Source organism: Luteimonas galliterrae (assembly GCF_023374055.1).
Lineage (GTDB): Bacteria > Pseudomonadota > Gammaproteobacteria > Xanthomonadales > Xanthomonadaceae > Luteimonas_C > Luteimonas_C galliterrae.
This window is the reverse complement of the sequence record NZ_JAMBEP010000001.1, coordinates 1,422,806-1,477,599: the sequence shown is the minus strand read 5'-3', so window position 1 is coordinate 1,477,599 and position 54,794 is coordinate 1,422,806. Positions and strand designations below refer to the sequence as shown.

Below are 54,794 nucleotides of genomic sequence, written 5' to 3'. Positions count from 1 at the left end.
GAAGTCCGCATGGGCTCCGGCAAGGGCGGCGTGGAGTTCTGGGTAGCGCAGATCCAGCCCGGCCGCATGATCTATGAAATCGAGGGCGTCGACGAAGCCACCGCACGCGAGGCGTTCCGCCTGGCCGCGGCCAAGCTGTCGGTGACCACCACTTTCGTGACCCGGACGGTGCGCTGATGGAACTCAAGCAACTGCGTCAGAAATCCGCTGACGAACTCAACAAGCACCTGGTGGACCTGCAGAAAGAGCAGTTCTCGCTGCGCATGCAGAAGGCCACCGGCCAGCTCGCCAAGACCCACGACACCCGTCGCGTGCGCCGCGAGATCGCCCGCGTCAAGACCCTGCTCGGCCAGCAGTCGGCCAAGCAGTAAGGACTCATGACCATGAACAACACTGATAAAAAGCAGCACACGGTCGAAGGCCGCGTGGTCAGCAACAAGATGGACAAGACGGTGACGGTGCTCGTCGAGCGTCAGGTCAAGCACGCGCTGTACGGCAAGTACATCCGCCGCTCGACCAAGCTGCACGCCCACGACGCCGACAACGCCTGCAACGAAGGCGACAAGGTGCGTATCGCCGAAATCGCGCCGATGTCCAAGACCAAGAACTGGCGCGTCGTCGAAATCATCGCCCGCGCGGCCGAATAAGAGGAGGCTGAACCATGATCCAGATGCAGAGCCACCTCGACGTGGCCGACAATTCAGGCGCCAAGGAAGTCATGTGCATCAAGGTGCTCGGCGGCTCCAAGCGCCGGTACGCGCACATCGGCGACATCATCAAGGTGTCGATCAAGGACGCGATCCCGCGCGGCAAGGTCAAGAAGGGCGAGGTTTACGACGCCGTCGTGGTCCGTACCCGCAAGGGCGTGCGCCGCGCCGACGGGTCGCTGATCCGTTTCGACGGCAACGCCGCCGTGTTGCTCAACAACAAGCATGAACCGATCGGCACCCGTATCTTCGGGCCGGTGACTCGCGAACTGCGCTCCGAGAAGTTCATGAAGATCGTCTCGCTCGCACCCGAAGTGCTCTGAGCGGAGGAATAGACATGAACCGAATCAAAAAGGGCGACCACGTGGTGGTCATCGCCGGCAAGGACAAGGGCAAGCGTGGCGACGTGGTGGCGGTGGCCGGCGACAAGGTCGTCGTCTCCAACATCAACATCGTCAAGCGCCACACCAAGCCGAATCCGCAGGCCAACCAGCCGGGCGGCGTGATCGAGCGCGAAGCGCCGATCCATGTTTCGAACGTGATGCTGTTCAACTCTGCCAGCGGCAAGGGCGAGCGCATCAAAACCAAAATGCTGGAGGATGGACGCAAATTGCGTGTGTTCCGCTCCAGCGGTGAGGCGATCGACGCCTAAGGAATGCAGCAATGACCACCCGTCTCGAAAAAATCTACAAAGAAGAAGTGATGCCCGCGCTGATGAAGCGCTTCGGCTACACCAATCCGATGCAAGTGCCGCGCATCACCAAGATCACGCTCAACATGGGCGTGGGCGAGGCTGCGGCCAACAAGAAGATCCTGGAGAACGCCGTCGCCGACATGGCCAAGATCGCCGGCCAGAAGCCGGTGACCACCAAGTCGCGCGTGTCGGTGGCCTCGTTCAAGATCCGCGACGGTTGGCCGATCGGCGCCAAGGTCACCTTGCGCCGCGCCAAGATGTACGAGTTCCTGGACCGCCTGATCAACGTATCGCTGCCGCGCGTGCGCGACTTCCGCGGCGTGTCCGGCCGCTCGTTCGACGGCCGCGGCAACTTCAACATGGGCGTGAAGGAACAGATCATCTTCCCGGAAATCGACTTCGACCAGGTCGACGCGATCCGCGGCATGGATATCGCCATCACCACCACCGCCAAAACCAACGAAGAAGCCAAGGCGTTGCTCGAAGCCTTCCGCTTCCCGTTCCGCTAAGCCTCGCGAGGAATCAGAAATGGCAAAGACCAGCATGATCAATCGCGACGCCAAGCGCGCGAAACTGGCGAAGAAGTTCGCCGCCCGCCGCGCCGCGCTGAAGAAGACCATCTCCAGCACCACGGCGTCGTACGAAGAGAAGATGGAAGCCGCCGTGAAACTGCAGAAGCTGCCGCGCGACTCCTCGCCCAGCCGCCACCGCAACCGTTGCGAGCTGTCGGGCCGTCCGCGCGGCGTGTACCGCAAGTTCGGCCTGGGCCGCAACAAGCTGCGCGAAGCCACCATGCGCGGCGACGTTCCCGGCCTGCGCAAGGCTTCCTGGTAATCAACAACAAGCTATTCGCGAAAGCGGATATCGGTGCTACTCAAAGGTGATATTCAATGAGCATGACTGATCCCATCGCCGACATGCTGGTCCGCATCAAGAATGCGGCCGCTGTGGGCAAGCCGACGGTGAAGATGCCGTCGTCCAAGACCAAGATCGCGATCGCCGCCGTCCTCAAGGACGAAGGCTACATCGGCGAAACGCGCGTGACCGACCTCGGCGGCGGCAAGTCCGAGCTCGAGATCGTGCTGAAGTACTACGAAGGCCGTCCGGTCATCGAGAAGCTGCAGCGCGTGTCGCGCTCGGGCCTGCGCCACTACCGTGGCAAAGACGCGCTTCCCAAGGTGCTGGGCGGACTCGGCGTCGCCATCATTTCCACGTCCAAGGGCATCATGACCGACTCGCAGGCGCGCCAGCAGGGCGTCGGCGGTGAAGTCCTGTGCTTCGTGGCCTAAGGGAGTAACGATCATGTCCCGCGTAGCCAAGAAGCCGGTCGCGCTGCCTAAGGGCGTCGACCTCACCATCCAGTCCGACAGCATCAGCGTCAAGGGTGCCAAGGGCACGCTGTCCATCGCTAAGCCCGCCGGCGTCGACGTCAAGATCGAAGACGGCAACGCCCAGGTCAGTACCGACAACGCCGAGCTGGTGCCGATGGCCGGCACCCTGCGCGCGATCCTCGCCAACATGGTGCAGGGCGTGAGCCAAGGCTTCGAACGCAAGCTCGAGCTAGTCGGCGTGGGTTACCGCGCCGCGATGCAGGGCAAGGACCTGAACCTGTCCCTGGGCTTTTCGCACCCGGTACTGTTCAAGACGCCCGACGGCATCAGCATCGCCACCCCGACCCAGACCGAGATCGTGGTCAGCGGCACCGACAAGCAGCGCGTCGGTGAAGTTGCCGCCAAGATCCGCGGTTTCCGTCCGCCGGAGCCCTACAAGGGCAAGGGCGTGAAGTACGCCGGCGAGAACATCATTCGTAAGGAAGCCAAGAAGGCGTAATTGCGCACTTCAGCTTTCCGAGGACACAGACCATGAAAAAGAAAATCGCCCGCCTGCGCCGCGCCAAGTCGACCCGTGCGCACATCCGCAACCTGGACGTGCCGCGCCTGTCGGTGCTGCGCACCGGTCAGCACCTGTACGCGCAGCTGTTCACCGCCGACGGTTCGACCGTGATCGCTGCTGCGTCGACCACCCAGGCCGACGTGCGCGAAGGCCTGAAGAACGGCAAGAATTCGGATGCCGCCGCCAAGGTCGGCCGCACCATCGCCGAGCGCGCCAAGGCTGCAGGCATCGAGAAGGTCGCTTTCGACCGCTCGGGCTACCGCTACCACGGCCGCATCAAGGCGCTGGCCGATGCCGCCCGCGAAGGCGGCCTGCAGTTCTAAAGCTTGAAGGTGAGGGGGTTCGCCCCCACGCCTGTGTTTCGCCCTCTGCCGATGCGGACTGCATCGGGCGACATGCCGGGTTTCCGGCCTGCCGAAACATCCGATCCACATCACAACTACAAGCGGCTAAGCCGCAAATTTCCCAAATCAGATAGGTAAAGAACATGGCAGAGCAACGTGAGCAGCGGGGTCGCGATCGCGACCGCAACCGCGAAGAAGTAGACGACGGCATGGTCGAGAAGCTGGTCGCGGTCAACCGCGTCAGCAAGACCGTCAAGGGCGGCCGCCAATTCACCTTCACCGCATTGACGGTGGTGGGCGACGGCGCCGGCAAGGTCGGTTTTGGTTACGGCAAGGCGCGCGAAGTGCCGGTCGCGATCCAGAAGTCGATGGAATACGCCCGCAAGACCATGATCAACGTGGACCTGAACAACGGCACGTTGTGGCATGTGGTCAAGGCGCGCCACGGCGCCGCCAACGTCTTCATGCAGCCGGCTTCCGAAGGTACCGGCGTGATCGCAGGCGGCGCGATGCGCGCCGTGCTGGAAGCGGTGGGCGTGAAGAACGTGCTGGCCAAGGCCGTCGGCTCGCGCAACCCGATCAACCTGGTGCGCGCCACGCTGCGCGGCCTGACCGAAATGCACTCGCCGGCCAAGATCGCGGCCAAGCGCGGCAAGAAGGTGGAGGATCTGCACCATGGCTAAGAAGAAGGACGCCACGCCCGGCGGCACCATCAAGGTGCGCCTGGTCAAGGGCATGCGCGGCTCGCAGGCGCGCCACCGTTTGTCGGTGCGTGCGTTGGGCCTCAACAAACTTAACGACGTCCGCGAGCTGAAAGACAGCCCGCAGGTGCGCGGCCTGATCAACAAGGTCCATTACCTGGTGCAGGTCGAGGAGTAATTCTGATGAAACTCAATACGCTTAAGCCGGCCCCCGGCGCCCGCACCGAACGCACCCGCGTCGGCCGCGGCATCGGCTCGGGCCTGGGCAAGACCGCAGGTCGCGGCCACAAGGGTTCGTTCGCGCGTTCGGGCAAAGGCAAGATCAAGGCCGGCTTCGAAGGCGGCCAGATGCCGATGCACATGCGTCTGCCCAAGGTCGGCTTCCGCTCCAAGCTGAAGAACGATACGGCCGAAGTCATGCTGTACAAGCTCGATTTGATCGAAGGCGACACCGTCGACTTCGCCGCGCTGCGCGCCGCCAAGCTGGTGCCGAGCACGGCCAAGAAGGCCAAGATCGTCAAGAAGGGCGAACTTTCCAAGAAGCTGGTACTCAAAGGCGTGCTGGTCACGGCCGGCGCCAAGGCGGCGATCGAAGCGGCCGGCGGCAAGGTCGAGAGCGAGTAAGCAAGCGCGTCGCGGTAGTTTCGGTGGATGAGTCGTAGCGTTCGGGTTGATCGTTTCCGCGGAGTAATGGATGTCACGTAGCAGCAGCGCAATGGGCGGCGTAGGAGCGGGACTCGGCAAATTCACCGAGTTGCGCCAGCGTTTGCTGTTCGTGCTGGGCGCGCTGATCGTCTACCGCATCGGCTGCTACATCCCGGTCCCGGGCGTCAATCCCGAAGCCATGCTGCAGCTGATGGACGCGCAGAAGGGCACCATCGTGGACATGTTCAACATGTTCTCCGGCGGCGCCCTGTCGCGCTTCAGTCTGTTCGCGCTCAACGTGGTGCCCTACATCTCGTCGTCGATCATCGTGCAGCTGTGCGCACAGATCTTTCCGAGCCTGAAGGCGATCCAGAAGGAAGGCGAATCCGGCCGCCGCAAGATCACCCAGTGGTCGCGCATGGGCGCGGTGCCGCTGGCGGTATTCCAGGCCGCGGGCATCGCGGTCGCGCTGCAGGGTTCGGGCGCCACCAGCGGTATTCCCGTGGTCTACAACCCGGGCCCGGGCTTCGTGTTGACCGCTGTGATCGCGTTGACCGCCGGCACCATGTTCCTGATGTGGCTGGGCGAACAGGTGACCGAGCGCGGCGTCGGCAACGGCGTGTCGCTGATCATCTTCGCCGGCATCGTGGCCGGCCTGCCTGGCGCGGTGCTGGGTACGTTCGAGCAGATGCGCAACGGCGAGATCAGCACCATCGCTGTGATCGCGATCCTGGGCATCGTGTTGCTGTTCACCTTCTTCGTGGTGTTCGTCGAACGCGGCCAGCGCCGGGTGACAGTCAATTACGCGCGCCGCCAGGGCGGCCGCAGCGCATACATGAATCAGAGCTCGTTCCTGCCGCTCAAGCTCAACATGGCGGGCGTGATCCCGGCGATCTTCGCCTCGTCGATCATCATGTTCCCGGCCACGGCCTCGACCTGGTTCAGCCAGGCCGGCTCCAACGTCTGGCTGCAGAAGCTGACCCAGTCGCTGAACCCGGGCGAGCCGCTGCACATGATCCTGTTCGCCGCGCTGATCGTGGGTTTCGCGTTCTTCTACACCGCGCTGGTGTTCAACTCGCAGGAAACCGCGGACAACCTGAAGAAGTCGGGCGCGCTGATCCCGGGCATCCGGCCGGGCAAGGCCACGGCGGACTACATCGATGGCGTGCTGACCCGCCTGACGGCGGCCGGTGCAGCCTATCTGGTGCTGGTCTGCCTGCTGCCCGAAGTCATGCGGACCCAGATGGGCACCTCGTTCTACTTCGGCGGCACTTCGCTGCTGATCGTGGTCGTGGTGGTGATGGACTTCATCGCCCAGATCCAGGCTCACCTGATGTCGCATCAGTACGAGAGCCTGTTGAAGAAGGCGAATCTCAAGGGATCCAAGGCCAGCCTCCCGGGGCGGACCTGATCCAAAGATGGGCGACTCGCGCGGCGGTCTCGCGCGCGGGTGAGCCGGTACCAGCCCTGCGCTTGAGTGGCGCGGGCGGGCGGAACCCCGGATTTTGGGGGTTGCGGCCAGTACCGGTTCGTCGCCGGAGCATGGGCACACTCCCCATGCCGGGCTTGCGGAGGCTTAGGCCGCCGCGGGCTTCCTAGAAACCCGAGACCCTGTTAGAATTTCGTGTTCACTCGACCGGATTTAATAGATCCGGCCGCTAACCAGTTGGAGATCCGCGCATGGCGCGTATTGCAGGTGTCAACCTGCCTGCCCAGAAACACGTCTGGGTCGGGCTACAAAGCATCTACGGCATCGGCCGTACCCGTTCGAAGAAGGTCTGCGTCGATGCGGGCGTGACCTTGTCGACCAAGATCCGCGACCTGTCCGAGCCGGAAGTCGAGCGCCTGCGCGCCGAAGTCGGCAAGTACGTGGTCGAGGGCGACCTGCGTCGCGAAGTCGGCATCGCCATCAAGCGCCTGATGGACCTGGCCTGCTACCGCGGCCTGCGCCATCGTCGCGGCCTGCCGCTGCGCGGCCAGCGCACCCGGACCAATGCACGTACCCGCAAGGGCCCGCGCAAGGCCATCAAGAAGTAATCGAGGAATTCGAAAATGGCCAAGCCGGCAGTTGCCAAAACCAAGAAGAAGATCAAGCGCGTCGTCACCGACGGCATCGCGCACGTCCACGCTTCTTTCAACAACACCATCGTCACCATCACCGACCGCCAGGGCAATGCGCTGTCGTGGGCGACCTCGGGCGGCGCGGGTTTCCGCGGTTCGCGCAAGTCGACCCCGTTCGCCGCGCAGGTCGCCGCCGAAAAGGCCGGCAAGGCCGCGCTGGATTACGGCGTGAAGTCGCTGGAAGTGCGCATCAAGGGCCCGGGCCCGGGACGCGAGTCGGCCGTACGTTCGTTGAACAACGTCGGCTACAAGATCATCAACATCATCGACGTGACGCCTATCCCGCACAACGGGTGCCGTCCGCCGAAGAAGCGTCGCGTCTGACGCCGGGAGCACTAGAACAATGGCTCGTTACATCGGTCCCACCTGTAAGCTCGCGCGCCGCGAAGGCGCCGACCTGTCCCTCAAGAGCCCGGCCCGTGCGCTGGACTCCAAGTGCAAGCTGGAGCAGAAGCCCGGCCAGCACGGCGCCACTGCGCGCAAGGGCAAGCTGTCCGACTACGCCACCCAGCTGCGCGAGAAGCAGAAGGTCAAGCGTATTTACGGCCTGCTGGAACGTCAGTTCCGCAACTATTACAAGAAGGCCTCGACCAAGAAGGGCAACACCGGCGAGAACCTGCTGCAGTTGCTCGAGACCCGCTTGGACAACGTGATCTACCGCATGGGTTTCGCGGTCACGCGTCCTGCCGCCCGCCAGCTGGTGTCGCATCGCGGCGTCACGGTCAACGGCAAGCCGGTCAATCTGCCTTCGTACCAGGTCAAGGCCGGCGACGCGATCGCGTTGTCCGAGCGCGCGCAGAAGCAGTTGCGCGTGCAGGAAGCCCTGACCGTTTCGGCCACGATGGACCTGTCGCCTTCCTGGATCGAAGTCGATTCCAAGAAGTTCAGCGGCGTGTTCAAGGCGGTGCCTGACCGCGCCGACCTGCCGGCCGACATCAACGAAGCGCTGATCGTCGAGTTGTACTCGAAGTAATAGAAACAAGAGCCGGAAGCCTGACCGCTTCCGCAACCTGGCCGGTACGCGACGCGCATCGGCCGCTCCCTCCGCAACGAGGGGGCTCCAAAAGCATAAGACCGGCGTCCCCCACACCGTCGGTCACCGCAGGAGACGCTACAACATGACGGTTACCGCCAACCAGGTTTTGCGCCCCAAGGGTCCGCAGATCGAACGCCTCGCCGACAACCGCGCGAAGGTCGTGATCGAACCGCTGGAGCGCGGCTATGGCCACACCCTCGGCAACGCGCTGCGCCGCGTGCTGCTGTCCTCGATCCCCGGCTTCGCCATCACCGAGGTCGAGATCGACGGCGTGCTGCACGAATACAGCACCATCGAAGGCTTGCAGGAAGACGTCCTGGAAGTGCTGCTCAACCTGAAAGACGTCGCCATCCGCATGGGCACCGGCGACAGCGCCACCCTCAGCTTGAGCAAGCAGGAGCCGGGCACGGTCACCGCGGGCGACATCAAGACCGACCACAACGTCGAGATCCTCAATCCCGACCACGTGATCTGCCACCTGACCAAGGACGCGTCGCTGAACATGCGCTTGAAGATCGAGCGCGGCTTCGGCTACCAGCCGGCCACCACGCGCCGCCGTCCCGACGAAGAAACCCGCACCATCGGCCGTCTGATGCTGGACGCCTCGTTCTCGCCGGTCCGCCGCGTCGCCTACGCGGTCGAAGCCGCGCGCGTCGAGCAGCGCACCGACCTGGACAAGCTGGTGCTTGACATCGAAACCAACGGCACGATCGACGCCGAGGAAGCCGTGCGCACCGCCGCCGACATCCTCACCGATCAGCTGAGCGTGTTCGGCGACTTCACCCACCGCGAGCGCGGCGCCGCCAAGCCGGTCGCCACGGGCGTGGATCCGGTGCTGCTGCGCCCGATCGACGATCTCGAGCTGACCGTGCGTTCGGCCAACTGCCTCAAGGCCGAGAGCATCTACTACATCGGCGATCTGATCCAGAAGACCGAAGTGGAACTGCTCAAAACCCCGAACCTGGGCAAGAAGTCGCTGACCGAAATCAAGGAAGTGCTGGCGCAGCGCGGTTTGTCGCTGGGCATGAAGCTCGAGAACTGGCCGCCGGCCGGCATCTCGCAGCACGGCATGATGGGCTGATGTAAGCGATCCCCGCTTCGGCGGGGTTCGTGTTTCGAGTTTCGCGTAACACACGTCGACGGGCTCAGCCCGCGACTCGCCGGTCAAGGATAGGCCGGCCAGGACCAACCGCAGTCCGATGCTCCAGCGCCATGAAGGCGACAACGAAGTCCAACGCATCAATATTCGACAGGAATCCTAACCATGCGCCACCAAAAAGCCGGCCGTAAATTCAGCCGCACCAGCGCCCATCGCGATGCGATGTTCACCAACATGGCCGCCTCGCTGATCAAGCACGAGCTGATCAAGACCACGCTGCCCAAAGCCAAGGAACTGCGCCGCGTCGCAGAGCCGCTAATCACCCTGTCCAAGAAGGACGGCGTGGCCAACCGCCGCCTGGCCTTCTCGCGCCTGCGCGACAAGGAAGCCGTCGGCACGCTGTTCACCGTGCTGGGCCCGCGCTACGCGAACCGCCCGGGCGGTTACCTGCGCATCCTCAAATGCGGCTTCCGCGCCGGCGACAATGCGCCGATGGCGTATGTGGAACTGGTCGACCGCCCGCAAGCGGCCGAATAAGCCTCGCGCTGCGATCACCGAAAACCCCGGCCTCGCGCCGGGGTTTTTGTTTTTTGCTTTTCGTAGGAGCGGCTTCAGCCGCGAGCTCTTTCCAACAGTTCGCTGCGATCCGGGCCGAAGAGCTCGCGGCTAAAGCCGCTCCTACAAAAGCCGGCGGCCGGCAACTTTCGCCGCTGTCGCTGGTCTGTGAGGGGCAATCCGCGGCTTGCGGCCCATGCTAAGGTTCCCCGCCATGAACCGACTCTCCTTCCGTTCCGCCTATCTGCTGGGCTTCGTCGCCTGCGCCGCGCTGATCGGCTTCGCGCTGTATTCGCAGTTCCACCTGGGTCTGGAACCTTGCCCGCTGTGCATCTTCCAGCGGATCGCGTTCGCCGCACTGGGCGTGGTCTTCCTCATCGGCGGCTTGCACGCGCCGAAGGGCGGTGGCGGGCGGCGTGTCTACGGTGTGCTGGCGCTGCTGGCCGCCGGCGTCGGCATCGGCATCGCGGGAAGGCATGTCTGGCTGACCCATCTGCCGCCCGACCAGGTGCCGCATTGCGGGCCGCCGCTGGAATTCATGATGGAAACCAATGCGCTGACCGACGTCATCCGCAAGGTGATGACCGGCTCGGGCGAGTGCGCCAAGGTCGACTGGACTTTCCTCGGCCTATCGATGCCGGCCTGGAGCCTGGCGTGGTTCCTGCTGCTCGCCGTCTGGGCGCTGTGGGCCGCTTTCCGGCGCCGCTGAACCGTTGCAGCGGTAACGGTTGCGGCGCAAGCTGGCTGGGGCGATGATGCGTTGGTGCAATGCAGCAAACGACACGAAGCCATGGCGACCCCCGACCGCAACCTGCAACCCGTGAACCTGCCGACCGATTGGACACCGGGCGGCTGGCGCGCGCGCCCAGCGGTGCAGCAGCCGAGTTATCCGGACGCCGACGCGCTCGCCGGGGTGCAGCAGGAGCTGCGCGCTTTGCCGCCGCTGGTCACGTCGTGGGAAATCCTGGCGCTCAAGCAATACCTGGCCGAAGCGCAGGAGGGCAGGCGCTTCCTGCTGCAGGGCGGCGATTGCGCCGAGAATTTCACCGACTGCAATTCCGACGTCATTTCCAACCGGCTCAAAGTGCTGCTGCAGATGAGCCTGGTGCTGGTGCACGGCTTGCGCCTGCCGGTGGTGCGCGTGGGCCGTTTCGCCGGCCAGTACGCCAAGCCGCGTTCGGCCGATACCGAGACGCGCGGCGAGCACACGCTGCCGAGCTACCGCGGCGACATCATCAACGCACCCGAATTCTCGCCGGAGGCGCGCATTCCCGATCCGCGCCGCATGATCAAGGCGCACGCGCGTTCGGCGATGACGATGAATTTCGTGCGTTCGCTGATCGACGGCGGTTTCGCCGACCTGCACCATCCCGAGTACTGGGACCTGGGCTGGGTCACGCATTCGCCGCTGGCCGACGAATACCACCGCATGGTCGCCGGCATCGGCGACGCGGTGCGCTTCATGGAAACCCTGTCCGGCGCGCAGGTGCACAACCTCAACCGCGTCGACTTCTACACTTCGCACGAAGCCTTGCTGCTGCCGTACGAGGAAGCGCAGACGCGGCAGGTGCCGCGGCAGTGGGGCTGGTTCAACCTGAGCACGCATTTCCCGTGGATCGGCATGCGCACGGCCGCGCTCGACGGCGCGCATGTGGAGTATTTCCGCGGCATCCGCAATCCGATCGCGGTCAAGATCGGGCCGTCGGTGACGCCGGACCAGCTGCTGAAATTGATCGACGTGCTCAATCCGGACGACGAACCAGGCCGCCTGAGCCTGATCCACCGCATGGGCGCGGCGCACATCGCCGACAAATTGCCGGCGCTGCTCGATGCCGTGAAGCGCGATGGCCGCCGCGTGCTGTGGATCTGCGATCCGATGCACGGCAACACCGAGAGCACCAGTAACGGCTACAAGACGCGCCGCTTCGGCAACATCCGCAGCGAGGTCGAGCAATCCTTCGATCTGCACGCAGCGGCCGGCACCCGCCTGGGCGGCGTGCACCTGGAGCTGACCGGCGAGGACGTGACCGAATGCACCGGCGGCGCGAGGGACCTGACCGATATCGACCTGGAACGCGCTTACCGCTCCACAGTCGATCCGCGCCTGAATTACGAGCAGGCGCTGGAGACGGCGATGCTGATCGTGCGCAAGCAAGCGCAGATCGCGGCGCCTGCGTCGGCCTGAGCTCCTTCTGTTCTTTGTGGGCGCGGCTTTAGCCGCGAGCTCTTGATCTTGCTCATAGCCGTCATTCCCGCGAAGGCGGGAATCCAGTGACTTTGCTTTCGCCTCTCCTGGAAAAGCTCGCGGCTAAAGCCGCTCCTACAAAAGCAGGCTGCCTAGCCGTGCTAGGCTCGGCGCGATTCCGCTGGAGCGCGCCATGTCCATAATCCGAATCGCGATTGCCGCCGTATTGCTGTTCGCGGCTGGCGCCGCCTGCGCCGAAGTCCGCATCGTGCCGCAAGACAGCGGCGTCAAAGTAAGGTTGCGCGGCATTTCCGCGGTCAGCGATGACATCGCCTGGGCCAGCGGCCGCGAAGGCACGGTGCTGCGTACGGTCGATGGCGGCAAGCATTGGCAGACGATCAAAGTACCGGATGCCGGCGAGCTCGATTTCCGCGATGTGGAAGGGTTCGATGCGGATACGGCGGTGGTGCTGAGCATCGGGCCGGGTGAGGCTTCGCGCGTTTATCGCACCGAGGATGGCGGCAAATCGTGGAAGCTCGCGTTGCAGAACAAGGATCCGCGGGCGTTTTTCGATTGCATGGCGTTCGATGGAGACAAGGGCTGGATGATGGGCGATCCGGTCGAAGGCCGTTTCCAGATATACGCCACGACGGACGCTGGCCGTAGCTGGGAACTGTCGAGCGATGGCCCCAAAGCAACCAAAGACGAAGCGGCATTCGCTGCGAGCGGCACGTGCATCTCTCGAATTGGGGACTCGCTACTGGTCGCGACTGGCGGCGCAGAAGCCAATATCCACTTACGCAGCGACGATGCGAGCGTCTGGAGAAAACTGCCGAGCGGTTTGCCGGCTGGAAAACAGTCCGCGGGAGTATTCTCGGTGTCGGCGATGCCGATGCGGTTGGGCTTTGTCGTCGTAGGCGGAGATTTCGAGGCCGAAGCTGTCGCCAGCGAATCGAGACGATTTCTGGTCCCGACAGAACCTCCGGCCAGCGAACTTAGCCAATTGAATGTTTCGACGCCTGGCAAGACACAAGGGTATCGTTCGGGTGTGGCGTGCGCGGAAACGCAGCCGACCTGTATCGCTGTAGGCCCGAGTGGCGTCGATGTGTGGAAAGGTACGTCATGGGAAACGGTTTCGAAGATCGGTTACGACGCGATAGATTTTGTCGGAGATGCTGGCTGGGCCAGCGGAAACGAGGGCCGTTTGGCGCGTGTCGAAGCGTTGACTCCGATTGATCGCGTCTCCGGGGAAGCGCGGCCTTGATCGTGGCGAGAGAGTCGGCGCAATCGATCTCATAGCCGGTGCAGGCTGGGTCCAGCGGCTATGCGGACCACATTGCGCGGTCGAATCGCCGACTGACGACGCCCCGCTTTTTCCTCTCCCCTTGCGGGAGAGGATCCCCGAAGGGCAGGAGAGGGGCGCGAGCGAAGCAAGCGTGCTTGCCCTTACTGCTGTGGCGCTAGAAAAACCGGACCCTCTCCCTGGCCCTTCGGGCCTGTCCCTCTCCCGTAAAGGGAGAGGGGAAAAGCCGCGGTCTTCGGCAATAGCGGGGCCGCTTGCGTTGGTCGCTACTTCACGGCCTTCGCCATCTCGTTCTGCGGCGTCACCGTCGGCAAGAACTTCGGCGCCTTGCGAGCCTTCGTCGCCTGTTCGAACGAATACGCCAACTCGATCAAACGCGGTTCGCTCCATGCCGGACCCATGAAGGTGATGCCCAGCGGCAGGCCATGGCTGTCGCCCATCGGCACGGTGATGCTGGGCGTGCCGGCGACGGCGGCGGCGCCGTAGCCCGCGCCGGTGAAATGGTCGCCGCTGATCGGGTCGGTCAACCAGGCCGGCGACATCGACGGCGCGATCAGCGCATCGAGTTTGTTCGCCTTGAGCGCGGCGCCGATGCCTTCGGGCCCGGCAAGCTTGCGCGCCTTGGTGCGCGCTTCGATGTAGGCCGCGTCGCTCAGCGGGCCCTTGGCTTGCGCCTTTTCGAAGATTTCCTGCGCGAAATAGGGCATTTCTGCGGCGGCGTTCTTCTTGTTGAATTCGATCAGCTCGGTGAGCGTCTTCACTGGTGCTTCGCTTTTGGCGAGATAAGCCTCGAGCCCGGCCTTGAATTCGTACAGCAGCACTTCGAATTCGGGCTCGTCCCACTTGCCGAGCGTCGGGATCTCCACGTCGACCACTTCGGCGCCGGAAGACTCGATCGAAACGATCGCTTTCTCCATCGCCGCATCGACGTCGGGCTGGTAGCCCATCAGCTTGCGCACTACGCCGATGCGGGCGCCTTTCAATCCGTCGGTCTTCAGGTTGGCGGTGTAATCGAATACCGCGCGGCCCACATTGGCCTGCGTGGCGATATCGGCGTCGTCTTTGCCGGTAATGGCCGCCAGCAGCACGGCCGCATCGGCGACCGTGCGCGTCATCGGGCCGGCGGTGTCCTGGCTGTGCGAGATCGGAATGATGCCGCTGCGGCTCACTAGGCCCACGGTCGGCTTGATGCCCACCAGGCCTGCGACGGCGGCGGGGCAGATGATGCTGCCGTCGGTCTCGGTGCCGATGCCGACCGCCGCGAGATTCGCCGCGATCGCGGTGCCAGTGCCGGAGCTGGAGCCGCAGGGATTGCGGTCCAAAGCGTACGGATTCTTGGTCTGCCCGCCGCGCCCGCTCCAGCCGGACGTGGATCGCGTCGAACGGAAATTCGCCCACTCGCTCAGATTGGTCTTGCCCAGGATCACCGCGCCCGCTTCGCGCAAACGTTGCACCAGATAAGCATCGGTCTTGGGCTTGTGGTTCGCCAGCGCCAGCGAGCCCGCGGAGTTGGCCATCGGCGTGGCGTCGATGTTGTCCTTCAGCAGCACCGGAATGCCGTGCAGCGCGCTGCGCTTGTTGCCGGCCTTGCGTTCGGTATCGCGCGCATCGGCTTCCTTCAAGGCATCGGGATTGAGTTCGATCACCGAATTCAGCGCCGGCCCGGCTTCGTCGATCGCCGCGATGCGGTCCAGATACGCTTGGGTCAGCGCATGGCTGCTCAGCTCGCCCTTGTCCATGCGCGATTGCAGGCTGGCGATGTCGGCTTCTTCGAAAGCGAAGGCCACCGGTTGCGCCGTCGGCGTCGCGGGTTTTTCCGCAGGTGCGGCCATGGTGCCCGGCGTGGCGGGTGCGGCGGTTTGCGATGCGTCGCGCTGGCAGGCGGCCAGCGTCAGGGCCACGACGAGCGGCAGCAATACGGGCTTGCGGAACATGTCAGATCCCCTGGAAGCCGATGCCGGATGGCGCGGCAGCGCGCAGCATCACGCGGCCGGGGGCGGCTGGCAATAGGCCGGCCGTAGGGTTTGAGGGGTGCCTTTGCGGGGAGGGCTTTTGTAGGAGCGGCTTCAGCCGCGAGCTCTTGACCTTGCCCTATCGGGGCTTGGCCGAAAAAGCTCGCGGCTGAAGCCGCTCCTACAAAAAAAGCGCAAGACGTCAGCGCTTGCGCTTGACGAGGTCGTGGCCCAGCACCCAGACCACCAGCAGATTAAGGGCTACGATCGCCACCGACAGCCAGCCGGGATGGTGGAAAACCGCATAGATATCGAAAGGAAGGTAGGCGGCGGCCGCCAGGCAGCCGAGCCACGAAGCCCAGACCTTGGCGCGCCACAAGCCCCAGGCTTCGACCAGATGGACGATGCCGTAGAACAAGACGCCGGCGGCGGCCAGATGCACGGAGTGCGGGCTGATCGCATTCGCCAGCCAGGCCATCGCGCCGTGATCGGGATCGAGTTGGAATTTGGCGATCAGCAGGTCCACCCCATGCCGCAGCGGCGCGGGACCCAGCAATTCCAGCCCGCTCGCCGCCAGAACGGCCAGCGCGCCTTTGAGCGCTTCGACGACGGCGATGACATGCAGCCCCGGATGCGCGTGCGGATCCGGGTTGTAGCGCTGCTCGGTCATCCTTCGAAGCTTACGCGGCGCGCGAGGCGCGCTTGCGGTCCACTTCGGTGCGTTGCTTCTTGCGCAGGCGGATCGCCTTGGGCGTGATCTCGACCAGTTCGTCGTCGTCGATGAATTCCAGCGCCTGTTCCAGCGAGAACTTGATCGGCGGGATCAGGCCTTCGTCGTCGTCCTTGCCGGACGCGCGGAAGTTGGTCAGCTGCTTGCCGCGCAGGGCATTGACGGTGAGGTCGTTGTCCTTGCTGTTGATGCCGACGATCTGGCCTTCGTAGATCTCCTCGCCCGGCTCGATGAACAGGCGGCCGCGTTCCTGCATCGCGATCTGCGCATAGGCCGGGGAGGGTCCGGTGCCGTTGGAGATCAGCACGCCGTTCTGGCGCTGGCCGATGTCGCCTTCGGCCTTCGGGCCGTAATGGTCGAACACGTGGAACAGCAGGCCGGTGCCGGCGGTGATCGTGCGGAATTCGGTCTGGAAACCGATCAATCCGCGCGCCGGGATCATGAATTCGATGCGCACGCGGCCCTTGCCGTCCGGTTCCATGTTGGTCAGCTGCGCCTTGCGCTCGCCCAGGCGCGACATCACGCCGCCCTGGAACTGCTCTTCCAGGTCCACGACCAGTTGCTCGTAGGGTTCCTGCGCGACGCCGTCGATCTGCTTGACGATCACTTCCGGGCGCGACACGGCCAGCTCGTAGCCTTCGCGGCGCATGGTTTCGATTAGGATCGACAGGTGCAGCTCGCCGCGGCCGCTGACCTTGAACTTGTCGGCATCGGCGGTGTCTTCGACCTTGAGCGCGACGTTGTGCTGGGTTTCGCGGTTCAGCCGGTCGCGCAACTGGCGCGAAGTCAGGAACTTGCCGCCGCTGCGGTCCTTGGTGCCGGCGAACGGCGAATCGTTCACCTGGAAGGTCATCGAAATGGTCGGCTCGTCGACGGTCAGCACCGGCAACTGCTCGGGCGCCGAAGTGTCGCAGACCGTATCGGAAATGCCCAGGCCTTCGATGCCGGAGATCGCGATGATGTCGCCGGCCTGCGCTTCCTTCACTTCATGGCGTTCCAAGCCGAGGAAGCCGAGCACCTGCAGCACCTTGGCGTTGCGGGTCTTGCCTTCGCGGTCGACGACGGTGACCTGCTGGTTGGTCTTGATCTTGCCGCGCTGCACGCGGCCCACGCCGATGATGCCGACGTAGTTGCTGTAGTCGAGCGAAGTGATGCGCATCTGGAACGGGCCGTCCAGGTCCACCGGCGGCGGCGCGACGTGGTCGACGATGGTCTGGAACAGCGGCGTCATGTCGCCTTCGCGCACGGTCGGTTCCAGGCCCGCGTAACCGTGCAGCGCCGAGGCGTAGACGGTGTGGAAATCGAGTTGCTCGTCGGTGGCGCCGAGGCGGTCGAACAGGTCGAAGGTCTGGTCCAGCACCCAATCCGGGCGCGCGCCGGGGCGGTCGACCTTGTTGACCACCACGATCGGCTTGAAGCCCATCGCGAACGCTTTCTGGGTCACGAAGCGGGTCTGCGGCATCGGGCCGTCCATCGCGTCGACCAGGATCAGCACCGAGTCGACCATCGACAGCACGCGCTCCACTTCGCCGCCGAAATCGGCGTGGCCGGGGGTGTCGACGATGTTGATGCGGTATTCCTCGCCGGCCGGGGACTTCCAGCGGATCGCCGTGTTCTTGGACAGGATCGTGATGCCGCGTTCCTTTTCCAGATCGTTGCTGTCCATCATCCGCTCGGTGGTGACCGTGCGATCGCTGAACGTGCCCGACTGCTTGAGCAGCTGGTCGACGAGAGTGGTCTTGCCGTGGTCGACGTGGGCGACGATGGCGATATTGCGGAGGCGTTCGATGGACATGACGAGGGTTGCGCTCAGTAGCTTTAAGGGCCAGGCGCGAAGGTCGGTTAGGGAAGCCGGTTATTATAGCCGTTCGTTTGCGTCCATGTCCTTGCAGGATCAGGAATTTTCGTGCCGACCACGCCCTGGCGACCCCCGTTCTGGCTGATCTTCCTCGACCTGATCGGCATGGTTAGCCTGGCCCTGGGCCTCAACCTGCATTACGCACCTCAGGCCCCCTTGATTCCGGGGTTGCCGGCAGCCATCAAGGTGCCACTGCTGGTGTTCGGCGGCGCCATCATTGCGATGGGGTCCATCATTGCCGTCCGCCTGGTGCTGGCGCACCGCCGTTCACATTAACGAACCTGGAGTTCCCATGTCCCTTTTCGCCACCTTCGACACCGACCGCGGCCCGATCAAGATCGAGCTGTACCCCGACAAGGCGCCGCTGACCGTGGCCAATTTCGTCAATCTGGCCAAGCGCGGCTTCTACAACGGCCTCAACTTCCACCGGGTGATTCCCGACTTCATGATCCAGGGCGGCTGCCCGCAGGGCACCGGTACCGGCGGCCCGGGCTACAAGTTCGAGGACGAGGCCAAGAACGGCATCGGCCACGAGCGCGGCGTGCTGTCGATGGCCAATGCCGGCCCCAACACCAACGGCAGCCAGTTCTTCATCACCCACGTCGCCACGCCCTGGCTGGACGGCAAGCACACGGTGTTCGGCAAGGTCGTGTCCGGCATCGAAGCGGTCGATGCGGTGAAGCAGGGCGACACGATCAAGTCGGTGACGATCGAAGGCGACGCCGATGCGGTGCTGGCCGCGAAGGCCGATCGCGTGGCGGAGTGGAACAAGATCCTCGCGGCTTGATCCATTGTGGGAGCGGCTTCAGCCGCGAGCTTTTCATGCATCGATGATCGTTTAAAAGCTCGCGGCTGAAGCCGCTCCCACAAGAAAAGAGGCTATTTCCAGCGCAGCGTGCCGAGCATCCGGTCGACCTTCTGCGCATCGCGCGGGTAGTAGTACTCGCTGGGCGCCATGAAGATCGCCAGGGCCAGTTCGCGGTCGTGTTCGAACGCCGCCGCCATGGCCTGGTATTTCAGGCCTTCCTGGTTGGCCAGCGTCATCTCGAACCGCAGGCCTTCGTGCCGGCCGAACGTGACCGGACGCAGATCGCTGGCCGAAACGTTGATCGCACCGGAGGCCAGCAGGCCGTCCACGATCAAGTCGCGCAGTTCATCGGCGCGCATGCCGGGTTTGAAGAAGGGGCCGTCCGGCCGGCGCTTGGTCTGGCGGCTGCCCAGGAAGATGTATTCGCGTTCGCGCACCGCGGGGATCAGATAGAGGCGGTTGAGCAGTTCGCCGTCCATGGTCCACAACTGGAAACGCGTGCCGGAAATGCGCGTCCATTCCATTTCGCTGTCGATCGCGAGGTTCTTGCCGGCGGGGTTGGGGCCGGGCTTGACCAAGCGTTCGCCGCCGGAGGCGCAGGCCGCGAGCAGAACGGTCAGCAAGAGGGCCAGAAGCGGCGGGGCAAGCCCCGTTCTACGGAGCGAGGGGCGCATCTGCGTCGTTTGAAGATTCATGGCTTGCCTCCCAGCTTGTCCATCTCGCGCTGGACGAATGCGCGGTCGTCGGCTTGCGGCATCGCCGTCAGGTAGTTCTGGAACGCGGCGCGCGCGGCAGCCGCGCTGCCAGCGTCGCGCAGCGCGAAGCCGTGTTCGCGCCATGCGGCCGGTGGCGCGCCGGGCATATTCACCGCTTGCGCATACAGCTTGCCGGCCGCGGCGCGATCGCCGTCGGCATTGCGGCGACGATGCGCTTCGCCCAGATAGAAAGTGAGTACGCCGCGATCCTCGGATGGCGAGTCTTTCAGCAATTCGCCGATCACCAGCAACGAGGCTGCGTACTCGCGGCGCGCGACTTCGGCATCGAGCCAGTGCTCCAGATAAGGCCGCGTCGCCGCGCGGTACTCATTGCGGTGGCGTTCGCGCGGCGGATCGGGCACGGCCGCCGCTGCGGCGGTGATGTCGGCCAAGCGCTCGGCAGTGGCGGGATGGGTAGAGAAAATCGCCGACGGCTTGCCGTAGCGGCGCGTGTCCTCTTCGCGTTTCATCCGCGCCCACAGGTCCACGCCGGCGCGCGGGTCGTAGCCGTAGGCGACGATGGCCTGGAAGCCGAGCCGGTCGGCCTCGCGTTCCTGGTCGCGGGTGAACTTGAACAGCGTGGCGTAACCGGCCAGCGAGCCGAGCATGGCCGTGGTCGGCGCGCCGGCGCCGTAGGCCAGCACCTGGAACACGCCGAGCGCGGCGCTGGTGTCCTTGATCCGGCGCCATTGCCGGAGCGAATGCTGCGCGCGGAAGTGGCCGGCTTCGTGGCCCAGCACGAAGGCGATTTCCGCTTCGTCGCGCGCGCGCAGCAGGGCGCCGGTCCAGACCAGCATCACGCCGTTGGGCGCCATGCTGGCGTTGAACTGCGGCACGTCCATCACGTAGACGCGCAGGTCCTTGCAGTACTCGCCGGCGACTTCGCAGGCCACTTTGCGCACGTATTGGTTGAGCGCGGGATCGCGCACCCGCAGCGGCGAACGCTGCAATTCGGTTTCGGCGCGTTCCATCGCGTACCAAAGCTCGGCTTCGTCGCTGCCGGCGGCGGGCGTGGTGCCGGGCTTGTTGTCGCGGAGGGGGGCTTGGCTGGCGCAGGCGGTCAGGCACAGCAGCAGGGCGGCGGCGATCGCTTTCGTGTTCATCGCGGTGCGCCCTGCATGCCCTTGAGCAGGTCGCCGGCGGTTTCGCGCGCGCCGGCCGCGTCGCGCAGGTCGCCGGTCTGGTCCAGCAGCAGGTTGTGCCAGACCACCTGGCCGGTGCGCAGGTCGACCAGCGAAGCCAGCCCGACCTGGGTGCCGCCGCCGATGTCGCCGCCCAGCAGCACGAAGCCGACGATCCGCATCGCCGCGCGGCCCCCGCTGGTGTAGCTGTCGCGGATGTAGGTGAACAGGGCGTAGTCCGCGCCGGTGGCCTGGCGCAGCTCGGCTACGCCCGGCCCCAGGGTCCAGTCGAACTTGCCGTGCTTGTTGCGCAGGCCGCCGCTGGTGTTGGTGCCGGCTCGCGACCATTCCAGGATGCTCAACGACACCGCCTGGTTCAGCAGGTGCAGCTGGCGCAGGCGGTTTTCCGGGCCCGCATCGGCCGGCAGATAGAAGTCGGGCCGCATCGCGATGCCCTGCGCCTGCAGCGTTTCGCGTGCGGCCTGCGGATAGAGCCGGCGGGCGGCTTCGGTCCATTCCTTGCGCGGCTCGGCCGCGCCGCCGACCAGCATTTCCGATAGTTCGATGTCGGCCTCGACCAGTACCACGCTGCCATCGATCCGCAGCGGCTGGCCGGCGGTGTCCCGGGCGGTGCGGACTTGGGTGGAGACGCAGCCGGCGAGCAACACGACCGCCAAGGCGGATGCGGCGAGGCGCAAACCTCCGAGGCGTGCGAGAAAAGGCAGTGCCATGTGTTTTCCCTGTCCCGTCAGGGCTGCGCTCCGCGGCCCCGTCCCATCCAAGACGATAACCTGCCGCAAAAGTGGACATGCCGTCCTTTCTGATGCGCGGTTGGGATTCAAGGACTGCCGGATCGTGCCTATCCCCGCAAGCGGGAAGGCCATCGCAAAAAGCGGCACCGTGCTAAAATTCCGGCGCTCAATCCGCGCCTGCCCGCCAGGCCCCACGTCGAACCCCACGAGGTTTCCTGCGATGCCCCAGCTCGCCCGGCGCATCGGTCGCGCCAAGCCTAGCGCGATCATGTTGGTCGCCGAAAAGGCCAAGCAACTCAAGGCCGAAGGCCGCGACATCATCAGTTTTTCCATCGGCGTCCCCAATTTCCTGCCCGGCGAGCACGTCTACGCCGCGGCGCGGGAAGCGCTGGCCAAGGACAGCGGCCAGTACGGCAGCAACCGCGGCTCGGACGCGCTGCTCGACGCCTTCCTGAAACACATCGAGCAGATCGGCCTGACCGGCTATTCGCGCGCCAACGTCGCCACCGGCATCGGCGCCAAGCACGTGATCTACAACATTTGCGAAGCCTTGCTCGACGAGGGCGACGGTTTTTGCTTCCCGACGCCGTACTGGACCAGCTATGTCGACATCGGCGAAATCCTCAACGCCGACATCCAACTGCTGCCGTGCCCGCCGGAACAAAACTACAAGCTGACGCCCGCGCAGCTCGACGCCGCGCTGGCGAAGAAGCCGAAGGTGTTCCTGTTCAACAATCCGTCCAACCCGACCGGCATGGTCTACACGCGCGAGGAAATCGCCGCGCTGGCGGACGTGATCGCCAAGCATCCGGACACCTGGATCCTCACCGACGACATCTACAACCGCATGGTGTTCGACGGCGTGGGCTACCACAACTTCGTGCATTTCCGCCCGGAATTGCGCGACCGCGTGATCTTCCTGGACTCGCTGTCCAAGACCTACGGCATGCCGGGTTGGCGGGTGGGCTTCATGGCCGGGCCCGAAGCGGTCGCCAAGGCCGTCACCACGATGAACTCCAATCACATCACCAATATCCCCGAAATCGTCACCGCCGCCGCGGTCGCCGCGCTGAGCGGGCCGCAGGACATCCCGCAGCAGAAGAACGCGGAATTCCAGGGCAAGCGCGACCAGGTGATGGCGGTGTTGAATGCGATCCCGGGCGTGGCCTGCCCGAAGCCGCAGGGCGCGTTCTACGCGTTCCCGGACATCAGCGTGGCGTTCGGCAAGTCGCACAACGGCAGGAAGATCGAGAACGACGTCGATTTCTGCAATGCGCTGCTCGACGCCAAGGGCGTGGCCTGCGTGCCCGGTTCGGCCTTCGGCGAGCCGCGCGCGCTGCGCATCAGCTACACCTGCCCGACGCCGCAATTGGCGCCCGGTTTGCAGCGGTTCGCGGAGTTTTTCGCTGAACTGCGGTGATTCGGGATTGGGGATTCGGGATTCGCAACAGCGACCTCCCGTTTCCCGCCCGTCGGCCGCCTTTTCGAATCCCGAATCCCCAATCTCGAATTACGGAGCTTGCTCATGAAGACCCCCGTCCGCGTTGCCGTCACCGGCGCTGCCGGCCAGATCGGCTACTCGCTGCTGTTCCGCATCGCTTCCGGCGAAATGCTGGGCAAGGACCAGCCCGTCGTCCTGCAGCTGCTCGAACTGCCGATGGAGAAAGCCCAGGCCGCGCTGAAGGGCGTGATGATGGAGCTGGAAGACTGCGCGTTCCCGCTGCTGGCCGGCATGGTCGGCACCGACGACGCCGAAGTCGCGTTCAAGGACGCCGACATCGCCCTGCTGGTCGGCGCGCGCCCGCGCGGCCCGGGCATGGAGCGCAAGGACCTGCTGCTGGAGAACGCCAAGATCTTCACCGCGCAGGGCGCGGCGCTGAACAAGGTCGCCAAGCGCGACGTTAAGGTGCTCGTCGTCGGCAATCCTGCCAACACCAATGCCTATATCGCGATGAAGTCGGCGCCGGACCTGCCGGCGAAGAATTTCACCGCGATGCTGCGCCTGGACCACAACCGCGCGTTGAGCCAGCTCGCCGCGAAAGCCGGCGTCGCCGTGGGCGACATCGACAAGCTGATCGTGTGGGGCAACCACAGCCCGACCATGTATCCGGACTACCGCTTCGCCACCGTCGGCGGCCAGTCGCTGAAGGACAGGATCAACGACGCCGATTGGAACGCCAACACCTTCATCCCGCAGGTCGGCAAGCGCGGCGCGGCGATCATCGAAGCGCGCGGCCTGTCCTCGGCCGCTTCGGCCGCCAACGCGGCCATCGACCACATCCGCGATTGGGTGCTGGGCAGCGACGGCAAATGGGTGACGATGGGCGTGCCGTCGGATGGCAGCTATGGCATTCCGGAAGGCGTCATGTACGGCGTGCCGGTGACCACGAAGAACGGCGAATACACCCGCATCGAAGGCCTGGACATCGATGCGTTCAGCCGCGAGCGGATGGACAAGACCTTGGCCGAGTTGGAAGAAGAGCGGGCCGGCGTGGCGCATTTGCTTGGTTGAAACGGGCCAGCACGCAGCGGACGAAGGGGTGGCCTAACCGCCCCTTTTGCCTAAAGCGAGACATCGCCGCGCTCCTATCAATTGGGCGTGTGCACTATTCGAATTCTTGATCGAATCGTATCAATAGGTCAAGCGTATCCTTAGGTAAAAACTTGCCATTTACATAAGCTAATCCCGTCATATAAGACGCGATTGCCAGGGCTATCGGATTGCCTTGTTTGTTGAAATACAAGTATCCGTCAATTTCGTGGTTCTTAATTACATAATGCCTATGTATGTCTAGCGGGCGGCACTGATCGGAGCTCCCTTCTTCGACGATAAACCCGCGAACCACGATTCTTGCGATTTCGTACTGTTCGCGCACGGGTTCGTTCAAATCGATGAGTAAGAGGTAGGTAGGGCACTCGTTGCCGTTCGGTCCTTGTTGTTCGATCATTTGCATATCCTTGCCAAGGGCAAAGAAATTCTTCTTGAAGCGAACGTCCCCCTGTTCGTCGCCAGCTTCATCTATCTCATAAAGATTCGCATGCTGGCTGGAACGCAGGAAGGTTTGAACGTGTGCAGGATGGATGGGTTTTTTTAGCTCGATACTTGGCGCCTTCGGGTAAGTAACTGTCAGCGTTCTTTTCTTGATCTCATACTGAGCTCGGCCGGCGTTGCTTCCATTCAAGTAATTCAACGTTATGACGCCATTCTTTCGAGTGGCCTTAACTGCTGACAGCTTTCCGTCCGCCGCGAGCCAAAATATATCTCTCTCGATCGATGTGATCTGTGCATAACGCCCTCTGCGACCTTCGCTGGGAGGTGTTACATACATCCCTGTTATTTCTTCAATTCGAGAGTGGCTGGTTGCTTGAATATCTGCGGTTGCCAAGGCTAGCGCCATTGCTACAGTAGTGCGAATCAGAGGCATGCGCTTCTCCTGTGTTTCCATGGGCAAGGGGGGTCCATGCCCGTAATAGATAAGACGAAATCAGTTGGCGAAAATGGACAGTTAAGGTAGATTCCGGCAGCGCTCATGGCCTGCTAGTCACGTGCAGTGGAGTGCCGTCGTGCCGACCAGCAATGTCATGATCGTGAAAGTTGGCGCATACGATCCCAACGCTATCGCGTTTTCCCGATTGGCCCGGTCGGGACCCGGCTGAGCCGCCTCTGGCAAGATGAGGGCGGGAGCTTCCAGGTTCAGCTAAAATAGTCCCTTTCCTGGAGACGCCATGGCCCCGCAAACCTCTGCCGGCGCACGTTTTCGCGCCGCACTCGCCGAAGAATCTCCGTTGCAAGTGATCGGTGCGATCAACGCCAACCACGCCTTGCTGGCGCAGCGGGCCGGCTACCGTGCGATTTACTTGTCTGGCGGCGGCGTCGCCGCCGGTTCGCTGGGCCTGCCCGATCTGGGTATCAACACGCTGGAAGACGTGCTGACCGACACGCGCCGCATCACCGACGTGTGCGATCTGCCGCTGCTTGTCGACATCGACACCGGCTTCGGCCCTAGCGCGTTCAACATCGCGCGCACGGTGAAATCGTTGATCAAGGCCGGCGCCGCGGCCTGTCACATCGAAGACCAGATCGGCGCCAAGCGTTGCGGCCACCGTCCGGGCAAGGAGATCGTCAGCGCCGGCGAAATGGCCGATCGCGTCAAGGCTGCGGCCGACGCCAAGACCGATCCGGACTTCTTCCTGATCGCGCGCACCGACGCGATCGCGGTCGACGGCGTGGATGCGGCGATCGAACGCGCCATCGCCTGCGTCGAAGCCGGTGCGGATGGCATCTTCGCAGAGGCCGCCTACGATCTTCCGACGTACAAGCGCTTCGTCGATGCGGTGAAGGCGCCGGTGCTGGCCAACATCACCGAGTTCGGGCAGACCCCGCTGTTCACCCGCGACGAGCTGGCCTCGGCCGGCGTCTCGATCCAGCTGTTCCCGCTGTCCGCGTTCCGGGCGATGAACAAGGCCGCGGAGAACGTCTACGCCGCGATCCGCCGCGACGGTACGCAGAAGGCCGTGGTCGGTACGATGCAGACCCGCGAGGAGCTGTACGACCGGATCGGCTATCACGAATACGAACGCAGGCTCGACGAATTGTTCGCCAAGTCGTCCAAGTGACGCGCCTCGCGATCGAAAACAACCGACGAACGAAGGAAACGCAAATGAGCGACAACGCGACCGCCGGCGGATTCAAGCCCAAGAAATCGGTAGCCCTGTCCGGCACCGCCGCGGGCAACACCGCGCTGTGCACCGTCGGCCGCAGCGGCAACGACCTGCATTACCGCGGCTATGACATCCACGATCTGGCGACCAAGTCCACCTTCGAAGAAGTGGCTCATCTGCTGGTCCATGGCGTGCTGCCGACCGCATCGCAGCTGAAGGCGTACAAGGCCAAGCTCAAGCGCCTGCGCGGCCTGCCCGCGATCGTGCAGGAAGCCCTGGAACTGGTCCCCGCCAACGCCCATCCGATGGACGTGATGCGCACCGGCTGCTCGGTGCTGGGCACGGTCCTGCCCGAGCGCGAAGGCCATCCGGCCGCCGAAGCGCGCGACATCGCCGACCGGCTGATGGCCAGCTTCGGCTCGATGCTGCTGTACTGGTGGCATTTCACCCGCAACGGCCGCCGCATCGACGTCGAGACCGACGACGACAGCATCGCCGCGCACTTCCTGCACCTGCTGCACGGCGAACCGCCCAGCGCGCTGCACGAGAACGCGATGGACAAGTCGCTGATCCTGTACGCCGAGCACGAGTTCAACGCGTCCACGTTCACCGCGCGCGTGATCGCCGGCACCGGGTCGGACATGCATTCGTGCATCACCGGCGCGATCGGCGCGCTGCGCGGGCCCAAGCACGGCGGCGCCAATGAAGTCGCGATGGACATCATCTCGCGTTACGCCAACGCCGACGACGCCGAGGCCGACATCCGCGCGCGCGTCGAGCGCAAGGAGATCGTGATCGGCTTCGGCCACCCGGTCTACACCATCGGCGATCCGCGCAACCCGATCATCAAGGACCTCAGCCGCAAGCTGTGCGAGGACAGCGGCAACCGCACCCTGTTCGAGGTCAGCGAGCGCATCGAAACGCTGATGATGGACCTGAAGAAGATGTTCCCCAACCTGGACTGGTACAGCGCCTCCAGCTACCACATGATGGGCGTGCCGACGCCGATGTTCACCCCGCTGTTCGTGATCGCCCGCACATCCGGGTGGTCGGCGCACGTGATAGAACAGCGCGAGGACGGCAAGATCATCCGCCCGAGCGCCAATTACACGGGCCCGGAAGATCGCGAGTACGTGTCGATCGACCGCCGCGGCTGAGGCCGCGGCGCGCATCCTGAGCCTGGGGAGGGAGCGATGCGAGCTGACGAGGTATACGCCAAGACCGATGCCGGTCGCGACGAGATCGAAACGCGCGCGCGCAAGCTGGCGCCGGCGTTGAGATCGACATTGCTGGTGGTGGACGGCCGCCGAACCATCGCCCAGTTGCTCGGGCTGGCCAGCGGCCTGCATGCGCCGCCCGACGCCTTGGCGCAGTTGGCCGAGCTGGGACTGATCGCGCCGGTTGGGCAGATCGCGCCCGGCGCCGCGCCGCTGCCGCAATCCGACGTCGCCGACCGCTACCGCCTGCTCAGCGGCCTGATGTCCGAAGCCGTGCGCCAGCATCTTGGCTTGCGCGGCTATTTCATGCAGCTGAAGATCGAGCGTTGCGCGGATACCGACGAGCTGTCGGCGCTGCTGCCCGAACTGACCGCCGCGATCGCCAAATCCAAAGGCGAGCCCTCGGCATCGCAGTGGGAACGGGGCGTTCGCGCCGCGCTGGCCTGACGAGCTTTGTAGAGCGGGGCTTGCTCCGCTGCTCCTGCTCTTCGTAGGTGCGAATTCATTCGCACGCTTTTGATCTGGAACCGAAAAGCGTGCGAATGAATTCGCACCTACGAAAGCTGGAACTCAAGTCAGGCCTTCGTCCTTCAGAGCCTTCTGCACGCCGGCATCGGCATGCATGTGCTGGAAGAACCGTTCGACGTTATCCAGGCCGGACAGGTCGATATCGTTCGCCTTGGCCCAGCGCGTAAGCACGAAGAAATAAGGATCGGCGATCGTGCGATGGCCGGTCAGCCAGTCCTTGCCGGCCAGTTGCGCGTCGGCGCTCTTGAACATGCCGCGAAGCTTGGCGCGCGCGTCGGCCTTGCTCTTTTCGATCGCAGCATCGTCGCCGAGATACGCGGTGCTGCCGAACAAGGGCTTGAACGCCGGATGCATGTCGGAATTGACGAAGGCCAGCCAGCGGTTCGCTTCGGCGCGGCTTTGCGGCGTGCCGTCGCCACCCACGCCGGTCTCGGGGAAGCGGTCGGCGAGGTAGTTGAGGATCGCCGCGTTCTGGGTGAGCAGCCAGCCGTCTTCTTCCAGCACGGGCACTGCGCCGGCCGGATTGATCGCCAGGAAAGCGGGTTGTTTGCGTTCTTCGCGCGTCACGCGCACGGCTTCGTAAGGTTGGCCGGTCCACTCGAGCACGATGTGGTCGGCGAGCGAGCAGGCGCCTGGCGAATAGTACAGCTTCATGGGCAACTCCTTACGAAGGAGCCGCATGATCGGCATTCGGCCGTGAAGGCTCAATGGCCGGCGCGAAACGGATCGTTGCGTTGCGACACAGCTAGCTTTTGTAGGAGCGGCTTTAGCCGCGAGCTTTTTCCAGTTCGCTTCGGCGGTGAGGAAAGAGCTCGCGGCTAAAGCCGCTCCCACAAAGAGTAGAGAGGATCAGCCGCGACGCGGCTTGAGCTTCTGCACCCGCAGGAAGGTGTGGTCGCCGATCGTCGCCACCTGATAAGCGTTGCGCCAGCTCGGTGCGGCGATGGCGTGCGCCATGAAGTGGCTGGCGCCGGGCACGATTTCCTTGCGCTGGCCGGCCGGCAGCGCCCAGTTGCGCTCAGCTTCCAGGGCGATGGTCACCGCTTCGGCCCAGGCCTCGCTATTGCTGAGCCGGGTCTGGGGGGAGACCAGGGTGGGGGCGAATTGCTTGCGGGCGGTGACCACGGAGCAGACGTTGTCGCCCCACAGGCCGCTGTCGCGGCGGCGCAGGGCGACCTCGGCTACGGCCTGCTGGCCACGGACCGACTGGTCGCGTGCTTCCAGATAGACCGTGGTGCTGAGGCACAGCGAATCGGCTGCCGGCTGGGGCAGCATTTGGGACAGCCAGAGGATCCAGGCCAACTTCATGTAACGCGTACTCCTTGCTCCGTTGCGCAGGTGCTGAACGCGGATCCCCATTCATCTATACGGGATTCGCGGCCAAGACCGGCATGGCGTACTGGGGAGGGCGGGCGGCTCTGTGGCGCCCTTTGCCCGGGCGCAAAAGCCGCAGGATTGCGTGCTCGCACCGGTTCCCGCCGAACCTTCAGGCGGGGAAAGTGCGCGCAAGGTAGCGGCGGGTTACCCAACCCCGCCTGAACGTGAAAACTGGAAATGCTTGATTAAATTGGAGTTTTTATTCGGGAAGTCGGCGCAACGGGCGATGGTGGGCCAAGGCCCGCCCTACAAAGTCGCGGCTAGCCGGCTGCCTTGGGCGATGGCGCGCTTGGCGTCCAGCTCGGCTGCGACGTCGGCGCCGCCGATCACGTGGACCGTCCGCCCGGCTGCCTGAAGCCCGGCCAACAGCTCGCGGCGCGGCTCCTGGCCGGCGCAGATCACGACGTGGTCGACCGGCAAAGTCTGTTCGGTGTCGTCGATGCGGACCCGAAAGCCGGCATCGTCCACGCTCAGGTACTCGACGCCGCCGAGCATCTTCACGCCCTTGGCCTTAAGTGTGGCCCGGTGGATCCAGCCGGTGGTCTTGCCCAGCCGTGCGCCCGGCCGCCCCGGACTGCGCTGCAGCAGCCAGAGTTGGCGCGCCGCGGGCTCGGGCCGGGCCGGGGCCAGGCCGCCGCGGGCGTCGAAGCGATCGTCGACGCCCCATTCGGCCATCCAGCGCCGCGTGTCCAGGCTGGGCGACTCGCCTTCGTGGGCCAGGAATTCGGCGACGTCGAAACCGATGCCGCCAGCGCCGACGATGGCCACGCTCCGGCCCGGCACCACGCGCCGATTGAGCACATCCAGATAGCCGATTACTTTGGCGTGGCCGGCGCCCGGGAAATCGACTGCACGCGGCAAGACGCCCGTGGCCAGCACCACCGCGTCGTAATCGCCGAGCGAAGCCGCATCGACGCGTTCGCTCAAACGGGTTTCCACGCCGGTCTCCTCGAGCTTGTGGCGGAAATAGCGCAAGGTCTCGTGGAATTCTTCCTTGCCGGGAATGCGCTTGGCCAGATTGAACTGCCCGCCGATTTCGTCGGCCGCATCGAACAAAGTCACGCGATGTCCGCGCTCGGCGGCGACCGTCGCGCACGCGAGGCCGGCCGGGCCCGCGCCGACGACGGCGATGCGTTTGGCCGCGGTCGTCTTCGGATAATTCAATTCGGTTTCGGCGCAAGCGCGCGGATTGACCAGGCAGCTGGCTTTCTTGTTCTCGAAAACATGATCCAGACAGGCCTGATTGCAGGCGATGCAGGTGTTGATGGCCTGCGTTTTTCCGCTGCGCGCCTTGTCGACCCATTGCGGATCGGCCAGCAACGGCCGCGCCATCGACACCAAATCGGCGCCGCCGCGCGCCAGGATCGATTCGGCCACGTCCGGCATGTTGATGCGGTTGGTGGCCACCAGCGGCAGCTTCACGTGCGGGCGCAGTTTCGCGGTCACGCCTGCGAACGCGCCGCGCGGCACCGAGGTGGCGATGGTCGGGATGCGCGCCTCGTGCCAGCCGATGCCGGTGTTGATGATCGTGGCGCCGGCGGCTTCGACCGCTTTGGCTTGCGCGACGATCTCGTTCCAGTCCGAACCGCCGTCGACCAGGTCCAGCATCGATAGCCGATAGATGAGGATGAAGTCCGGGCCGCAGGCTTCGCGCACGCCGCGCACGATCTCCACCGCGAAGCGCATCCGGTTTTCCGCGCTGCCGCCCCAGCGGTCGTCGCGCTTGTTGGTGCGCGCCACGGTGAACTGGTTCAGCAGATAGCCTTCCGAACCCATGATCTCGACGCCGTCGTAGCCGCCGTCGCGCGCGAGTTTCGCTGCGTTGGCGAAGGCATCGATGTGGCGCTCGACGCCTCGCGCCGACAACGCGCGTGGCGTGAACGGATTGATCGGCGCTTTGAGCTTCGATGCCGACACCGACAAGGGGTGGTAGGCGTAGCGGCCCGCATGCAGCAGCTGCAGGCATATCTTCGCGTCGTGCGCATGCACGGCGCCGGTGATCTGGCGGTGCTTGCGCACTTCCCAGGGCCAGCTCAACTTGCTGGCGAAAGGTTTCAGCCAGCCGACCAGGTTGGGCGAAAAGCCGCCGGTGACCATCAGGCCGACGCCGCCGGCGGCGCGTTCGGCGAAATAGGCGGCCAGCGCCGGGAAATCGCGCGCGCGGTCTTCCAGGCCGGTGTGCATCGATCCCATCAGCACGCGGTTGCGCAGCGTGGCGAAACCGAGATCCAGCGGGGCGAAAAGGTGCGGGTAAGGCGTGCTTTCGACGGACATGCGGCGCGGTGACTGGCGGGATCGCGCACGATGCCGGTAAAGCCTGCGGGCGGCAAGGCCGGCCCGCAGCGACGGTTAAGCGATCGGCACGGCCGTACCGCTCACGACGATGCCGCCGCTCACGGGAATGCCCACGTGCAAGCGACTCGGGCGGCCCATGGCTTCGCCCTGGCGGATCAGGAGGGAGGCTGGCGCGCGCAGCAGGCCGGCATCGCGCAGATAGCCGCCCAGCGCCGCCGCCGCGGCACCGGTGGCCGGATCCTCGACCACGCCGCCGACCGGGAACGGATCGCGGGCATGGAAGACCTCGTCGCTCTCGCGCCACACCAGCTGCAACGTCGTCAGATCCTCGGCGAGCATCAGCGCCTTGAGCCGGTCGAAGTCGTAGTCCAGCCGGTCCAGCGTGCGCGCATCGGCGACGGCGAGCACCAGATGCCAGGCGCCGCCGAAGGCGCGTACCGGCGGGATCGCCGGATCGAGCGCATCGCGCGTCCAGCCGAGCGTGGACAGCGCGGCGTCGAGCAGCGCTTCCGGCACCGGTTCGTGGCGCGGCGCTACCGACGTGAGCGCGGCTTCGCGCACGCCGTCGCGCATGCGCACGGACACCGGCACTTCGCCGACGCGCGTCGCGAGCCGATAGTCGCCGTCGCCGTCGATCGCGCCCAAGGCCACGCCGGTGGCGATGGTGGCGTGCCCGCAGAACGGCACTTCCGCTTCGGGGCTGTAGTAGCGGATCTCGCGTTCGGCGCCGCGCTGCGGCGCGACGAAGGCGGTTTCCGAATAGCCCACGTCGGCGGCGATCTTCTGCATCGTCGCCGCATCGGGCAGCGCGTCGCCGATCCATATGCCTGCGGGATTGCCGCCATCGGGATCGCTAGAGAATGCGGTGTAGCGGTGCAGCGTGCCGTTGCTCATTCAAATCTCCGGAGTTCGAGCGAAAGAGTATGGGTTGCGCGGTGACATTCACCACCCGGCTAAAGTGAGCTTTCCGATGTTGGTTCCCGACTCCAGCCGCCGATGCGCTTCGCGCAGGTTCGCGGCGTTTATCGGCGAGAGAGTTTCGTTCTGCGTTCCTTTCAATTCGCCCGCGTCGATCAGCTTCGCGACGCGATCGAGGATGCGGCCCTGCTCGTCCTGGTCCGGCGTTTTGAAGCGCGGCCTGGCGAACATCATTTCCCAATGGATGCCGATGCACTTGGCCTTGTACGGATCGCCGATCTTCAGCGCGCCGCTGGGTTCGACGATGAGGCCCAGATGCCCTTGCGGCGCGAGCAATTCGCCCAGCGCTTCCCAATAGCGATCGGTATCGGCGAGATTGATCGCCGCATCGATGCGTTCCAAGCCCAGCGCGGCCAGCTGCGGCGCCAGCGGTCGGCGGTGGTCGATCACGTGGTGCGCACCCATCTTTTCGCACCAGGCGACGGTTTCGGCGCGCGATGCGGTCGCGATCACAGTGAAGCCGGCGCGGCGCGCCAGCTGGATCGCGATCGAGCCGACGCCGCCGGCACCGGCGATCACCAGCAAGGATTTGCCTTCGCCTCCGCGTTCGGCGTCGTACGGCATGCGCTGGAACAGCAGTTCCCACGCCGTGATCGCGGTCAGCGGCAGCGCCGCGGCCTGGGCGAAGTCCAAGGATGCCGGTTTGCGGCCGACCAAGCGCGCATCCACGAGTTGGAATTCGGCATTGCTGCCGGATCGGGTGACGTCGCCGGCGTAGTAAACCGCGTCGCCCGGTTTGAATTCCTCGACATTTTCGCCGACCGCTTCGACCACGCCGGCCGCGTCGTAGCCCAAAACCTTCGGTTGCGTTTCGGTCTGCGGTTTCGGCGAACGTATCTTGGTGTCCACCGGGTTCACCGAGACCGCTTCGACGCGCACCAATAGATCGTGGCCGGTCGGCGAGACGGGTTTCGGCAGTTCGACGTCGAGCAGGGACTGCGGATCGTCGATCGGCAAATAACGGGTCAGGGCGACGGCTTTCATGTCGTTTCACCGGCGGAGGTTGCGAGAGGCACCGATGGCGGATTGCGTTCGGTGAACTGCCCATTCCAATACGGGTAATAGGGATAAGGCGGCGTGACGTCGCTGGCTGCATCGAGTTTGGCGACTTGTTCGGCGCTGAGGTTCCAGCCGACCGCGCCGAGGTTCTGCCTGAGTTGCGCCTCGTTGCGCGCGCCGATCAATACTGTGGATACCGTGGGACGCTGCAGCAGCCAGTTCAATGCGATCTGCGGAATGGTCTTGCCGGTCTCCGCGGCGATCGCGTCAAGCGTATCGACCACGCGATACAGCCGATCTTCGTCCACAGGCGGCGCGAAGCCGGCGGTGTCGTGCAGGCGGCTGCCTTCCGGCAGCGGCTGGCCGCGGCGGATCTTGCCGGTCAGCCGGCCCCATCCGAGCGGACTCCACACCACCGCGCCGACGCCCTGGTCCTGGCCCAGCGGCATCAATTCCCACTCGTAATCGCGGCCGACCAAGGAATAGTAGGTCTGGTTGGCAACGAAGCGCGAATAGCCGTAACGGTCGGCGGCGGCCTGCGACTTCATCAGGTGCCAGCCGGAAAAATTCGATGCGCCGAGATAACGCACCTTGCCGGCGCGCACCAGGTCGTCGAGCGTGGACATCACGCTTTCCGCCGGCGTCATCGCGTCGAAGTGGTGCAGCTGCAGCAGATCGATGTAGTCGGTGCCCAGGCGCTTGAGCGCGGCATCGGTCGCCTTGATCAGATGATGGCGCGAGGCGCCGACGTCGTTCGGGCCTGCGCCTGCGCGCAGGGTGAGCTTGGTCGACAGGATGACGTCGTCGCGCCGGCCCTTGATCGCCGCGCCCAGGATCGATTCCGATGCGCCGTCCGAATACACGTCGGCGGTGTCGAAAAGATTGAGGCCGGCATCCAGGCAAATGTCGATCAGCCGCTTGGCCTCATCGATGTCGGTATTGCCCCACGCGCTGAACAGCGGGCCTTTGCCGCCGAACGTGCCTGCGCCGAAACCGAGCGCGGGCACTTTGAATCCGGAAGCGCCGAGAAAACGGTAATCCATAGGGTCGAATCCTTATCCGAAAGTTGAAATTTTCAGTTCGCGGTGCATGTAGCTGCATCGATCGCGATCCGCCGCGGTTTCTCCATACGAGCGGCCCACAGCGCGACGGCGATGCCCGATACGGTCACCAGCGCCGCGATCCAAGGCACCGAGCCGAGCCCGGGGCCTCGTTCGATCACCACGCCGCCCAGCCAGGCGCCCAGTGCATTACCCAAATTGAACGCGCCGATGTTGAGACTGGAAGCGAGGTTCTGCGCGCCCTCGGCCTTCTGCAGCACCCACAATTGCAGCGGCGGCACTGTGGCGAACGCGACGACGCCGAACAAGCCGAAGAACAGCACGGCGGCCACCTTGCTTTGCAGCGCGAAGGTCATCAGGCCCAACACGACCGCCAACGCCGCCAGCGTGGCGATCAGCGCCGGCATCAGGCGCTTGTCAGCGAGACGGCCGCCCAGCAGATTGCCGACGATCAGTCCCAGGCCGAGCAGGAAAAGGATCGGCGACACCGCGCTGTCGGCGAAGCCGGTGACGCGGGTCAGGATCGGCTGGATGTAGGTGAACACCGCGAACACCCCGGCGAAGCCGAGCACCGTCATCAGCAGTCCCAGCAATACCTGCGGGCGGCGCACGACTTTCAATTCTTCGCGAAAGGCGATCGGCGCATGGTCTTCGCGATCGGCCGGCACCAGCATCGCGATGACGACGGTGGCGATCACGCCGATCGCCGTCACTGCCCAGAACGTGGCGCGCCAACCCAGTTCGTGGCCCAGCCACGCGCCGGCCGGCACGCCGAGCAGCGTGGCCACGGTCAGGCCGGTGAACATGATCGAGATCGCCGAGGCTTTGCGGTCCGGCGCGACCAAACCAGTGGCCACCACCGCCCCGACGCCGAAGAACGTGCCGTGGGCGAGCGAAGTGATCACCCGCGCGATCATCAGCACCGCGTAGTTGGGCGCCAGCGCGCAGGCCAGGTTGCCGAGGGTGAACACGATCATCAACGCCACCAGCACCGCCTTGCGCGGCATGCGGCTGGTCAGCGCGGTCAACAGCGGCGCGCCCACGAACACGCCCAGCGCATAGCCCGAGATCAGCAGGCCTGCGGCGGCGATGCTGACCTGCAGGTCGGCCGCGACCTGCAGCAACAAGCCCATGATCACGAATTCGGTGGTGCCGATGCCGAAAGCGCCGGCGGTGAGGGCATACAGGCCGAGCGGCAAGCGCGAGGGCTGGGGTGTGGCGAGCGGGGTAGCCATGGGCGGGGATAGAAGAATGAATAGAGGCGCCCAGACTAGGCCGTTGCATATTCATCAGAAACCGGCAATATCTCTAAGCACTATCAATGATTATTTGATAATCGAATGGACCGCATCGGCGATATCAGCCTGTTCCTCCGGGTGCTCGACCTGGGCTCGATCAGTGCTGCCGCGCGCAGCCTGGACCTATCGGTCGCCGTTGCCAGCCAGCGGCTCAAGCGCCTGGAACGCGAACTCGGCGTCCGCCTGCTGCATCGGACCACCCGGCAATTGCACGCCACGCCCGAAGGCGCGGCGCTGGCCGAACAGGGCCGCGCCCTGGTCGAGGATCTGGAGGCGCTGACTACGGGCCTGCGCCAGGCCGGCACCGACGTCGCGGGCACTTTGCGGGTGACGACCTCGGCTTCGTTCGGCCGCCTGTACATCTCGCCGTTGCTGCCCGAGTTCATGGCCCGGCACCCGCGCATCAAGCTCAGCATCAATCTCAACGACCAGAGGCTGGACCTGGTCAGTTCGGGCTTCGATCTGGCGATCCGCATCGGCGCGCTCGACGACTCCAGCCTGGTCGCGCGCAAGCTGGCGGACAACCGGCGGGTGTTGTGCGCCTCGCCCGAATACCTGCGCAAGCACGGCACGCCGCGCACGCCCCAGGAGCTCGTCGATCACCAATGCGTGTTGCTGGTCGGGAGTGCCGGGCGCCAGGACGTATGGCGGATGAGCGATCGCGACGGCCGCGAGATCGCGGTACGGGTGGGCGGCCGCATCGAAAGCAATTACGGCGAAGTGATCCTCGATGCCGTGGTCGCCGGGCTGGGCATCGCGATGCATTCGGCCTGGCATGCCTGCGAGGACCTGCGCGCGGGTCGATTGCAGGTGGTATTGCCGGACTACCCGATCGCCACCACCGGCATCTACGCGGTCATGCCGCAGCGCCGGCTGGTGCCGCCGCGGGTGCGGGCGTTCGTCGATTTCTTCGCCGAGGCGTTCGGTGGGGATCCCCCGTGGGAGCGCTGCGCGTCGTAAGCGTTGCTCTTCGTAGGAGCGGCTTCAGCCGCGAGCTCTTGCTCACGCGGGCAGAAAAAGCTCGCGGCTGAAGCCGCTCCTACTAAAAGGTCAGTCGAAGGCGAAGGCGTCGAGCGCCAACGATCCGAACTCGTGCGAACGATGCAATCGCCGCACCCGCGCCGATTCGCCGCTGGCGCCCAACGCCACGAACAACGGCATCAGATGCTCCACCGTCGGATGCGCCTTGCGCGGATTCGGCGCCTGCCGCTCCCAGTCGAGCACGGCATCGATGTCGTGCGCTTCCAGCCGTTCGCACATCCATGCCGCGAAATCGCCGGCCCACGGCGCCAACGGCGCGTCGCGGTGGGCCCAGTCCAATTCGCGCAAGTTGTGCACGAAGCCGCCCGAACCGATCACCAGCACGCCCTCGTCGCGCAGCGGCGCGAGCACGCGGCCGAGTGCGTAGTGCTGTGCGGCATCGGCGCGCGGATTCACCGACAGCGGGATCACTGGGATATCGGCCTCGGGGTAGCTGCGGCGCAGCGGCACCCAAACGCCGTGGTCCAGGCCATGGTTCAAGCGGATGCCCGGCGCCAGGCCGGCTTCGCTCAATCGCTCGGCGATGGCTTCGGCCAAGTCGGGCGCGCCCGGCGCCGGGTAGCGGATCGCGTAGAGCTCGGGCGGGAAGCCGCCGAAATCGTGCACGGTCGCCGGCTGCGCCGCGGCGCCGATGCTGGGCCGCTCGCATTCGAAGTGGGCCGAGGCGACCACGATCGCGCGCGGGCGCGGCAACTGCGCGCCCAGGCCGTCGAGGAAGCGGCCGGCAGGCGAATCCTCGACCGCCAGCATCGGCGAGCCATGGGACAAAAACAGCGTGGGAAGACGGGCAGGGGCGTTCATGACGACAAACTGCGGCCTGCGGCCGCGTCCGCCAAGCGCCTGCGGCGGCCCGCTGCGTTGCAGCGGTGGGGTCGGGGCGCTTCCGTCTGGCAAAATAGCGGGCTTCCCTCCGCCCGGTGCCCAGAACCCGATGAGTCACTTCGATATCCGTTCCGCCGTCCGCCCCGATCCCGACCAGCCGATGGTCGACATCGCCGATTACGTCATCGACGCCAAGATCGATTCGAAGGAGGCCTACGACACCGCGCGCTACATGCTGCTCGACTCGCTGGCCTGCGCCATGTTGGCGATGAAGTTCCCGGACTGCGTCAAGCACCTCGGCCCGCTGGTCCCCGGCGGCGAACTGCCCGGCGGCGCGCGCGTGCCCGGCACCTCGTTCGAGCTGGATCCCGTCCAAGCCGCGTTCAACATCGGCACCCTGGTGCGCTGGCTCGATTTCAACGACACCTGGCTGGCGGCCGAATGGGGCCATCCGTCGGACAACCTGGGCACGATCCTGGCCGTCGCCGACTACTTGGCGCGCAAGGAAGGCAAGACGATCACCGTCCGCGACGTGCTGGGCTGGGCGATCAAGGCGCACGAGATCCAGGGCGTCTACGCGCTGCAGAACTCGTTCAACCGCGTCGGCCTGGATCACGTGATCCTGGTGCGCCTGGCGTCCACCGCCGTCGCCACCGCCATGCTCGGCGGCGGCAAGGAAGAGGTGATCACCGCCGTTTCCCATTCCTGGATCGACAACGGCGTGCTGCGCACCTACCGCCACGCGCCGAACACCGGCCCGCGCAAGAGCTGGGCCGCCGGCGACGCCTGCCGCCGCGCCGTGATCCATGCGCTGAATGCGGTGCATAAGAAAGTGGTCGGCTACCCGAGCGCGCTCAGCGCCAAGACCTGGGGCTTCTACGACATCGCCTTCAAGGGCAAGGAATTCCAGTTCGAGCGGCCGTTCGGCAGCTATGTGATGGAGAACGTCCTGTTCAAGATCAGCTTTCCGGCCGAGTTCCATGCCCAGACCGCGGTGGAATGCGCCATGCAGCTGCACGGGCAGGTGAAGGACCGGATCGGGGACATCGAGAAGATCGTCATCGAAACCCAGGAAGCCGGCGTCCGGATCATCGACAAGACCGGCCCGCTGGCCAACTACGCCGACCGCGACCACTGCATCCAGTACATGGTGGCCGTGCCGCTGATCTTCGGCCGCCTGACCGCCTCGGACTACAACGACGACATCGCCGCCGACCCCCGCATCGACGCGCTGCGCGACCGCATGACCGTGGTCGAGAACCCGCAGTTCACGAAGGACTATTTCGATGCCGACAAGCGGTATATCGGCAACTCGGTCCAGGTGTTCTTCAAGGACGGCAGCTCGACCGAGAAGGTCTCCATCGACTACCCGATCGGCCACCGCAAGCGCCGGGCCGAAGGCATCCCGGTGCTGATGGCCAAGTGCGAGGCCGCCCTGCGGGCTCATCTGCCGGCCGAGCAGGCCGACCGGATCATGGCCTTGACGCGGACGCCGGAAGCGCTAGAGTCGCTGCCAGTGCAGGAATTCATTAACCTGTACCGGGCCTAGAAGCGCGGAGCGCAGGTTGGCACCCCTCAACTGTTATGCTATTGTTAACACGGCTTTCACACATCCGGTACTACTCTGGACGGGATGGCGTGCGGAACGGCCGTCTAAAACCATAACCACGCAAGACCGGAATACCGCTTTTTTACCTGATCAAGGAGCTGAACATGAATAAGAAACTCCTCTGTGCTGCGCTGTTGGGCGGGCTGTGCGTGGCGCAGGCCGCTTCCGCGCAGGAGTTTGATGATCGCTGGTACGTCGCTGGTTCCACCGGCGTCAATTTCCAGGACGAAGACCGTGACACCGAAGATTCCATCTTCGGCACCATCGGCTTCGGTAAGTTCTTCAATCCCAACTGGTCGGTCGATTTCGAACTGAACTACCAGAATCCCGACAAGTCCGCCAACCCGAATCTGTGGTGGAGCCAGTACGGCGCCTCCGTCGATGCCCGTTATCACTTCCGCAATGCCGACCGCAAGTGGTGGCCGTACATCCGTATGGGCCTGGGCTTGCAGCGTCATGACGAAGAGTTCGTCCGCGATCCGGCCCTGGGCCCGAATCCGGCCGAGCATTCGGACAACAACGTCGCCGCCAACCTCGGCGCCGGCTTGCAGTTCGACTTCGGCCGCGTGGACCTGCGTACGGAAATCGGCACCCGCGTCGACTTCGACGACGTGCAGGCCCGTCCGGCCAACCAGCAGGAAGACTACTTCACCGATCTGCTGGCTTCGGTCGGCCTGACCGTGGCCCTGGGCCCGGAGGCTGCTGCCGCACCGCCGCCGGCTCCGGCTCCGAGCTGCGCCGACAGCGACAGCGACGGCGACGGCGTGAACGATTGCGACGACAAGTGCCCCGGTTCGCAGGCTGGCCAGACCATCGGTCCGGACGGCTGCCCGGTGCCGGTGTCGATCGACCTGAAGGGCGTCAACTTCGACTTCGACAAGTCGACCCTGCGTCCTGACGCGGTCGCGATCCTCAACGAGGCCATCGAGATCCTGAAGCGCTATCCGGAACTGAAGGTCGAAGTGGCTGGCCACACCGACTCGAAGGGTACGGACGCCTACAACCAGGCCCTGTCCGAGCGTCGTGCGAAGGCTGTGTACGACTACCTGACCAGCAACGGCGTCGATGCCGGCCGTCTGGTGGGCCCGGTGGGTTACGGCGAGAGCCGCCCGATCGCTCCGAACACCAACGAAGATGGTTCGGACAATCCGGAAGGCCGCGCTCGCAACCGCCGCACCGAGCTGAACGTCCAGAACTGATCGGACGCCAAGCGAAGCAACACACGAAGCCCGGCCTAGCGCCGGGCTTCGTCTTTGTTGGGTTGGCATCATCGTCTCGGCTTTTGTAGGAGCGGCTTTAGCCGCGAGCTCTTTCCCGCACGCTCGCGCAATCTGATGGGAAGAGCTCGCGGCTAAAGCCGCTCCTACAAAAGCCCGCTTCTACGAAGCCCGCATGGCCCTATTCAGGCGCATGGACGAAGCGTGACGGCTTTCCGCATCGCGCGCCGCGCTTGTCCGCCTGGGACGCACGGCCTACACTCGCCGCATTCATCGACGCGGAAAATCGCCATGCGCGCAATGCTGATCGTTCCCTCCCTGCTGCTCGCATGCGGCGTCGCGCAGGCGCAGACCGCCAACTGCAGCACGGCCAGCGTTCCGCAGGCCCTGCCGGTGCGTCCCACCCTGCTGGCGCCGATCTCTTCGGAAATGTCCACGACCACGTCGCAGTTGGGCGCGCCGAGCGGCGTGCTGGCGCAGGCCTACGACGAAGCCATGTCGGTGGATCTGGTGCTGCTGCGGTTGCGCGTCGAAGGCTGCAACGTGGCCAACGCCACGCCCGCCCGCGCGCTCGATCCCAACGATCCTTCGGTCTACAAGCCCAAGACGCAGTTCGACAACACGCCGTGGCGGTTCGACATGAACCAGAACGGCAAGCGCATGACCGCCGACGAGTTCGACGCCTGGATGAAGGCTCGCGGCGTGCGCATCGCGGGCAGGAAGCCTGCCGGCGCAGCGCCTGCTGCTGCGCCCGTCGCGCCCGATGGCGCCACGGCGCCTGCGGCGACCGCTCCGGCCGCTACGCCGAGCAAGCCTTAATATCCGGAAAACCGCGTCGCTACATCCTGCAACGTGATGGCAGGCGGCGGCTTCCGCACAGCGTTCCGGAGCCGCATCGCATGAGCCGTCGCTACGGGCTGGCGCGAGTGCTGTCGAAACGCGGCGTATGCTCGCGCACGCAGGCGGCGCAATGGATCCGCGATGGCCGCGTCGCCATTGGCGGCAGGGTGATCCGCGATCCCGAACATCCTACTTCGCCCGATGAAACGGCGATCTCCGTGGACGGTCGACCGTTGGCGGCCACGGCCGCGATCCACTTGATGCTCAACAAGCCGCGTGGCCTGGTGACGACGGCCGCGGACGAGCGCGGACGCGACACCGTCTACCGTTGTTTCGACGGCGCGGACCTGGGCTGGATCGCGCCGGTCGGCCGTCTCGACAAGGCCAGCGAAGGCCTGTTGTTGTTCAGCAACGATCCGCAATGGGCCGCGCGCATCACCGATCCGGAAACCGGGCCGGACAAGACCTACCACGTGCAGGTGGATGCGATTCCGGACGCTGCGGCGCTGTCCGCGCTGATGGCGGGCATCGCGTCGGACGGCATACGCCTGAGCGCCAAATCGGCGCGCGTGCTGCGCACGGGCGAAAAGAACGCGTGGCTCGAGATCGTGTTGGATGAAGGCCGCAACCGCCAGATCCGGCGATTGCTGGAAGCTTTCGATATCGAAGTGCTGCGGCTGGTGCGTGTGGCGATAGGCGAGCTGGCACTCGGTGAATTGCCGAAGAGGCAGTGGCGGCGACTCACGCCTGAGGAAGCGGCACGGCTGTCGCCGTTGTAGGGCCGGGACGAACCGTTTTTTCTTCCCCCTTTGCGGGGGAGGATGCCCGCAGGGCAGGAGAGGGGCGCGAGCGTAGCGAGCGTGCTTCGAAAAGCCGGACCCTCTCCCTGGCCTTCGGCCTTTCCCTCTCCCGTAAAGGGAGAGGGAGAACAAAGTACTGCCCGACGCGAAGTCTTAGGCTTTCGCGCCCAGCACGCCCAGCTCGTACCCGATCTTGGTGAATGCGGCGATGGCACGGTCCAGGTGTTCGCGCGTATGCGCCGCGCTCATCTGTGTGCGGATGCGCGCCTGGCCCTGCGGCACCACCGGGAAGAAGAAGCCGATCGCGTAGATGCCTTCTTCGAGCAGGCGCGTTGCGAACTTCTGCGCCAGCGGCGCGTCGTACAGCATCACCGGACAGATCGGATGCGTGCCCGGTTTGATATCGAAGCCCGCCGCCGCCATCTTTTCGCGGAAGTAGGCGGTGTTGTCGGCGAGGCGTTCGCGCAACTCGCCGGCGGCGGCGAGCATCTGGAAAGCCTTGATGCCTGCGGCCACCACGTGCGGCGGCAACGAATTGGAGAACAGGTAAGGGCGCGAACGCTGGCGCAGCAGTTCGATCACTTCCTGCTTCGCCGTAGTGAAGCCGCCGAGCGCGCCGCCCATGGCCTTGCCCAGCGTGCCGGTGAAGATGTCGATGCGATCCATCGCGCCTTTGACCTCGGCCGAACCGCGGCCGTGTTTGCCGAGGAAACCGGTGGCGTGGCATTCGTCGATGTGGACAAGCGCGCCGTATTTCTTCGCCAGTGCGGCGATCTCGTCCAGCGGCGCGATGAAGCCGTCCATCGAGAACACGCCGTCGCTGCTGATCAGCTTGGTCCGCGCGCCGGCGGCGTCGGCGGCCTGCAGCTGCCTCTCCAGGTCGGCCATGTCGCAGTTGGCGTAGCGGAAGCGCTTGGCCTTGCACAAGCGGATGCCGTCGATGATCGAGGCGTGGTTGAGCGCGTCGGAGATGATCGCGTCCTCTTCGCCGAGCAGCGGCTCGTACAGGCCGCCGTTGGCGTCGAAGCAGGCCGCGTACAGGATCGTGTCTTCGGTGCCGAAGAAATCGGCGATGGTCTTTTCCAGCTGCTTGTGCAGATCCTGGGTGCCGCAGATGAAGCGCACCGAGGCCATGCCGAAACCGTGCGTGTCCAGCGCGTCCTTGGCGGCGGCGATGATGTCCGGGTGGTCGGCCAGGCCCAGGTAGTTGTTGGCGCAGAAGTTCAGCACTTCGCGGCCGTCGGCGAGGGTGATTTCGGCCGATTGCGGCGAAGTGATGATGCGTTCGGACTTGAACAGGCCGGCTGCGCGGATTTCTTCGAGAGTGTCGGCGTAGCGTTGGGTCAGTGACATGGCAGTTCCATGGCTGTTGCCTTCGTGGGAGCGGCTTCAGCCGCGAGCTTTTTCTTTCAGATCGCAGCGGTGTCCGGAGAAGAGCTCGCGGCTAAAGCCGCTCCTACAAAAAAAGCGGGTCTTAATTCCAGCTGAGGACGACTTTGCCGGACTTTCCGGATTCCATCAGGTCGAAGCCCTTCTGGAACTCGTCGATCGGCAATTGATGGCTCAGCACCTTGCCCAGCGGAAAGCCGGACAGGACCAGTTGCGTCATCTTGTACCAGGTTTCGTACATGCGGCGGCCGTAGATGCCGTGGATCGTCAGGCCCTTGAAGATGATGCGGTCCCAGTCCACGCCAGCGCCCTTGGGCAGTAGGCCGAGCAGGGCGACCTTGCCGCCGTGGTACATGCAGTCGAGCATGTCGTTGAACGCGCGCGGGTTGCCGCTCATCTCCAGGCCCACGTCGAAGCCTTCCATGTGCAGGTCGGCCATCACGTCCTTCAACGACGTGTTGGTGACGTTGACCACGCGCGTGGCGCCCATGTCGGCGGCCAATTTCAGGCGGTAGTCGTTGACGTCGGTGACCACCACGTTGCGCGCGCCGATATGCTTGCAGATGCCGGCGGCCATCACCCCGATCGGGCCGGCGCCGGTGATCAGCACGTCTTCGCCGACCACGTCGAATTCCAGCGCGCAGTGCGCGGCGTTGCCGTAAGGATCGAAGAACGCCGCCAATTCGCTCGGAATCTGGTCGGGGATCGGCCACAGGTTGCTGGCCGGCATCACGATGTATTCGGCGAACGCGCCGTCGCGCGTGACGCCGATGCCGACGGTGTTCGGGCACAGGTGCTGCTTGCCGGCTCGGCAGTTGCGGCAATGGCCGCAGACGATATGGCCCTCGGCCGAGACGCGCTGCCCCAGCGCATAGCCGCTCACGCCCGGCCCGAGTTCGACGATGCGGCCGACGAATTCGTGGCCGATCACCAGGCCCGGCTTGATCGTGCGCTGGCTCCATTCGTCCCACAGATAGATGTGCAGATCGGTGCCGCAGATCGCCGTTTTCTCCAGCTTGATCAGCACCTCGTTCGCACCGGGGCGCGGCACCGGCACTTCCTCCAGCCAGATGCCCTTGGCCGCCTCGCGCTTGACCAACGCTTTCATGCTTTGCGGGAACGACGGAATCGACGACATGGGCGGCCCGGAACGATGGCGAGAGAGAACGCAATTGTACCGCCCGCGGCCGTCCGGGGCAGGGCCATGACCGCTGGCAGTTGCCTGCTCGGCGATGCCGCGTCTATCGTCGCGAATTCGCATCCCAATGAGGAGTTGCCCGTGCCCCGACGTATGTTGGCCATGGCGGTCGCCGCCACCCTGCTGCCCGCCGCCGCGCATGCCGACGAGGGCATGTGGATGCCGTCGCAATTGCCCGAGATCGCAGCGCAGCTGAAGGCCGCCGGTTTCCAGGGCGATCCTGCCGGTTTGGCCGAACTGGCCAAGCCGCCGATGAACGCCGTGGTGAAAGTGGGCGGCGCGACCGGCGCTTTCGTATCCGGCGACGGCCTGGTGCTGACCAACCACCACGTCGCGTTCGGCGTCATCCAGTACAACAGCAGCAAGGAGCGCGACCTGATCGGCAACGGCTTCATCGCCGCCGACCGCGATGCCGAACTGCCCGCCAATCCCGACTACCGCGTGCTGGTGACCACCGGTTTCGACCGCATCACCGACCGCATCCTGAGCGGCGCGCGCGGCAAGACGGGCCGCGCCTACTACGACGCGGTCGATGCGGCCGGCAAAGCCGTTGTCGCCGAGTGCGAAAGCGAGGCGGGCTACCGCTGCAGCGTCGCCAACATGTATTACGGCACCGATTTTTATCTGATCAAGCAGCTCGAGCTGAAGGACATCCGCCTGGTTTACGCGCCGCCGGAAGCGATCGGCAATTACGGCGACGAGATCGACAATTTCATGTGGCCGCGGCACAGCGGCGATTTCACTATCCTGCGCGCCTACGTCGGCAAGGACGGCAAGCCGGCGGCGTATTCGAAGGACAATGTGCCGTACACGCCGCCGGCTCATCTGCAGATCTCCACCGATCCGGTAGGCGAGGGCGATTACGCGATGCTGGCCGGGTATCCCGGCACCACGTATAGGCATCGGATGGCGTCCGAATTCAAGAGCCAGGTCGAGTGGCAGCTGCCGACGCGGGTGGAACTGTTCGACGGCATGATCGACACGATCGAAGCCGCGACCACGGCCAAGCCCTCGGCGAAAGTGCTGTACGCATCGCAGCTGGCAGGCCTGAAGAACGGCCTCAAGCGCGCCCAGGGCGAACTGGACGGCCTGCGCCGCAGCGATGCGGTGCGTACCCGCGCCGAAGACGAGAGGGCGATGCTGGCTTGGCTGGGCAAGCAGTCCGACGCGAAGGCGATCCAGGCCGACATCGCGGCGGCGCAGAAGGTGCTGGATGCCGGCAGCGCGACGCGCGAGCGCGACCAGCTATTGGGCCTGATCCGCAACCAGCCCCAGTTGTTGCGCGCCGCGATGATGCTCCAGCGGCTGGCGGCCGAGCGCGGAAAGCCGGATGCGCAGCGCGAGAAGGGCTTCCAGCAACGCGACGAGGCTTTGATCGAAGGTTCGTTGAAGCAGGTCCAGCGCCGTTACGACGCCGAAGTCGAGAAGGCCTTGCTGTCGGATCTGCTGAAGCGCTACCGCGCATTGCCGGCGGCGCAACGCATCGCCGAAGTGGACGCCGTGTTCGGCGGCGACGAAGCGCAAGCCAAGACAGCGCTCGACGCGCTGTACGCGCAAACCAAGCTCGGCGACGAGGCCGAGCGCCTGCGTTGGTTGAAAGCCGCTCCGGCCGAGGTCGCAGCGGCGACCGATCCGCTGATGCAGGCGGCCGCCAAACTTTCGCCGGCCGTGTTGCGCCTGGAAGAGGCCGACAAAGCCAGCGAAGGCGATCTTTTGCGCCTGCGGCCGGCCTATATGCGCGCGCTGATCGGCTACCGCAAATCGCAGGGCAAGGCGGTGTATCCCGACGCCAATTCGACGTTGCGCGTGAGCTACGGCAAGGTCGGCACGATGTCGCCCCGAGACGGCGTCACCTACGTACCGCTGACCACCGTGCAGGGCATCGTCGAGAAGCACACCGGAAAAGCACCGTTCGATGCGCCCAAGCCGCTGCGAGACGCGATCGCCAAGGGCGATTTCGGCAGCACGGCCGATCCGGCGCTGAAGACCCAGACGGTCGATTTCCTCACCAATCTCGACACCACGGGCGGCAATTCCGGTTCGCCGGTGCTGGATGCGAATGGACGGCTGATCGGATTGAACTTCGACAGCAACTGGGAGGCGGTGAGCGCCAGCTGGATGTTCGATCCACGCTACAAGCGCGCGATCCACGTCGACATGCGCTATCTGCGCTGGTTGCTGGCGAAAGTTTATCCGGCGCCGCACCTGTTGAAGGAAATGAACCTGCCGGCGGAGTAAAGGCACGTAGGAATGCAGCCGTCGCAGCCCATAAGGCACGGCCCATCAACATCCGTTCCCCTCAGGATGCAGCACGAAGTCGCGCGACCCAACTTTAGTCATGCCTTCGCCCCCAAGGCCTGGGCTAGACTCCCGAATCGACTGAAAGGAAGGAACGATCCCATGCACTACACCGCATTGGCCACGGCCATCACCGCTGCAGCGCTCGGCGCCGGATTCGCAGGAGAGGCCCATGGCGGAGAAGGCATGTGGGTGCCGCAGCAACTACCTGAAATAGCCGGCCCGCTTAAAAAGGCCGGGCTCAAGCTCGACGCGAAGCAGTTGGCCAATCTTACCGGCGACCCGATGGGCGCGGTGGTGTCGCTTGGCGGCTGCACCGCCAGTTTCGTGTCGCCGGAGGGCCTGGTCGTCACCAATCACCATTGCGCCTACGGCGCGATCCAGCTCAATTCGACGCCCGAAAAGAACCTGATGCACGACGGCTTCAACGCCGCGACGCGCGTCGAAGAACTCAGCGCCGGCCCGAACGCGCGCATCTACGCACTGGATACCATCCAAGACGTGACGCCGACTGTGAAAGCCGCGATCGACGCCGCACCCGATGCGCTCGGCCGCACCCGCGCATTGGAAGCCACCGACAAGAAACTGGTCGCGCAATGCGAGGCCGAGGGCGGTTATCGCTGCCGCCTGTACAGCTTCTTCGGCGGGAATACCTATCGCCTGTTCCGCAATATCGAAATCAAGGACGTGCGGCTGGTTTACGCGCCGCCGGGCGGCATCGGCAATTACGGCGGCGAAGTCGACAACTGGATGTGGCCGCGCCACACCGGCGATTTCTCGTTCTACCGCGCTTACGTCGGCAAAGACGGCAAGCCGGCCGCGTATTCGGCCGACAACGTGCCGTTCAAACCCAAGCATTGGTTGAAGATCGCCGACAAGCCGCTGGGCGCGGGCGATTTCGTCATGGTCGCCGGCTATCCGGGCCAGACCAACCGCTACGCGCTCGCCGACGACTTCGACAACACCGCGGCCTGGACCTATCCGACCATCGGCGGCCACTTCAAGAAGCTGGTCGCGCTGGTCGAAGCGGAGGGCAAGAAAAACCCTGAAATCGCGGTCAAATACGCCAGCACGGTCCGCAGTTGGGGGAACGTGCTCAAGAACTACGACGGCCAGTTGGAAGGCTTCAAGCGCACCAACGCCGCCGCAACCAAGCACAGCCAGGAAACCGCGGTGCTCGACTGGTTGCGCAAGCAGGGCGACAAGGGCAAGCCGGCGCTCGAGGCGCACGACGAGCTCGTCGCGGTCGGCGAGCAGGCCAAGGCCACGCGCGAGCGCGACCTGGTGTTCGGCCAGTTCTCCAACACCGGCGTGGTCGGCACCGCCACCATGCTCTACCGCTTGTCGATGGAGCGCGCAAAGCCCGATGCCGAGCGCGAATCGGGCTACCAGCAGCGCGACCTGGCCTCGATCGAGGGCGGCCTGAAACAGATGGAACGCCGCTACCATCCGGCGATGGACCGCGAGCTGCAGCGTTACTGGCTCGAGCAGTACGTCGCCCTGCCGGAAGCGCAACGCGTCGGCGCGCTCGACAAATGGCTCGGAGGCAGCGGCGAGAAAGCCGTCGGCAAGGCCGTGACCAAACTCGGCAAGAGCAGGCTCGGCAACGCCAGCGAGCGCATGAAGTGGTTCGCGGCCGACCGCAAGGCCTTCGAATCGAGCAAGGATCCGGCGATCCAGCTGGCCGTGGCGATGATGCCCACCCTGCTCAAGCAGGAAGAGGAGCGCAAGACTCGCGCAGGCGAAACGCTGGCCGCGCGCCCGGTCTACCTGCAGGCTGTGGCGGACTACAAGAAGAGCAAGGGCGAGTTCGTCTATCCGGACGCCAACTCGTCGTTGCGCATCACCTTCGGCAACGTCGTGGCCTACACCAAGATCGACGGCAGCAAGCAACAGCCCTTCACCAAGCTCGAAGAAGTGGCCGCCAAGGCGACCGGCAAGGAGCCGTTCGACGCGCCCAAGCCGTTGCTCGATGCGATCGCGGCAAAGCGTTACGGCGGTTTGGCGGACAAGCGGCTGGGCACGGTGCCGGTGAACTTCCTGTCCGATCTGGACATCACCGGCGGCAATTCCGGTTCTCCGGTGCTGGACGCGCGCGGCAAGCTGGTCGGACTGGCGTTCGACGGCAACTGGGAGTCGGTCAGTTCCAACTGGGTGTTCGACCCGGTGATGACGCGGATGATTTCGGTCGACCAGCGCTATATGCGCTGGATCATGCAGGAAGCCTATCCGGCACCGCAGTTGCTGCAGGAATTGAACGTGGTCGCGAAATAGTCGGTAGCCCGGGTGGAGCCGAAGGCGATACCCGGGGCTTTCACCGTCACGGCGAGGTCGCGACCCGGGTATCGGCCTGCGGCCTCCACCCCGGGCTACAAACGGCGGATTTCTCCGCCGTTTTTGTTTTCAGGCCGCTATCAGTCCGGGTTACAGACTGCGTGACCGCTGCTGTAGAAGTTCGTGCGGACGCCGGACTCGTACAGATTGCCTTCGCAGTCCAGCGAAGCGCTACCGACGATGTTGCCGTCCTGATCGAAATAGAAATAGAACTCGCCGATCTCGTCGGGCCCCGGCGGGCGGGCGATGGCGACGCCGGCGGCGATCGCGGCCAGCAAACCAAAAATCAAAGCGGTCTTCCTGCGCATGTCTTGCTCCTTGTGCGGCGATCAGGTCGGATCCGGATCGCAGATGAAATAGCCGTCGGCGTAGTTGCGGGTGAACTTGCCCCAGGCTTCGCGCGTGCCGTCGCAACGGATGGCCTGGTAGCCGACCACTTGGCCGGCATCGTTGTAGTAGTAATAGAACTGCCCGGGTCCGGTGGGACCGACCGCGGCGATCGCGGCGCCCATGGCGACTGCGGCCGCCGCGCCGAGCAAGGCCGCTACTTTCCTTTGCATCGTATTCTCCCTTCGTAAGTTCGCCGACACTTGCCGACCGGCCGACTCTAGGGGCGTATTTGTTCGGAAGCGGTTAGCGCGCGATAAAAATTTCGCACGATGCGCCGCATCATTCGTTATCTGTGAGAGCGGTCACCGAGCATGTGTGAGATGTGGGTCAATGGCTCCGAACCTGACCGGACGAATGCAGGATCAATCATTCGTCGTATGTCCACTGGGTTGGGGCCTCACGTGCCAGCCGCTTCTTGTAGAGCGGAGCTTGCTCCGCTGCCTTCGCTTGCGGGTTCGTCGCGACCTGCCGGCCTTTCAGGCCGGGGTTTCGTCCGCTAAGACCGCGGCCGAGTTGCTTTCTTTTTGTGGGGCCCAAAAAGAACAGTAACCAAAGAAAAAGGGCCTTTGGAAGGTATCCCGGCGATGGGGTTGCCCCGTGTTCTTGGCCACCGCTCGCCAACGCTCGGGATTCCTCCGTCGCTTCGATATTCAGATCCGAGGCGATCGACCAGAACGACTCCTTAGCGCAAATCCGCAAAAGCCACGTCACCACAATCGCTGCGAATCAAAATCTAGTACCTGCGTAAGAAGGTCACCCACGACGAAAGCAGGTCTGCTGGCGGTCTTTCAGTCGCGACGCATCGCACCGCAGTTCAGGCCCTTTCTTGGGTTACTTTCTTTGGGCCAACAAAGAAAGTGACCCGGGCGCAGCCCGGAAGCCTTTGTCCATGGCGCGAGTCGCAGCGCAACCCGCAAGGACGCGGGCCTGGATCCCGGCCTTCGCCGGGATGACGGCTTAAGGGCAAGCGCACAAGCAAGATGGGTCCCAGCGTTCGCTGGGATGACAGCTTAAGAGCGAAGTGCAGCGGAGCAAGCTCCGCTCTACAACGAGCAGGGCAATAACGAGCAGAGCAATAACGAGCAGGGCAATAACGAGCAGGGCAATAAGGAGCAGAGAAATGCGCCGACCCGAATCGATTTAGCGCTTGATGCTTATTCCAAGGCGTAATCGAACGTGTAGTAATGTTTGCCGTCGACGATATCGATCGCCATCCGACCCGAAAGGCCGGCCAACTCATCCGTGCCCGAATCCGGCACCACAGCCACCGACAGCGTCGGCGTGCCGCGGTCCATGACTCCGTTGTGGGTGACGAAGAACGTGCCCTTCCGGCCCCGCAGCGTGCCGGAGATGCGTTCGATAGCCACGTACGCGGCCGAACCTTCCGTCTCGGTCATCACCGCCATCATGTGCACCACGCTGTTGGCGTCCAGATCGCCGTGGAAGCGCTTGTCGAAGCGGAAACGCCCGGCTTCGACGCCGTCGCCCATGTCGCAGGACGGCTCCATGCCGCGTTTGACGTCGAATTCGCCTTTGACCTGCTGGCCCATGGCTCACGCTCCATCGATTCGGAGCGCCATGGTCGCGCAAGGCCGCCTCTGCGGCCAGTCCCGCGGACGCCTCTTGCGCGGTCCGCTGCGTCTGCTACGCTGTCTTGGTCGCGGATTCCCATGCCAGCCGGCCCCGTCTCCCGACCCGTAAGCGATCCGCCTTAGGCGGATGTCGATCCGATCGTTCTTTACGTTGTGCCGGCTGCCGGGCTCCGCGGGATCTTTTCCCCACAGGAGTCGACGATGAAAGTGCTGGCTTGCGACGGTATCCACGAAGACGGCCTGGCCTTGTTCCGCGAGGCCGGTTGGACCGTCGAAATCTCCGAACCCATCAAAGACCCCGCCAAGCTCGCCAAAGCCTTGGTCGGCGTCGACGCATTGCTGGTGCGCTCGGCCACGCAAGTCACGGCCGAGGCCATCGATTCGGCCAAGCAGTTGAAGGTGATCGGCCGCGCCGGCGCCGGCGTCGACACGATCGACGTCGATGCAGCCACCGCGCGCGGCATCGCCGTGATGAACGCGCCCGACGGCAATACGCTGGCCGCGGCCGAGCATGCGATCTCGCTGCTGTTCGCGCTGGCCCGGCACATCCCGCGGGCGGACGCCGGCATGAAGGCCGGCGAATGGCCCAAGGCCGGCCTGACCGGCTTCGAACTGGAAGGCAAGAAGCTGGGCGTGATCGGCCTGGGCCGCATCGGCAGCACGGTGGCGCGCAAGGCGCAGGGCATCGGCATGGATGTCGCGGCGTACGACCCGTTCCTGCCGGCGTCCGCGGCGGGCAAGGGCAGCGTACCGCTGAAGCCGCTGGACGAATTGCTGGCGAAGGCGGACATCGTCACGCTGCACATCCCGCGCACCAAGGAAACGACGAACCTGCTGTCCGAACAGAACCTGCGCGCGATGAAGAAGGGCGCCTACGTCATCAACGCCGCGCGCGGCGGGCTGGTCGACGAAGACGCGCTGCTGCGCTTGCTCGACGAAGGCCATCTGGCCGGCGCGGCGCTCGACACCTTCGCCACCGAACCGCTGCAGGCCGACTCGCCGCTGCGCGGCCATCCCAAGCTGATTTTGACGCCGCACCTGGGCGCATCGACCAGCGAAGCGCAGCAGGCGGTCAGCACCATCCTGGCCAAGCAGATCATCGACTTCATCGGCACCGGCGCGGTCGCCGGCTGCGTCAACCTGCCGCCGCTGACGGCTGAAGCGGCGCGCGAAGTGGGCCCTTGGATGCCGCTGATGTCCGCGCTCGGCAAGCTGGCCGCGCGGCTGGTGCCGGCGCCGACGCGGCTGCACATCACGTACGCCGGGCGCAGCGAGTCGCTCGACCCCAGGCCGCTGACGCGGCTGCTGGTGTCGTCGTTGCTCGGCACCGCGTCCAGCCGCGTGACGCCGGTCAACGCGCTGCAGGAAGCCGCCGCGCGCGGCCTGGTGGTCGCCGAAACGGTGGGCGGCGATGGCGACGGCTTCGACCGGCTGTTGAAACTGCGCGTGGAGGGCGAGGGCGGCGGCGCGCGCGAGATCGAAGCCACGCTGCATCGCGGGCCGCGCGTGGTGCGTTTCGACGGCGTCGAAATCGAATTCGATCCGCAGGCGCATCTGCTGCTGATGCGCAACGAGGATCGCCCGGGCATGATCGGCCTGGTCGGTTCGCATCTGGGCGCGGCCGGCGTCAATATCGTCAACTTCTCGCTCGGCGCCAAGGGCGATGGCGAGGCGCTGGCGGCGATCACGGTGGATCGTGCGGTGCCGGAGTCGCAGCTGGTGGCGGTGCGCGGGATTCCCGGGGTGTTGGCGCTGGAGTCGTTGTAATTTCTCAACCGTCATCCCGGCGCAGGCCGGGATCCAGGCTCGCGCAACGGCGGCAACGGCGTCGCCCTGGATCCCGGCTTTCGCCGGGATGACGGAACTGGAAGGATCATCCCTATGAAAATAATCCTCGCCCGTCACGGCGAAACCCCCTGGAACGCCGAAGGCCGCTACCAGGGCCAAGAAGACATTCCTCTTTCGCCGGTCGGCGAAACGCAGGCGCGCGCGTTGGGCGAACGCCTGCGCGAAGTGCGTATCGACCGCGCCGTCGCCTCGCCGCTGAAGCGCGCCAAGCGCACTGCGGAACTCGCACTGGGCGATGCGCGCGCAGCGATGCTGGCCACCGACCCGGGCCTGATGGAAATCGCGCACGGCACCTGGGAAGGCCTGCTCGCCAGCGAGATCCGCGAGCGCGACGGCGAGCGCCTGCAGGCCTGGCGCGATGCCCCGCACGAAGTGCTGATGCCCGAAGGCGAATCGCTGCAGCACGTGTTCGATCGCGCCTGGCCCGCGCTGGTACGCGCAGGCGAAGGCTTGAGCAAGGACGACACTTTGCTGGTGGTCGCGCACGACGCGGTCAACCGGGTGATCCTTTGCCACGTGCTCGGCATCCCGCTGGCGAGACTGTGGACTTTCCGCCAGGCGCCCACCACATTGAATCTGCTCGAAGGACCCGATGTGGATCGCCTGGAAGTGGTGCGGCTCAACGATTGCGCGCATCACACGCCGTTCTTCGGGGAAGCGGTCCACCGCGCGTTATGACAGGACGTTCGCTCGCCGACTGGCTGGCCTACATCGAGCGCCAGCATCCCAAATCCATCGACATGGGTTTGGAGCGGGTGCGCGAAGTCGCCGAACGTCTCGATCTGGGCAAGCCGGGGAAGCATGTCGTCACGATCGGCGGTACCAATGGCAAGGGCTCCACGGTCGCTTTCATCGAAGCGATCGCACGTGCAGCGGGTTGGAAAGTGGGCGCATATACGTCGCCGCATCTGCTTGCGTACAACGAGCGCGTGCGGATCGATGGGCGCGACGCCGGAGGCGTAGAACTAGTCGAGGCCTTCGAAGCTATCGAAGCAGCGCGCCTGAGCCCCTCTCCCCTCGGGAGAGGGGTTGGGGTGAGGGTACGGCGAAGCGGCAGCGGTTCGGACATGGGCAGCTTCGCCGTACCCTCATCCGCCCCTTCGGGGCACCTTCTCCCGGAGGGAGAAGGAAAAGCGGTGTCGCTGAGTTATTTCGAATACGGCACGCTGGCCGCATTGTGGCTGTTCGAACGCAGCCAACTCGACCTGGCCATCCTCGAAGTCGGCCTCGGCGGCCGCCTGGACGCGACCAACATCGTCGATCCGGACGTGGCGGTGATCACCACCGTCGATCTCGACCATCAGGACTACCTGGGCGACGACCGCGAAAAGATCGGTTTGGAGAAAGCCGGCATCGCACGCCCCTGGAAACCGCTGGTGCTGGGCGAAGACGATCCGCCGTCCAGCGTGCTGCGCCATGCCTACGCGATCGGCGCATCCGCCTTGCGCGCGGGCAGCGATTTCTTTTTCGAACGCATCGACGGCGGGCACTGGCGCTGGCGCGAAATCGGCTTCGAAACGCTGTTGCCGATGCCGCAATTGGCCGCGCCGGCGCAATTGCGCAACGCCGCCACGGCCATTGCGGCGTTGCGCGCGCTCGACGCGGCGATTCCCGAGCAGGCCTACGCCCATGGCGTCGCCGCCGCTCGCATCGCCGGACGCCTGCAGGCGTTCGATCGCGACGGCGTACAGGTGTTGGTCGATGTCGGGCACAACCCGCAGGCCGCGCGCGAACTCGCCGCG

The 54,794-nt window shown here is 65.0% G+C and carries 59 protein-coding genes (2 of these 59 running past the window's edge); 39 read left to right on the top strand and 20 right to left on the bottom strand.

Annotation, left to right across the window (positions count from 1 at the left end):
* The 22 genes from rplP to M2650_RS06805 form a co-directional block, all read left to right on the top strand.
* On the top strand, window positions 1-177 hold the end of the coding sequence (gene rplP / locus M2650_RS06910) for a 50S ribosomal protein L16 (protein ID WP_144900012.1). Its footprint begins 237 nt before the window's first position; the window shows 177 of its 414 coding nt (coding positions 238-414); its start codon lies beyond the left edge, outside the window; the stop codon is at window positions 175-177.
* Window positions 177-371, top strand: coding sequence for a 50S ribosomal protein L29 (gene rpmC, locus M2650_RS06905; protein ID WP_249472758.1), 195 nt, complete (start codon window positions 177-179; stop codon window positions 369-371). The genes rplP and rpmC overlap by 1 nt, the downstream gene beginning before the upstream one ends.
* 12 nt (window positions 372-383) lie before the next feature.
* Window positions 384-647 carry a 30S ribosomal protein S17 gene (rpsQ, locus tag M2650_RS06900; protein WP_425602507.1) on the top strand — a complete coding sequence of 88 codons (264 nt, stop codon included), beginning with the start codon at window positions 384-386 and terminating at the stop codon, window positions 645-647.
* Between the two features lie 14 nt (window positions 648-661).
* Window positions 662-1,030, top strand: a complete 369-nt coding sequence (gene rplN / locus M2650_RS06895; RefSeq protein ID WP_137266186.1) for a 50S ribosomal protein L14 — start codon at window positions 662-664, stop codon at window positions 1,028-1,030.
* A gap of 14 nt (window positions 1,031-1,044) precedes the next feature.
* On the top strand, window positions 1,045-1,359 hold the full coding sequence (rplX, locus tag M2650_RS06890; protein ID WP_249472753.1) for a 50S ribosomal protein L24: 315 nt from the start codon (window positions 1,045-1,047) through the stop codon (window positions 1,357-1,359).
* An 11-nt stretch (window positions 1,360-1,370) separates the two neighbouring features.
* Window positions 1,371-1,910 carry a 50S ribosomal protein L5 gene (rplE, locus tag M2650_RS06885; protein WP_249472751.1) on the top strand — a complete coding sequence of 180 codons (540 nt, stop codon included), beginning with the start codon at window positions 1,371-1,373 and terminating at the stop codon, window positions 1,908-1,910.
* Window positions 1,911-1,929: 19 nt separating this feature from the next.
* Window positions 1,930-2,235 (top strand): 30S ribosomal protein S14, encoded by a 306-nt coding sequence (gene rpsN, locus M2650_RS06880; protein WP_249472749.1) that lies wholly within the window; start codon window positions 1,930-1,932, stop codon window positions 2,233-2,235.
* Between the two features lie 56 nt (window positions 2,236-2,291).
* Complete coding sequence (gene rpsH, locus M2650_RS06875) at window positions 2,292-2,690, top strand: 30S ribosomal protein S8 (RefSeq protein WP_249472747.1); 399 nt, start codon at window positions 2,292-2,294, stop codon at window positions 2,688-2,690.
* A 13-nt stretch (window positions 2,691-2,703) separates the two neighbouring features.
* Window positions 2,704-3,231, top strand: a complete 528-nt coding sequence (gene rplF, locus M2650_RS06870; RefSeq protein WP_249472745.1) for a 50S ribosomal protein L6 — start codon at window positions 2,704-2,706, stop codon at window positions 3,229-3,231.
* 32 nt (window positions 3,232-3,263) lie between these two features.
* Window positions 3,264-3,617 carry a 50S ribosomal protein L18 gene (gene rplR / locus M2650_RS06865; RefSeq protein WP_249472743.1) on the top strand — a complete coding sequence of 118 codons (354 nt, stop codon included), beginning with the start codon at window positions 3,264-3,266 and terminating at the stop codon, window positions 3,615-3,617.
* A gap of 164 nt (window positions 3,618-3,781) precedes the next feature.
* Window positions 3,782-4,321: a 30S ribosomal protein S5 gene (gene rpsE / locus M2650_RS06860; protein WP_249472741.1), complete on the top strand. Its 540-nt coding sequence runs from the start codon at window positions 3,782-3,784 to the stop codon at window positions 4,319-4,321.
* Window positions 4,314-4,517: a 50S ribosomal protein L30 gene (gene rpmD / locus M2650_RS06855; protein ID WP_249472739.1), complete on the top strand. Its 204-nt coding sequence runs from the start codon at window positions 4,314-4,316 to the stop codon at window positions 4,515-4,517. Before rpsE ends, rpmD begins: the two co-directional genes overlap by 8 nt.
* Window positions 4,518-4,522: 5 nt before the next feature.
* Window positions 4,523-4,963 carry a 50S ribosomal protein L15 gene (gene rplO / locus M2650_RS06850; RefSeq protein WP_283254629.1) on the top strand — a complete coding sequence of 147 codons (441 nt, stop codon included), beginning with the start codon at window positions 4,523-4,525 and terminating at the stop codon, window positions 4,961-4,963.
* Between the two features lie 91 nt (window positions 4,964-5,054).
* On the top strand, window positions 5,055-6,395 hold the full coding sequence (secY, locus tag M2650_RS06845; RefSeq protein ID WP_249474269.1) for a preprotein translocase subunit SecY: 1,341 nt from the start codon (window positions 5,055-5,057) through the stop codon (window positions 6,393-6,395).
* Window positions 6,396-6,664: 269 nt separating this feature from the next.
* Complete coding sequence (gene rpsM, locus M2650_RS06840) at window positions 6,665-7,021, top strand: 30S ribosomal protein S13 (protein ID WP_249472737.1); 357 nt, start codon at window positions 6,665-6,667, stop codon at window positions 7,019-7,021.
* Window positions 7,022-7,036: 15 nt separating this feature from the next.
* On the top strand, window positions 7,037-7,429 hold the full coding sequence (gene rpsK / locus M2650_RS06835) for a 30S ribosomal protein S11 (RefSeq protein WP_249472736.1): 393 nt from the start codon (window positions 7,037-7,039) through the stop codon (window positions 7,427-7,429).
* Between the two features lie 19 nt (window positions 7,430-7,448).
* The gene (rpsD, locus tag M2650_RS06830) at window positions 7,449-8,078 is read left to right on the top strand and encodes a 30S ribosomal protein S4 (protein ID WP_137266173.1); all 630 of its coding nucleotides are present in this window, start codon (window positions 7,449-7,451) and stop codon (window positions 8,076-8,078) included.
* A gap of 145 nt (window positions 8,079-8,223) precedes the next feature.
* Window positions 8,224-9,222: a DNA-directed RNA polymerase subunit alpha gene (locus M2650_RS06825; protein ID WP_137266172.1), complete on the top strand. Its 999-nt coding sequence runs from the start codon at window positions 8,224-8,226 to the stop codon at window positions 9,220-9,222.
* Window positions 9,223-9,405: 183 nt separating this feature from the next.
* On the top strand, window positions 9,406-9,777 hold the full coding sequence (gene rplQ, locus M2650_RS06820; RefSeq protein ID WP_249472734.1) for a 50S ribosomal protein L17: 372 nt from the start codon (window positions 9,406-9,408) through the stop codon (window positions 9,775-9,777).
* Window positions 9,778-10,009: 232 nt separating this feature from the next.
* Window positions 10,010-10,504 (top strand): disulfide bond formation protein B, encoded by a 495-nt coding sequence (locus tag M2650_RS06815; RefSeq protein ID WP_249472732.1) that lies wholly within the window; start codon window positions 10,010-10,012, stop codon window positions 10,502-10,504.
* Between the two features lie 81 nt (window positions 10,505-10,585).
* The gene (locus tag M2650_RS06810; RefSeq protein ID WP_249472730.1) at window positions 10,586-11,980 is read left to right on the top strand and encodes a class II 3-deoxy-7-phosphoheptulonate synthase; all 1,395 of its coding nucleotides are present in this window, start codon (window positions 10,586-10,588) and stop codon (window positions 11,978-11,980) included.
* A 193-nt stretch (window positions 11,981-12,173) separates the two neighbouring features.
* Window positions 12,174-13,244, top strand: coding sequence for a WD40/YVTN/BNR-like repeat-containing protein (locus tag M2650_RS06805; protein ID WP_249472729.1), 1,071 nt, complete (start codon window positions 12,174-12,176; stop codon window positions 13,242-13,244).
* 305 nt (window positions 13,245-13,549) lie between these two features.
* Here the strand turns inward: M2650_RS06805 and M2650_RS06800 are convergent, their stop codons facing one another.
* The 3 genes from M2650_RS06800 to typA form a co-directional block, all read right to left on the bottom strand.
* Window positions 13,550-15,184: an amidase gene (locus M2650_RS06800; RefSeq protein ID WP_425602532.1), complete on the bottom strand. Its 1,635-nt coding sequence runs from the start codon at window positions 15,182-15,184 to the stop codon at window positions 13,550-13,552.
* Window positions 15,185-15,437: 253 nt separating this feature from the next.
* A complete protein-coding gene (locus tag M2650_RS06795) occupies window positions 15,438-15,905 on the bottom strand; it encodes a DUF2127 domain-containing protein (RefSeq protein WP_249472727.1) in 468 nt (155 codons plus the stop codon).
* A 10-nt stretch (window positions 15,906-15,915) separates the two neighbouring features.
* Window positions 15,916-17,760 carry a translational GTPase TypA gene (gene typA / locus M2650_RS06790; RefSeq protein WP_249472725.1) on the bottom strand — a complete coding sequence of 615 codons (1,845 nt, stop codon included), beginning with the start codon at window positions 17,758-17,760 and terminating at the stop codon, window positions 15,916-15,918.
* Window positions 17,761-17,871: 111 nt separating this feature from the next.
* Here typA and M2650_RS06785 point away from each other — a divergent pair, with 111 nt between their 5' ends.
* Complete coding sequence (locus M2650_RS06785) at window positions 17,872-18,099, top strand: hypothetical protein (RefSeq protein ID WP_249472723.1); 228 nt, start codon at window positions 17,872-17,874, stop codon at window positions 18,097-18,099.
* Between the two features lie 16 nt (window positions 18,100-18,115).
* Complete coding sequence (locus M2650_RS06780) at window positions 18,116-18,610, top strand: peptidylprolyl isomerase (RefSeq protein WP_249472721.1); 495 nt, start codon at window positions 18,116-18,118, stop codon at window positions 18,608-18,610.
* 92 nt (window positions 18,611-18,702) lie between these two features.
* Here the strand turns inward: M2650_RS06780 and M2650_RS06775 are convergent, their stop codons facing one another.
* The 3 genes from M2650_RS06775 to M2650_RS06765 all read right to left on the bottom strand — a co-directional run bounded on the left by M2650_RS06775 (window position 18,703) and on the right by M2650_RS06765 (window position 21,238).
* Window positions 18,703-19,254 carry a hypothetical protein gene (locus tag M2650_RS06775; RefSeq protein ID WP_249472719.1) on the bottom strand — a complete coding sequence of 184 codons (552 nt, stop codon included), beginning with the start codon at window positions 19,252-19,254 and terminating at the stop codon, window positions 18,703-18,705.
* 68 nt (window positions 19,255-19,322) lie between these two features.
* Window positions 19,323-20,489 carry a M48 family metallopeptidase gene (locus M2650_RS06770; RefSeq protein WP_249472717.1) on the bottom strand — a complete coding sequence of 389 codons (1,167 nt, stop codon included), beginning with the start codon at window positions 20,487-20,489 and terminating at the stop codon, window positions 19,323-19,325.
* The gene (locus tag M2650_RS06765) at window positions 20,486-21,238 is read right to left on the bottom strand and encodes a hypothetical protein (protein ID WP_249472715.1); all 753 of its coding nucleotides are present in this window, start codon (window positions 21,236-21,238) and stop codon (window positions 20,486-20,488) included. The genes M2650_RS06770 and M2650_RS06765 overlap by 4 nt, the downstream gene beginning before the upstream one ends.
* Before the next feature lie 241 nt (window positions 21,239-21,479).
* Here M2650_RS06765 and M2650_RS06760 point away from each other — a divergent pair, with 241 nt between their 5' ends.
* Together M2650_RS06760 and M2650_RS06755 are read left to right on the top strand one after the other, a co-directional pair.
* Window positions 21,480-22,679, top strand: coding sequence for a pyridoxal phosphate-dependent aminotransferase (locus M2650_RS06760; RefSeq protein ID WP_249472713.1), 1,200 nt, complete (start codon window positions 21,480-21,482; stop codon window positions 22,677-22,679).
* 105 nt (window positions 22,680-22,784) lie between these two features.
* Complete coding sequence (locus tag M2650_RS06755) at window positions 22,785-23,771, top strand: malate dehydrogenase (protein ID WP_249472711.1); 987 nt, start codon at window positions 22,785-22,787, stop codon at window positions 23,769-23,771.
* 94 nt (window positions 23,772-23,865) lie between these two features.
* On the opposite strand, the gene M2650_RS06750 is transcribed toward M2650_RS06755, so the two are convergent.
* Window positions 23,866-24,684 carry a hypothetical protein gene (locus tag M2650_RS06750; protein WP_249472709.1) on the bottom strand — a complete coding sequence of 273 codons (819 nt, stop codon included), beginning with the start codon at window positions 24,682-24,684 and terminating at the stop codon, window positions 23,866-23,868.
* A gap of 301 nt (window positions 24,685-24,985) precedes the next feature.
* On the opposite strand from M2650_RS06750, the gene prpB reads away from it, so the two are divergent.
* From prpB to M2650_RS06735, 3 genes are read left to right on the top strand one after another with little or no spacing between them, the layout of a single operon-like run.
* Window positions 24,986-25,876 carry a methylisocitrate lyase gene (gene prpB, locus M2650_RS06745; RefSeq protein ID WP_249472707.1) on the top strand — a complete coding sequence of 297 codons (891 nt, stop codon included), beginning with the start codon at window positions 24,986-24,988 and terminating at the stop codon, window positions 25,874-25,876.
* A 44-nt stretch (window positions 25,877-25,920) separates the two neighbouring features.
* Window positions 25,921-27,078 (top strand): bifunctional 2-methylcitrate synthase/citrate synthase, encoded by a 1,158-nt coding sequence (gene prpC / locus M2650_RS06740; protein ID WP_249472706.1) that lies wholly within the window; start codon window positions 25,921-25,923, stop codon window positions 27,076-27,078.
* Window positions 27,079-27,114: 36 nt separating this feature from the next.
* Complete coding sequence (locus M2650_RS06735; RefSeq protein WP_249472704.1) at window positions 27,115-27,585, top strand: hypothetical protein; 471 nt, start codon at window positions 27,115-27,117, stop codon at window positions 27,583-27,585.
* 123 nt (window positions 27,586-27,708) lie between these two features.
* On the opposite strand, the gene M2650_RS06730 is transcribed toward M2650_RS06735, so the two are convergent.
* The 7 genes from M2650_RS06730 to M2650_RS06700 form a co-directional block, all read right to left on the bottom strand.
* A complete protein-coding gene (locus M2650_RS06730; RefSeq protein ID WP_249472702.1) occupies window positions 27,709-28,320 on the bottom strand; it encodes a glutathione S-transferase family protein in 612 nt (203 codons plus the stop codon).
* Window positions 28,321-28,515: 195 nt separating this feature from the next.
* Window positions 28,516-28,974, bottom strand: a complete 459-nt coding sequence (locus tag M2650_RS06725) for a cell wall hydrolase (protein WP_249472700.1) — start codon at window positions 28,972-28,974, stop codon at window positions 28,516-28,518.
* Between the two features lie 315 nt (window positions 28,975-29,289).
* Window positions 29,290-31,317, bottom strand: coding sequence for an NADPH-dependent 2,4-dienoyl-CoA reductase (locus M2650_RS06720; protein WP_249472699.1), 2,028 nt, complete (start codon window positions 31,315-31,317; stop codon window positions 29,290-29,292).
* 75 nt (window positions 31,318-31,392) lie between these two features.
* On the bottom strand, window positions 31,393-32,232 hold the full coding sequence (locus tag M2650_RS06715) for a PhzF family phenazine biosynthesis protein (protein ID WP_249472697.1): 840 nt from the start codon (window positions 32,230-32,232) through the stop codon (window positions 31,393-31,395).
* Window positions 32,233-32,280: 48 nt separating this feature from the next.
* A complete protein-coding gene (locus M2650_RS06710) occupies window positions 32,281-33,300 on the bottom strand; it encodes a zinc-binding alcohol dehydrogenase family protein (protein ID WP_249472695.1) in 1,020 nt (339 codons plus the stop codon).
* Entirely contained in the window at window positions 33,297-34,358 is a 1,062-nt protein-coding gene (locus M2650_RS06705) for an aldo/keto reductase (RefSeq protein ID WP_249472693.1), read from the bottom strand. The genes M2650_RS06710 and M2650_RS06705 overlap by 4 nt, the downstream gene beginning before the upstream one ends.
* Before the next feature lie 32 nt (window positions 34,359-34,390).
* Entirely contained in the window at window positions 34,391-35,611 is a 1,221-nt protein-coding gene (locus M2650_RS06700) for an MFS transporter (RefSeq protein ID WP_249472691.1), read from the bottom strand.
* 105 nt (window positions 35,612-35,716) lie between these two features.
* Between M2650_RS06700 and M2650_RS06695 the strand changes: the two genes are divergently transcribed.
* Window positions 35,717-36,634, top strand: a complete 918-nt coding sequence (locus M2650_RS06695; RefSeq protein WP_249472689.1) for a LysR family transcriptional regulator — start codon at window positions 35,717-35,719, stop codon at window positions 36,632-36,634.
* Window positions 36,635-36,724: 90 nt separating this feature from the next.
* On the opposite strand, the gene M2650_RS06690 is transcribed toward M2650_RS06695, so the two are convergent.
* The gene (locus M2650_RS06690; RefSeq protein WP_249472688.1) at window positions 36,725-37,516 is read right to left on the bottom strand and encodes a DODA-type extradiol aromatic ring-opening family dioxygenase; all 792 of its coding nucleotides are present in this window, start codon (window positions 37,514-37,516) and stop codon (window positions 36,725-36,727) included.
* A 130-nt stretch (window positions 37,517-37,646) separates the two neighbouring features.
* Here M2650_RS06690 and M2650_RS06685 point away from each other — a divergent pair, with 130 nt between their 5' ends.
* The 4 genes from M2650_RS06685 (at window position 37,647) to M2650_RS06670 (ending at window position 41,982) form a co-directional block, all read left to right on the top strand.
* Window positions 37,647-39,086 (top strand): bifunctional 2-methylcitrate dehydratase/aconitate hydratase, encoded by a 1,440-nt coding sequence (locus tag M2650_RS06685; protein WP_249472687.1) that lies wholly within the window; start codon window positions 37,647-37,649, stop codon window positions 39,084-39,086.
* 164 nt (window positions 39,087-39,250) lie between these two features.
* The gene (locus M2650_RS06680; protein WP_249472686.1) at window positions 39,251-40,345 is read left to right on the top strand and encodes an OmpA family protein; all 1,095 of its coding nucleotides are present in this window, start codon (window positions 39,251-39,253) and stop codon (window positions 40,343-40,345) included.
* 318 nt (window positions 40,346-40,663) lie between these two features.
* Window positions 40,664-41,182, top strand: coding sequence for a hypothetical protein (locus tag M2650_RS06675; protein WP_249474263.1), 519 nt, complete (start codon window positions 40,664-40,666; stop codon window positions 41,180-41,182).
* Window positions 41,183-41,262: 80 nt separating this feature from the next.
* On the top strand, window positions 41,263-41,982 hold the full coding sequence (locus tag M2650_RS06670) for a pseudouridine synthase (RefSeq protein ID WP_249472683.1): 720 nt from the start codon (window positions 41,263-41,265) through the stop codon (window positions 41,980-41,982).
* A gap of 174 nt (window positions 41,983-42,156) precedes the next feature.
* On the opposite strand, the gene kbl is transcribed toward M2650_RS06670, so the two are convergent.
* Both kbl and tdh read right to left on the bottom strand, forming a co-directional pair.
* Complete coding sequence (gene kbl / locus M2650_RS06665; RefSeq protein WP_249472681.1) at window positions 42,157-43,356, bottom strand: glycine C-acetyltransferase; 1,200 nt, start codon at window positions 43,354-43,356, stop codon at window positions 42,157-42,159.
* Window positions 43,357-43,477: 121 nt separating this feature from the next.
* Window positions 43,478-44,500, bottom strand: coding sequence for an L-threonine 3-dehydrogenase (gene tdh / locus M2650_RS06660; protein ID WP_249474261.1), 1,023 nt, complete (start codon window positions 44,498-44,500; stop codon window positions 43,478-43,480).
* A gap of 192 nt (window positions 44,501-44,692) precedes the next feature.
* Between tdh and M2650_RS06655 the strand changes: the two genes are divergently transcribed.
* Window positions 44,693-46,828 carry a S46 family peptidase gene (locus M2650_RS06655; RefSeq protein ID WP_249474258.1) on the top strand — a complete coding sequence of 712 codons (2,136 nt, stop codon included), beginning with the start codon at window positions 44,693-44,695 and terminating at the stop codon, window positions 46,826-46,828.
* A 162-nt stretch (window positions 46,829-46,990) separates the two neighbouring features.
* On the top strand, window positions 46,991-49,162 hold the full coding sequence (locus tag M2650_RS06650) for a S46 family peptidase (protein ID WP_425602506.1): 2,172 nt from the start codon (window positions 46,991-46,993) through the stop codon (window positions 49,160-49,162).
* A 140-nt stretch (window positions 49,163-49,302) separates the two neighbouring features.
* Here the strand turns inward: M2650_RS06650 and M2650_RS06645 are convergent, their stop codons facing one another.
* The 3 genes from M2650_RS06645 to M2650_RS06635 form a co-directional block, all read right to left on the bottom strand.
* Complete coding sequence (locus tag M2650_RS06645; RefSeq protein WP_249472679.1) at window positions 49,303-49,530, bottom strand: DUF6289 family protein; 228 nt, start codon at window positions 49,528-49,530, stop codon at window positions 49,303-49,305.
* 21 nt (window positions 49,531-49,551) lie between these two features.
* Window positions 49,552-49,782, bottom strand: coding sequence for a DUF6289 family protein (locus tag M2650_RS06640; protein WP_249472677.1), 231 nt, complete (start codon window positions 49,780-49,782; stop codon window positions 49,552-49,554).
* Window positions 49,783-50,766: 984 nt separating this feature from the next.
* Complete coding sequence (locus tag M2650_RS06635) at window positions 50,767-51,162, bottom strand: DUF3224 domain-containing protein (RefSeq protein ID WP_249472675.1); 396 nt, start codon at window positions 51,160-51,162, stop codon at window positions 50,767-50,769.
* A gap of 243 nt (window positions 51,163-51,405) precedes the next feature.
* Here M2650_RS06635 and serA point away from each other — a divergent pair, with 243 nt between their 5' ends.
* The 3 genes from serA to M2650_RS06620 all read left to right on the top strand — a co-directional run.
* Window positions 51,406-52,971 carry a phosphoglycerate dehydrogenase gene (gene serA / locus M2650_RS06630; RefSeq protein ID WP_249472673.1) on the top strand — a complete coding sequence of 522 codons (1,566 nt, stop codon included), beginning with the start codon at window positions 51,406-51,408 and terminating at the stop codon, window positions 52,969-52,971.
* A gap of 114 nt (window positions 52,972-53,085) precedes the next feature.
* Window positions 53,086-53,730: a histidine phosphatase family protein gene (locus M2650_RS06625; protein ID WP_249472671.1), complete on the top strand. Its 645-nt coding sequence runs from the start codon at window positions 53,086-53,088 to the stop codon at window positions 53,728-53,730.
* A protein-coding gene (locus M2650_RS06620) for a bifunctional folylpolyglutamate synthase/dihydrofolate synthase (RefSeq protein ID WP_249472669.1) crosses the window boundary here: on the top strand, window positions 53,727-54,794 show its 5' portion. It continues 333 nt past the right edge of the window; 1,068 of the gene's 1,401 nt are visible here — the first part of the coding sequence; the start codon lies at window positions 53,727-53,729; the stop codon falls past the right edge of the window. The genes M2650_RS06625 and M2650_RS06620 overlap by 4 nt, the downstream gene beginning before the upstream one ends.

Coding starts and splice junctions, on each gene's coding strand:
- rpsN (WP_249472749.1), top strand. CDS start 1,930: ATGGCAAAGACCAGCATGATCAATCGCGACGCCAAGCGCGCGAAACTG.
- kbl (WP_249472681.1), bottom strand. CDS start 43,356: ATGTCACTGACCCAACGCTACGCCGACACTCTCGAAGAAATCCGCGCA.
- M2650_RS06715 (WP_249472697.1), bottom strand. CDS start 32,232: ATGAGCAACGGCACGCTGCACCGCTACACCGCATTCTCTAGCGATCCC.
- typA (WP_249472725.1), bottom strand. CDS start 17,760: ATGTCCATCGAACGCCTCCGCAATATCGCCATCGTCGCCCACGTCGAC.
- rpsD (WP_137266173.1), top strand. CDS start 7,449: ATGGCTCGTTACATCGGTCCCACCTGTAAGCTCGCGCGCCGCGAAGGC.
- M2650_RS06725 (WP_249472700.1), bottom strand. CDS start 28,974: ATGAAGTTGGCCTGGATCCTCTGGCTGTCCCAAATGCTGCCCCAGCCG.
- rpsK (WP_249472736.1), top strand. CDS start 7,037: ATGGCCAAGCCGGCAGTTGCCAAAACCAAGAAGAAGATCAAGCGCGTC.
- tdh (WP_249474261.1), bottom strand. CDS start 44,500: ATGAAAGCGTTGGTCAAGCGCGAGGCGGCCAAGGGCATCTGGCTGGAG.
- M2650_RS06670 (WP_249472683.1), top strand. CDS start 41,263: ATGAGCCGTCGCTACGGGCTGGCGCGAGTGCTGTCGAAACGCGGCGTA.
- M2650_RS06685 (WP_249472687.1), top strand. CDS start 37,647: ATGAGTCACTTCGATATCCGTTCCGCCGTCCGCCCCGATCCCGACCAG.
- rpsQ (WP_425602507.1), top strand. CDS start 384: ATGAACAACACTGATAAAAAGCAGCACACGGTCGAAGGCCGCGTGGTC.
- M2650_RS06765 (WP_249472715.1), bottom strand. CDS start 21,238: ATGGCACTGCCTTTTCTCGCACGCCTCGGAGGTTTGCGCCTCGCCGCA.
- M2650_RS06780 (WP_249472721.1), top strand. CDS start 18,116: ATGTCCCTTTTCGCCACCTTCGACACCGACCGCGGCCCGATCAAGATC.
- M2650_RS06825 (WP_137266172.1), top strand. CDS start 8,224: ATGACGGTTACCGCCAACCAGGTTTTGCGCCCCAAGGGTCCGCAGATC.
- M2650_RS06810 (WP_249472730.1), top strand. CDS start 10,586: ATGGCGACCCCCGACCGCAACCTGCAACCCGTGAACCTGCCGACCGAT.
- prpB (WP_249472707.1), top strand. CDS start 24,986: ATGGCCCCGCAAACCTCTGCCGGCGCACGTTTTCGCGCCGCACTCGCC.
- rplN (WP_137266186.1), top strand. CDS start 662: ATGATCCAGATGCAGAGCCACCTCGACGTGGCCGACAATTCAGGCGCC.
- rplO (WP_283254629.1), top strand. CDS start 4,523: ATGAAACTCAATACGCTTAAGCCGGCCCCCGGCGCCCGCACCGAACGC.
- rplE (WP_249472751.1), top strand. CDS start 1,371: ATGACCACCCGTCTCGAAAAAATCTACAAAGAAGAAGTGATGCCCGCG.
- M2650_RS06695 (WP_249472689.1), top strand. CDS start 35,717: ATGGACCGCATCGGCGATATCAGCCTGTTCCTCCGGGTGCTCGACCTG.
- M2650_RS06705 (WP_249472693.1), bottom strand. CDS start 34,358: ATGGATTACCGTTTTCTCGGCGCTTCCGGATTCAAAGTGCCCGCGCTC.
- M2650_RS06680 (WP_249472686.1), top strand. CDS start 39,251: ATGAATAAGAAACTCCTCTGTGCTGCGCTGTTGGGCGGGCTGTGCGTG.
- rpmC (WP_249472758.1), top strand. CDS start 177: ATGGAACTCAAGCAACTGCGTCAGAAATCCGCTGACGAACTCAACAAG.
- rpmD (WP_249472739.1), top strand. CDS start 4,314: ATGGCTAAGAAGAAGGACGCCACGCCCGGCGGCACCATCAAGGTGCGC.
- rplF (WP_249472745.1), top strand. CDS start 2,704: ATGTCCCGCGTAGCCAAGAAGCCGGTCGCGCTGCCTAAGGGCGTCGAC.
- M2650_RS06770 (WP_249472717.1), bottom strand. CDS start 20,489: ATGAACACGAAAGCGATCGCCGCCGCCCTGCTGCTGTGCCTGACCGCC.
- M2650_RS06730 (WP_249472702.1), bottom strand. CDS start 28,320: ATGAAGCTGTACTATTCGCCAGGCGCCTGCTCGCTCGCCGACCACATC.
- M2650_RS06675 (WP_249474263.1), top strand. CDS start 40,664: ATGCTGATCGTTCCCTCCCTGCTGCTCGCATGCGGCGTCGCGCAGGCG.
- secY (WP_249474269.1), top strand. CDS start 5,055: ATGGGCGGCGTAGGAGCGGGACTCGGCAAATTCACCGAGTTGCGCCAG.
- M2650_RS06815 (WP_249472732.1), top strand. CDS start 10,010: ATGAACCGACTCTCCTTCCGTTCCGCCTATCTGCTGGGCTTCGTCGCC.
- M2650_RS06755 (WP_249472711.1), top strand. CDS start 22,785: ATGAAGACCCCCGTCCGCGTTGCCGTCACCGGCGCTGCCGGCCAGATC.
- M2650_RS06645 (WP_249472679.1), bottom strand. CDS start 49,530: ATGCGCAGGAAGACCGCTTTGATTTTTGGTTTGCTGGCCGCGATCGCC.
- M2650_RS06655 (WP_249474258.1), top strand. CDS start 44,693: ATGGCGGTCGCCGCCACCCTGCTGCCCGCCGCCGCGCATGCCGACGAG.
- rpsH (WP_249472747.1), top strand. CDS start 2,292: ATGAGCATGACTGATCCCATCGCCGACATGCTGGTCCGCATCAAGAAT.
- M2650_RS06690 (WP_249472688.1), bottom strand. CDS start 37,516: ATGAACGCCCCTGCCCGTCTTCCCACGCTGTTTTTGTCCCATGGCTCG.
- rplR (WP_249472743.1), top strand. CDS start 3,264: ATGAAAAAGAAAATCGCCCGCCTGCGCCGCGCCAAGTCGACCCGTGCG.
- M2650_RS06650 (WP_425602506.1), top strand. CDS start 46,991: ATGCACTACACCGCATTGGCCACGGCCATCACCGCTGCAGCGCTCGGC.
- M2650_RS06700 (WP_249472691.1), bottom strand. CDS start 35,611: ATGGCTACCCCGCTCGCCACACCCCAGCCCTCGCGCTTGCCGCTCGGC.
- M2650_RS06710 (WP_249472695.1), bottom strand. CDS start 33,300: ATGAAAGCCGTCGCCCTGACCCGTTATTTGCCGATCGACGATCCGCAG.
- M2650_RS06735 (WP_249472704.1), top strand. CDS start 27,115: ATGCGAGCTGACGAGGTATACGCCAAGACCGATGCCGGTCGCGACGAG.
- M2650_RS06625 (WP_249472671.1), top strand. CDS start 53,086: ATGAAAATAATCCTCGCCCGTCACGGCGAAACCCCCTGGAACGCCGAA.
- M2650_RS06795 (WP_249472727.1), bottom strand. CDS start 15,905: ATGACCGAGCAGCGCTACAACCCGGATCCGCACGCGCATCCGGGGCTG.
- rplQ (WP_249472734.1), top strand. CDS start 9,406: ATGCGCCACCAAAAAGCCGGCCGTAAATTCAGCCGCACCAGCGCCCAT.
- prpC (WP_249472706.1), top strand. CDS start 25,921: ATGAGCGACAACGCGACCGCCGGCGGATTCAAGCCCAAGAAATCGGTA.
- M2650_RS06635 (WP_249472675.1), bottom strand. CDS start 51,162: ATGGGCCAGCAGGTCAAAGGCGAATTCGACGTCAAACGCGGCATGGAG.
- M2650_RS06720 (WP_249472699.1), bottom strand. CDS start 31,317: ATGTCCGTCGAAAGCACGCCTTACCCGCACCTTTTCGCCCCGCTGGAT.
- M2650_RS06805 (WP_249472729.1), top strand. CDS start 12,174: ATGTCCATAATCCGAATCGCGATTGCCGCCGTATTGCTGTTCGCGGCT.
- M2650_RS06750 (WP_249472709.1), bottom strand. CDS start 24,684: ATGCCTCTGATTCGCACTACTGTAGCAATGGCGCTAGCCTTGGCAACC.
- rpsE (WP_249472741.1), top strand. CDS start 3,782: ATGGCAGAGCAACGTGAGCAGCGGGGTCGCGATCGCGACCGCAACCGC.
- serA (WP_249472673.1), top strand. CDS start 51,406: ATGAAAGTGCTGGCTTGCGACGGTATCCACGAAGACGGCCTGGCCTTG.
- M2650_RS06760 (WP_249472713.1), top strand. CDS start 21,480: ATGCCCCAGCTCGCCCGGCGCATCGGTCGCGCCAAGCCTAGCGCGATC.
- rpsM (WP_249472737.1), top strand. CDS start 6,665: ATGGCGCGTATTGCAGGTGTCAACCTGCCTGCCCAGAAACACGTCTGG.
- rplX (WP_249472753.1), top strand. CDS start 1,045: ATGAACCGAATCAAAAAGGGCGACCACGTGGTGGTCATCGCCGGCAAG.
- M2650_RS06640 (WP_249472677.1), bottom strand. CDS start 49,782: ATGCAAAGGAAAGTAGCGGCCTTGCTCGGCGCGGCGGCCGCAGTCGCC.